Source organism: Comamonas composti DSM 21721, from assembly GCF_000429845.1.
Classification (GTDB): Bacteria; Pseudomonadota; Gammaproteobacteria; order Burkholderiales; family Burkholderiaceae_C; genus Comamonas; species Comamonas composti.
In genome coordinates, this window is the sequence record NZ_AUCQ01000006.1 from 1 (window position 1) to 57,671 (window position 57,671).

Annotated in this window: 43 protein-coding genes and 1 rRNA gene (1 of these 44 running past the window's edge); 6 read left to right on the forward strand and 38 right to left on the reverse strand. The window is 65.3% G+C overall.

Going from position 1 to position 57,671, the window contains the following annotated elements; translation table 11 throughout:
• Positions 1 to 108 (reverse strand): 16S ribosomal RNA (locus G486_RS0105040); the annotation flags it as partial.
• 860 nt (positions 109 to 968) lie between these two features.
• On the opposite strand from G486_RS0105040, the gene xylF reads away from it, so the two are divergent.
• The 5 genes from xylF (at position 969) to G486_RS0105065 (ending at position 6,889) form a co-directional block, all read left to right on the forward strand.
• Positions 969 to 1,976: a D-xylose ABC transporter substrate-binding protein gene (xylF, locus tag G486_RS0105045; protein ID WP_027014552.1), complete on the forward strand. Its 1,008-nt coding sequence runs from the start codon at positions 969 to 971 to the stop codon at positions 1,974 to 1,976.
• Between the two features lie 113 nt (positions 1,977 to 2,089).
• Positions 2,090 to 3,634: a xylose ABC transporter ATP-binding protein gene (locus G486_RS0105050; RefSeq protein ID WP_027014553.1), complete on the forward strand. Its 1,545-nt coding sequence runs from the start codon at positions 2,090 to 2,092 to the stop codon at positions 3,632 to 3,634.
• A 4-nt stretch (positions 3,635 to 3,638) separates the two neighbouring features.
• Positions 3,639 to 4,847 carry a sugar ABC transporter permease gene (locus G486_RS0105055; RefSeq protein ID WP_027014554.1) on the forward strand — a complete coding sequence of 403 codons (1,209 nt, stop codon included), beginning with the start codon at positions 3,639 to 3,641 and terminating at the stop codon, positions 4,845 to 4,847.
• Positions 4,840 to 5,931 (forward strand): lactonase family protein, encoded by a 1,092-nt coding sequence (locus G486_RS0105060; protein ID WP_027014555.1) that lies wholly within the window; start codon positions 4,840 to 4,842, stop codon positions 5,929 to 5,931. Before G486_RS0105055 ends, G486_RS0105060 begins: the two co-directional genes overlap by 8 nt.
• 16 nt (positions 5,932 to 5,947) lie before the next feature.
• Positions 5,948 to 6,889 carry an NAD-dependent epimerase/dehydratase family protein gene (locus G486_RS0105065; protein WP_027014556.1) on the forward strand — a complete coding sequence of 314 codons (942 nt, stop codon included), beginning with the start codon at positions 5,948 to 5,950 and terminating at the stop codon, positions 6,887 to 6,889.
• Here G486_RS0105065 and G486_RS0105070 read toward each other — a convergent pair.
• The 34 genes from G486_RS0105070 to G486_RS0105235 all read right to left on the reverse strand — a co-directional run bounded on the left by G486_RS0105070 (position 6,886) and on the right by G486_RS0105235 (position 52,894).
• Positions 6,886 to 7,920: a LacI family DNA-binding transcriptional regulator gene (locus tag G486_RS0105070; RefSeq protein WP_027014557.1), complete on the reverse strand. Its 1,035-nt coding sequence runs from the start codon at positions 7,918 to 7,920 to the stop codon at positions 6,886 to 6,888. The genes G486_RS0105065 and G486_RS0105070 overlap by 4 nt on opposite strands.
• A gap of 323 nt (positions 7,921 to 8,243) precedes the next feature.
• Positions 8,244 to 8,975, reverse strand: a complete 732-nt coding sequence (locus G486_RS24485; protein WP_084455086.1) for an acyl-CoA dehydrogenase family protein — start codon at positions 8,973 to 8,975, stop codon at positions 8,244 to 8,246.
• A 299-nt stretch (positions 8,976 to 9,274) separates the two neighbouring features.
• Positions 9,275 to 10,666 carry an efflux transporter outer membrane subunit gene (locus G486_RS0105080; RefSeq protein WP_027014558.1) on the reverse strand — a complete coding sequence of 464 codons (1,392 nt, stop codon included), beginning with the start codon at positions 10,664 to 10,666 and terminating at the stop codon, positions 9,275 to 9,277.
• 8 nt (positions 10,667 to 10,674) lie between these two features.
• Positions 10,675 to 12,693, reverse strand: a complete 2,019-nt coding sequence (locus G486_RS0105085) for an ABC transporter permease (RefSeq protein WP_281171902.1) — start codon at positions 12,691 to 12,693, stop codon at positions 10,675 to 10,677.
• Positions 12,687 to 13,907, reverse strand: coding sequence for an efflux RND transporter periplasmic adaptor subunit (locus G486_RS0105090; protein ID WP_407059787.1), 1,221 nt, complete (start codon positions 13,905 to 13,907; stop codon positions 12,687 to 12,689). Before G486_RS0105090 ends, G486_RS0105085 begins: the two co-directional genes overlap by 7 nt.
• Positions 13,908 to 13,953: 46 nt before the next feature.
• Positions 13,954 to 14,310, reverse strand: a complete 357-nt coding sequence (locus tag G486_RS0105095; RefSeq protein WP_027014561.1) for a DUF3325 domain-containing protein — start codon at positions 14,308 to 14,310, stop codon at positions 13,954 to 13,956.
• Positions 14,307 to 14,609 carry a hypothetical protein gene (locus tag G486_RS0105100; RefSeq protein ID WP_027014562.1) on the reverse strand — a complete coding sequence of 101 codons (303 nt, stop codon included), beginning with the start codon at positions 14,607 to 14,609 and terminating at the stop codon, positions 14,307 to 14,309. Before G486_RS0105100 ends, G486_RS0105095 begins: the two co-directional genes overlap by 4 nt.
• An 11-nt stretch (positions 14,610 to 14,620) precedes the next feature.
• On the reverse strand, positions 14,621 to 16,258 hold the full coding sequence (locus tag G486_RS0105105; RefSeq protein ID WP_027014563.1) for a PepSY-associated TM helix domain-containing protein: 1,638 nt from the start codon (positions 16,256 to 16,258) through the stop codon (positions 14,621 to 14,623).
• 7 nt (positions 16,259 to 16,265) lie between these two features.
• On the reverse strand, positions 16,266 to 18,818 hold the full coding sequence (locus G486_RS0105110) for a TonB-dependent siderophore receptor (RefSeq protein WP_051303163.1): 2,553 nt from the start codon (positions 18,816 to 18,818) through the stop codon (positions 16,266 to 16,268).
• A 184-nt stretch (positions 18,819 to 19,002) separates the two neighbouring features.
• Positions 19,003 to 19,980, reverse strand: a complete 978-nt coding sequence (locus tag G486_RS0105115; protein ID WP_156919897.1) for a FecR family protein — start codon at positions 19,978 to 19,980, stop codon at positions 19,003 to 19,005.
• Positions 19,977 to 20,474, reverse strand: a complete 498-nt coding sequence (locus G486_RS0105120) for a sigma-70 family RNA polymerase sigma factor (protein ID WP_245587246.1) — start codon at positions 20,472 to 20,474, stop codon at positions 19,977 to 19,979. Before G486_RS0105120 ends, G486_RS0105115 begins: the two co-directional genes overlap by 4 nt.
• Positions 20,475 to 20,596: 122 nt before the next feature.
• On the reverse strand, positions 20,597 to 20,959 hold the full coding sequence (locus G486_RS0105125) for a DUF3325 domain-containing protein (protein WP_027014567.1): 363 nt from the start codon (positions 20,957 to 20,959) through the stop codon (positions 20,597 to 20,599).
• A complete protein-coding gene (locus tag G486_RS0105130; RefSeq protein WP_051303165.1) occupies positions 20,956 to 22,650 on the reverse strand; it encodes a PepSY-associated TM helix domain-containing protein in 1,695 nt (564 codons plus the stop codon). The genes G486_RS0105125 and G486_RS0105130 overlap by 4 nt, the downstream gene beginning before the upstream one ends.
• Position 22,651: 1 nt before the next feature.
• The gene (locus tag G486_RS21580; RefSeq protein WP_034386779.1) at positions 22,652 to 22,951 is read right to left on the reverse strand and encodes a hypothetical protein; all 300 of its coding nucleotides are present in this window, start codon (positions 22,949 to 22,951) and stop codon (positions 22,652 to 22,654) included.
• A gap of 154 nt (positions 22,952 to 23,105) precedes the next feature.
• Positions 23,106 to 25,511, reverse strand: a complete 2,406-nt coding sequence (locus tag G486_RS0105140; RefSeq protein WP_027014569.1) for a TonB-dependent siderophore receptor — start codon at positions 25,509 to 25,511, stop codon at positions 23,106 to 23,108.
• Positions 25,512 to 25,606: 95 nt separating this feature from the next.
• Positions 25,607 to 26,926, reverse strand: coding sequence for a sigma-70 family RNA polymerase sigma factor (locus tag G486_RS0105145; RefSeq protein ID WP_027014570.1), 1,320 nt, complete (start codon positions 26,924 to 26,926; stop codon positions 25,607 to 25,609).
• Between the two features lie 131 nt (positions 26,927 to 27,057).
• A complete protein-coding gene (locus G486_RS0105150; protein WP_051303167.1) occupies positions 27,058 to 29,475 on the reverse strand; it encodes a TonB-dependent siderophore receptor in 2,418 nt (805 codons plus the stop codon).
• Positions 29,476 to 29,666: 191 nt separating this feature from the next.
• Positions 29,667 to 30,689: a FecR domain-containing protein gene (locus G486_RS0105155; protein WP_084455050.1), complete on the reverse strand. Its 1,023-nt coding sequence runs from the start codon at positions 30,687 to 30,689 to the stop codon at positions 29,667 to 29,669.
• A gap of 2 nt (positions 30,690 to 30,691) precedes the next feature.
• Positions 30,692 to 31,195 (reverse strand): sigma-70 family RNA polymerase sigma factor, encoded by a 504-nt coding sequence (locus tag G486_RS0105160; RefSeq protein ID WP_027014573.1) that lies wholly within the window; start codon positions 31,193 to 31,195, stop codon positions 30,692 to 30,694.
• A gap of 149 nt (positions 31,196 to 31,344) precedes the next feature.
• The gene (locus G486_RS0105165; RefSeq protein ID WP_084455052.1) at positions 31,345 to 33,780 is read right to left on the reverse strand and encodes a TonB-dependent siderophore receptor; all 2,436 of its coding nucleotides are present in this window, start codon (positions 33,778 to 33,780) and stop codon (positions 31,345 to 31,347) included.
• A gap of 325 nt (positions 33,781 to 34,105) precedes the next feature.
• Entirely contained in the window at positions 34,106 to 35,122 is a 1,017-nt protein-coding gene (locus G486_RS0105170) for a FecR domain-containing protein (RefSeq protein WP_156919899.1), read from the reverse strand.
• Positions 35,119 to 35,637: a sigma-70 family RNA polymerase sigma factor gene (locus G486_RS0105175; RefSeq protein WP_027014576.1), complete on the reverse strand. Its 519-nt coding sequence runs from the start codon at positions 35,635 to 35,637 to the stop codon at positions 35,119 to 35,121. Before G486_RS0105175 ends, G486_RS0105170 begins: the two co-directional genes overlap by 4 nt.
• An 89-nt stretch (positions 35,638 to 35,726) precedes the next feature.
• On the reverse strand, positions 35,727 to 38,246 hold the full coding sequence (locus G486_RS21585; RefSeq protein WP_245587247.1) for a TonB-dependent siderophore receptor: 2,520 nt from the start codon (positions 38,244 to 38,246) through the stop codon (positions 35,727 to 35,729).
• Between the two features lie 113 nt (positions 38,247 to 38,359).
• A complete protein-coding gene (locus tag G486_RS0105185; protein WP_027014577.1) occupies positions 38,360 to 39,343 on the reverse strand; it encodes a FecR domain-containing protein in 984 nt (327 codons plus the stop codon).
• Positions 39,340 to 39,864, reverse strand: a complete 525-nt coding sequence (locus tag G486_RS0105190) for a sigma-70 family RNA polymerase sigma factor (protein ID WP_027014578.1) — start codon at positions 39,862 to 39,864, stop codon at positions 39,340 to 39,342. The genes G486_RS0105185 and G486_RS0105190 overlap by 4 nt, the downstream gene beginning before the upstream one ends.
• A gap of 128 nt (positions 39,865 to 39,992) precedes the next feature.
• Positions 39,993 to 42,473, reverse strand: coding sequence for a TonB-dependent siderophore receptor (locus G486_RS0105195; RefSeq protein WP_027014579.1), 2,481 nt, complete (start codon positions 42,471 to 42,473; stop codon positions 39,993 to 39,995).
• Positions 42,474 to 42,808: 335 nt separating this feature from the next.
• Positions 42,809 to 43,798, reverse strand: coding sequence for a FecR domain-containing protein (locus G486_RS0105200; protein ID WP_027014580.1), 990 nt, complete (start codon positions 43,796 to 43,798; stop codon positions 42,809 to 42,811).
• Complete coding sequence (locus G486_RS0105205) at positions 43,795 to 44,322, reverse strand: sigma-70 family RNA polymerase sigma factor (protein WP_027014581.1); 528 nt, start codon at positions 44,320 to 44,322, stop codon at positions 43,795 to 43,797. The genes G486_RS0105200 and G486_RS0105205 overlap by 4 nt, the downstream gene beginning before the upstream one ends.
• A 135-nt stretch (positions 44,323 to 44,457) precedes the next feature.
• The gene (locus G486_RS0105210) at positions 44,458 to 46,977 is read right to left on the reverse strand and encodes a TonB-dependent siderophore receptor (RefSeq protein WP_027014582.1); all 2,520 of its coding nucleotides are present in this window, start codon (positions 46,975 to 46,977) and stop codon (positions 44,458 to 44,460) included.
• Positions 46,978 to 47,127: 150 nt separating this feature from the next.
• Positions 47,128 to 48,159: a FecR domain-containing protein gene (locus G486_RS0105215; protein WP_027014583.1), complete on the reverse strand. Its 1,032-nt coding sequence runs from the start codon at positions 48,157 to 48,159 to the stop codon at positions 47,128 to 47,130.
• A gap of 22 nt (positions 48,160 to 48,181) precedes the next feature.
• Positions 48,182 to 48,703: a sigma-70 family RNA polymerase sigma factor gene (locus tag G486_RS0105220; RefSeq protein ID WP_027014584.1), complete on the reverse strand. Its 522-nt coding sequence runs from the start codon at positions 48,701 to 48,703 to the stop codon at positions 48,182 to 48,184.
• Positions 48,704 to 48,797: 94 nt separating this feature from the next.
• Positions 48,798 to 51,302, reverse strand: a complete 2,505-nt coding sequence (locus tag G486_RS0105225) for a TonB-dependent siderophore receptor (protein WP_027014585.1) — start codon at positions 51,300 to 51,302, stop codon at positions 48,798 to 48,800.
• Between the two features lie 108 nt (positions 51,303 to 51,410).
• Positions 51,411 to 52,391, reverse strand: a complete 981-nt coding sequence (locus G486_RS0105230) for a FecR domain-containing protein (protein WP_245587248.1) — start codon at positions 52,389 to 52,391, stop codon at positions 51,411 to 51,413.
• Positions 52,388 to 52,894, reverse strand: a complete 507-nt coding sequence (locus tag G486_RS0105235) for a sigma-70 family RNA polymerase sigma factor (RefSeq protein WP_027014587.1) — start codon at positions 52,892 to 52,894, stop codon at positions 52,388 to 52,390. Before G486_RS0105235 ends, G486_RS0105230 begins: the two co-directional genes overlap by 4 nt.
• A gap of 158 nt (positions 52,895 to 53,052) precedes the next feature.
• Here G486_RS0105235 and G486_RS21590 point away from each other — a divergent pair, with 158 nt between their 5' ends.
• Positions 53,053 to 53,967, forward strand: a complete 915-nt coding sequence (locus G486_RS21590) for an ABC transporter substrate-binding protein (RefSeq protein WP_051303169.1) — start codon at positions 53,053 to 53,055, stop codon at positions 53,965 to 53,967.
• Positions 53,968 to 54,483: 516 nt separating this feature from the next.
• Here the strand turns inward: G486_RS21590 and G486_RS0105245 are convergent.
• The 3 genes from G486_RS0105245 to cobN all read right to left on the reverse strand — a co-directional run.
• Positions 54,484 to 55,101, reverse strand: a complete 618-nt coding sequence (locus tag G486_RS0105245; protein WP_027014588.1) for a vWA domain-containing protein — start codon at positions 55,099 to 55,101, stop codon at positions 54,484 to 54,486.
• An 80-nt stretch (positions 55,102 to 55,181) separates the two neighbouring features.
• Positions 55,182 to 56,414 (reverse strand): ATP-binding protein, encoded by a 1,233-nt coding sequence (locus G486_RS0105250; protein WP_027014589.1) that lies wholly within the window; start codon positions 56,412 to 56,414, stop codon positions 55,182 to 55,184.
• Positions 56,411 to 57,671, reverse strand: partial view of a cobaltochelatase subunit CobN gene (gene cobN, locus G486_RS0105255; protein ID WP_027014590.1) — the 3' portion only. It continues 2,642 nt past the right edge of the window; only the last 1,261 of its 3,903 coding nucleotides appear in the window; its start codon lies beyond the right edge, outside the window; its stop codon occupies positions 56,411 to 56,413. Before cobN ends, G486_RS0105250 begins: the two co-directional genes overlap by 4 nt.

Below are 57,671 nucleotides of genomic sequence, written 5' to 3' on the forward strand. Positions count from 1 at the left end.
TCACCCGTTCGCCACTCGTCAGCGTCCGAAGACCTGTTACCGTTCGACTTGCATGTGTAAGGCATGCCGCCAGCGTTCAATCTGAGCCAGGATCAAACTCTATAGTTCGATCTTGAAATTTAAAGTCTTTCGACTTTGCTCAAAAATGGAATTGATGAAGATAACTTCAACAATTACTGTTCATGAGCGTTTGATAGTTCCGAAGAACTTGGCTGCTTGCCATCAAACGCCCACGCTTATCGGCTGTATATTTTTAAGGATCCGAGAGCAGAGGCCAAGCCCCTTTTCTCAAGCTCGCTGCAATCAGCGAAGTCTTGTAGTGTAGCACGTTTTTTTGATGTTTCGCAATTCGTATTTTCGATATTGCATCCACACCTGAAAGCACCGCTTGCACCAAGCAAGCCTCGCAGTGTATCACGGTTTTTGGCGATCTCACTGAAGTTTTTCCTCACCTCAACAGCGATCAGTGATTGCTGTGAGGTGAGGGGCCGAACTATAGCATGGGTTTGGGCAAGCCTGCAGCAGTTTTTGCCCTGACTCGAAAAAGTTTCCTCAGACTGCAGACACCTCGCCCGAGGCAGCCTGCAAGAGTGCGACGCAACACAGAGCCAATGCTGTGACTGGACGGCGCCCGCAATTACAGGAGCAGGATCAAGCTGGCGCTACACCCCATTTCAGCGCTTTCCCTGATGCTGCAAACCCCAAATTGACAACGCTGTCACACCTATCGGACATTAGCCATCGAACACTGCTTGCTCATTACCTGAAGAAATGACAACGGTGTCAAACATCTTCAATAAATCCATGACGGAGACACATCCATGCTTATCTAGAAGCACGTTCATGTCACTGCGCTTTGCATAGGAGAGCCACCACCCTTTGTGACACTCCGTGCATTTACGCCTTGGACCTGAGGCTGCGGCAACGCCCATGCCACCCACTTTCTTCACCACCACACGATGCCAGCCATGACTTCTTTCAAACTCTCTTTTTTGACTGCTGCCGCACTTTTGCTGCTGACCACGACCTCGGTCTATGCCAGCAAGCAAGCGCCGGTGATTGGGTTTTCGATTGACGATCTGCGCGTAGAGCGCTGGACGCATGATCGCGACTACTTTGTCGAGGCCGCGCAAAAGCTCGGGGCCAGCGTGAATGTGCAGTCGGCCAATGCGAATGAGGCCAAGCAGATTGCTCAGATCGAGAACCTGATCGCCCAGAACGTCGATGCCTTGGTGATTGTTCCGTTCAACTCCAAGGTGCTGAGCAATGCGATTGCCAGCGCCAAGAAAAAAGGCATACGCGTGGTGTCGTATGACCGGTTGATTCTGAATGCCGATGTGGATGCCTATATCTCCTTCGACAACGAGAAAATTGGCGAGATGCAGGCCCAGGCCCTGGTCAATCTCGCGCCCAAGGGAAATTACTTTTTGCTCGGGGGCGCTTCTACCGATAACAACTCCCGCATGTTTCGTGCAGGCCAGATGAAGGTGCTCCAGCCCCTGGTGGACAAGGGGGACATCAAGATTGTGGGCCAGCAGTGGACGCCGGAATGGGACCCGATGAAGGCCCAGAGCATTGTGGAGAATGCGCTCACCGCAAATGGCAACGACATCCAGGGGATCGTGGCCTCAAACGACGGTACCGCAGGCGGCGCCATTCAGGCCTTGAATGGCCAGAAGCTGGCAGGCAAGGTACCGGTTTCCGGCCAGGATGCCGACTTGGCCGGCGTGCGCCGCGTGGCCGAGGGCACCCAGTCCATGACGGTGTACAAGCCCATCAAGCACATCGCCAGCAGCGCTGCGGAAATGGCCATCACCCTGGTTAAAGGTGGCACGCCCAAGTTCAACACCAAGCTCAACAACGGCAAGAAAGACGTGGACACCATGCTGCTGACGCCCACGCTGCTGACCAAGGACACGTTGGACGTCGTCATCAAGGACGGCTTCTACACGCACCAGCAGATCTTCGGCAAATAAATCCTCGGCCAATGAAAGCATGGCGCGGCCAATGAAAGCATGGCGCGGCCAAGGCATGCGCCATGCGCGGCAAGGGCGATTCCAGACCCAACAACCAATCCAAGGAGCACAGCATGCGCAGCGACGCCTTGCTGGAAATGCGCAGCATTGTGAAATCATTTTCCGGCGTACGGGCACTGGAAGGCGTGAGCCTGGCTGTGCACCGCGGTGAATGCCTGGGCCTTTGCGGCGAGAACGGCGCTGGCAAATCCACGCTGATGAAGGTGCTGTCCGGGGTCTACCCCCATGGCAGCTTTGAGGGAGACATTCTCTGGGAAGGTCAGCCGCTGCGCGCGCACTCGGTACGCGACAGCGAGCAGGCAGGCATTGTCATCATCCACCAGGAACTGATGCTGGTGCAGCAGTTGTCGGTGGCGGAAAACATCTTTCTGGGCAACGAGATCACCAGGCCTGGCGGACGCATGGACTATGACGCCATGCATGCCCAGGCCCGGCAACTCCTGGAGCGCCTGCACCTGAGCGATGTGGACGTGACCGCGCCCGTAATGCACTACGGCAGCGGCCAGCAGCAGTTGTTCGAGATTGCCAAGGCGCTGGCCAAGAATGCGCGCCTGCTGATTCTGGATGAGCCCACCTCTTCGCTGTCGGCCCAGGAAATTGCGGTGCTGCTCTCCATCATCGAAGACCTCAAGCGCAGCGGCGTCGCCTGCATCTACATCTCGCACAAGCTCGACGAAGTGAAGCAGGTGTGCACCAGCATCGCTGTTCTGCGTGACGGCCGGCACATAGGCACGCGCCCCACCACCGAGATGCGTGTGGACGACATCATTACCATGATGGTCGGCCGTGAGATGCATGCTCTATTCCCGCCAGTGCAAAGCCAGGTGGGTGAGGTGGTGATGGAGGCCAGCGGCATCACCTGCTGGGACACCAACAACCCCCTTCGCAAGCGAGTGGACAACATGGGGTTTGCCGTGCGCCGTGGCGAGATTCTGGGTGTTGCCGGCCTCGTGGGTGCAGGCCGCACCGAGATGGTGAGCGCACTGTTTGGCGCCTACCCGGGCCGCAGCACCGCACAGATCACACTGGGTGGCCAGCCCGTGCGGATCAGCACCCCAGCCCAGGCCATTGCCTGCGGCCTGGGCCTGGTGCCCGAAGACCGCAAGCGCCACGGCATCGTGCCGCTGCTGGGGGTAGGTGCCAACATCACGCTGGCCACGCTCGCGCAGCATGCGCGTGGCCAGCACATCGACCAAGACGCCGAGCAGGCCGTTGTGCAGCGCGAGATCCAGCGCCTGCATATCAAGACCGCCAGCCCGTCCCTGCAGATTGCCTCGCTGTCGGGCGGCAACCAGCAGAAAGCGGTGCTCACCAAGATGGTGCTGACCATGCCCAAGGTCTTGATCCTTGACGAGCCCACACGCGGCGTGGACGTGGGCTCCAAATACGACATCTACCAGATGATTGCCGACCTGGCCGCGGCCGGCGTGGCGATTGTGCTGGTGTCGTCCGAGATGCCGGAGATTCTGGGCATGAGCCACCGCGTGCTGGTCATGGGCGAAGGCCAGTTGCGTGGCGACTTCATCAACCAGGGGCTGACCCAGGAGCGCATCCTGGCTGCAGCCATCAATGCCGAACCCTGCCGCGCTGCGGCCTGACACCATGTCCAACACCTTGAACACATCTTCCATGCCTACGCACCGCAGTGGCGATTCGCGCCCGGATGGCCGCAGCATCCAGCTGCTTTTCACACGCTACAAGCTGCTAGCCCTGCTGCTGGCCGTGGCCCTGATCTGGGGCTTTTTCTACTTGCAGACCGGGGGCACTTTCCTCACTCCCAACAGCATCTCCAACCTGTTCCTGCAGATGTCGGTCACGGGCATGCTGGCCTGCGGCATGGTGTTCGTCATCATCGCCGGGGAAATCGATTTGTCCGTGGGTTCGCTGCTCGGGCTCCTGGGGGGGCTGGCCGCCATCCTCACCGTCAACCTGGGCTGGAGCACCTGGCTGGCCGTGGCCACGGTATTGGTCACGGGTGCGGCCATTGGCGTGGTCAACGGCTTGATCATCACCCGGCTGCGCGTGCCTTCGTTCATTGTCGGTCTGGGTGGCATGCTGACTTTCCGCGGTCTGCTGCAGTGGGGTACCGACAGCGTGACCATTGCCCCGGTTCCTGAGTCGCTGAGCCAGATCGCCCAGAGCTTTGTGCCTGCATGGCTGTCATGGTTGCTAGCGGCCGTGATCGTGGTCGCATGTGCAGCGCTGATGCTGCGCCGCCGCTACCTTTACTCGCAAGCCCCACTGCAGCACAGCGCACCCGCAGCGCAGTGGGTGGATGGCCTCAAGTTGCTGGCGATTGCCGTCTTTGCCTTCGGCTTTGTGGCCGTGCTCAATCAGGCCAACGGCGTGCCGCTGCCGGTCCTGATCCTGCTGGTGCTGCTGGCCATCTTCACTTATGTGGCCATGCAGACCGTGTTTGGCCGCCATGTCTACGCCGTGGGCGGCAATGTGGAGGCCACGCGCCTGTCCGGCGTGAACGTGGACCGCGTCAAGCTGCTGGTGTTTGTGCTGATGGGGCTGATGTGCGCCTTTGCGGGCATTGTCACCACTGCCCGGGCCGCCGCAGGCTCGCCTTCGGCCGGCGTGAGCGGTGAGCTGGACGCGATCTCGGCCTGCTTTATCGGCGGCACCTCCATGCGCGGAGGCTCGGGCACCGTGTATGGAGCCTTGATCGGCGCCCTGGTCATGGCCAGCCTGGACAACGGCATGCAACAGATGAATGTGGACAGCTCCTGGCAAATGATCGTCAAGGGCGCAGTGCTGGTGCTGGCCGTCTGGATCGATGTCGCAACGAGGTCTGAACGTGCTTGATTACACACGGTCTTCACACCCCAGCAATTGCCTGCTCGCCGTGGGCACTTATACCGAAGCCATGCCCCATGTGCAGGGCAGCGGCCTGGGCATTCATTTGCTGGAATTCGATGCTGCCACCGCCAGCTTTCATGAGCGGCAGGTACTGCGCGATGCGCTCACCAACCCCTCCTACCTCTGCGCCACGCCAGGGCGGCTGTACAGCGTGTGCGAAAAAGGCCAGGACGCCGCGCTGTCGGTGTTTGCCATCGCCCCTGACGGCGCAAGTCTGAAGCCGCTGGGTCGCTATCAAGCACCCGGCGCCGACCCCTGCCATGTGAGCATCAACCCGGCGGCTCAGCAGCTGTATGTATCGAACTACAGCTCTGGCGAGCTGATCTGCTACGCGCTCGATAGCAAAGGTCTGCCCGATGGCGCGCCCCAGGTAATTGCACGCCAGGGCGCGGGCCCGCGCCGCGACAGACAGGACAAGCCCCATGTGCACTGCGCCACACCTTCGCCGGATGGCTCGCGGGTTTACCTGTGCGATCTGGGCACCGATACGCTCGCCTGCCACCATGTGCTCTCGGACAGGCTGGAGAGCGAGCCACGGCAAAGCCTGCAGTCGCTCCCCGGATCCGGGCCGCGCCATCTGGTGTTGACGGCCAATGGCGAGCAAGCCCTGGTGGTGGAAGAGCTGTCCAACACCGTGAGCCTCTATGCCCTGGACGAGCCGGCGCAGGCCTTGTGCCGGGTCAGCACGCTGCCGCCCGACTGGCAGGGCGTCAACACCGCCTCGGCCCTGCGCCTGCACCCCAACGGGGAGCTGCTGTATGCCGCCAACCGGGGCCATGACAGCATTGCGGCCTATCGCCTGCACCGCGGTGCGCCCTGGCTGGAGCCGCTGGGTTTTGTCCCCGTGGGCGGCCGCACCCCGCGTGACATGGTGCTGACACCCGACGGTGCTTTCTTGCTGGTGGCGTCGCAGGACGACCACTTCATCCGCGCCCTGCAACTGGACCTGCAAACCGGTCTGCCGCAAGAACAGGCACAGGGCCAGCCCTTTCGCCTGCATTCGCCCGCCTGCCTCTGCCCCCTGCCCTGACCCGAAAGCCTGCACCGTGTCTTTTCGCCGCCCACCCGCCCACATTGTTGTCACCGGCGCCACCGGCCAGATTGGCCGTAAGGCCATTGCCATGCTGGCGCGCCAGCCCTGGTGCAAACGCCTGACCGCCCTGGATGTAGAGACCGATGCCAGCCTGTTCAGCCCCGATTTGCACGAGCGCCTGACGCTGGTGACGGCCGACTTGCAGCACGCAGACCCCGCATGGACCGATTGCTTTGCAGATGCAGATGCCGTGCTGCATCTGGCCGCCAAGCACTCCACGCCCGATGCCAGCTGGGAGGATGCTCTGGCCTCCTACAACATGACGCTGAATGTGCTCACCGCCGCCGCCACCCACGATGTGAGCCGCCTGGTGTTCTCCTCCTCCAACCATGCCATGGGCGGCTACAAGGATGGGCCGCTGGCCGCCTCCATGGGGCCGGGCAAGCTCACGGCCCACACCAAGCCTGCGCCCGGCACGCGCTGGTTTGACGGCCAGCGCGAGGTGTATTCGCTGGCCTACGGCACATCCAAAGTCATGGGAGAGCGCCTGTGCCGGGCTTACTCCGTCATTACCCAGGGCCGGCTGTCCACGGTGGCGGTACGCATAGGCTGGGCCCTGCCGGGCGATAACGACCCCCGCCATATCAGCTACTCCGGGGTGGCCCACCAGCATGCGCCTGCCAGTGAAAGGCTGGACGAAGCCAGCGCACGCGCCCTGCAATGGTTTCGCGGCATGTGGCTGTCGAATCAGGATCTGGAGCGCCTCTTGATCGCTGCGCTGACGGCAGACCCCTCCCGCTGGCCCTGCGGCCATGTCGTCGTCAACGGTGTATCGGCCAACCAGGGCAGCGTATGGGACGTGATCGCCGGCCGCGACAGCATTGGCTATGCACCCCAGGATGATGTGCAGGCCCATCTGTGCCGACCTGCACTGACTCGCTGCAGCGCAGACTAGGTATGGGCCAGCAGACCCGGCGCACCGGCCGAATCGCGCACCACAATCTCGTAGCCCAGGGTACGCACCCGGGCCTGGGGCTCGCGCGCGGCCAGTTGCTCCACCGCAGCGTAGGCCATGGCACGAATGGGCTGGCGCAAGGTCGTGAGCCTGGGCCAGGTCTGGCCCGACAGCGGCGTGTCGTCATAGCCCACCACCGACAGGTCCCCGGGCACGCGCAGGCCTCGCGCATGGGCTGCGTACAGCACGCCGGCGGCCATATCGTCGGTAGCCGCAAAAATCGCGCTCGGGCGCTCGGGCAAGTCCAGCAGCCGCTGGCCGCACGCCAGCCCGGATTCAAACGAATGCAGGCCTTGCTCGACCAGGCGCTCATCAAAGGCCAGGCCGCTTTCGCTCAAGGCATCGCGGTAGCCATGCAGACGCTCGCCCACGGCGCCATGGTCCGGGTGGCCGGCCACAAAGCCGATGTGGCGATGGCCCAGGCCCAACAAATACCGCGTCATATCACGTGCGGCACAGCGATCATCCGTGCCGACCTCCAGGCCTTTGATGCTGGGCGTGCTGGGCGCCAGACGCACATAAGGCATATCGCCCTGATCCAGCAAATCGATCAGCACCCGCAGGTCCGACAACGGTGGCGTCAGCAGCAGTCCCGCACAGGCATGCAGCCGCGCCGATCGCACGATGTCGGCCGCCACATCGGGCGCGCGGTAGTCGCAGGGATGCAGCAGCAAACTGTAGAAGTTCTGCTTGCACGCATCCAGTGCACCATGCTGGATATTGATCAGATAGTTGTCGCTGGGGTTGTCGTAGACCAGCATCAGCAGGTCGGAGCGCTTGCTGGCCAGCCTGCGAGCGGCTGGATTGGGCTGAAACTTCAGGTCGGCCATGGCGGCCACCACCTTGGCGCGGGTCTTCTCGCTGATATTGGGCTCGTTGTTGAGTACACGCGACACCGTCTTGATGGACACGCCGGCCTCGGCCGCCACATGCTTGACCGTCACCGCCCTTTTTTCCCCGCTGCTTGCCATGCTTGAGCTCTCGTTGATCCGAATCGACACCAAAGACGACGCACGGCCCCTCCGCCATGCGCGCAGCGCTCCAGTCTACCGGGCGCTGCACAAAAGAGTTTCAGACAGGCACTATAAAAAAGAGAGCGCCTTGCGCTCACTGCGCCTCAGATCCAATATGAATCTATTTTAAAACGAGGCACCCTGCGCGCTAGGCGCTCATTTTTTCATTGACCTCAGCAGTTGGTCCGGCCCCGCAAGTGGAGCGACAGGCTTTGCCGGCAGGCGCAGCAACGCTGCAGAGAATGGCAGGCTGCCATGAAAGAGGCCGAACCACCGGCAACTCACTCGGCCAGGGCCGCCATGGAGCGCTTGGCGATATTCGTCACATGGATCTGGCTGGTGCCTTCATAAAGACGGAACAGGCGCACATCGCGGTAAAAGCGCTCGGCCACGTTGTCGGCGATGTAGCCGCTGCCGCCGAACAGCTGCACCGCGCGGTCCGCCACGCGCCCGCACATCTCCGATGCGAACAGCTTGCACATGGAGGCCTCCATGATCACGTCCTGCCCCGCATCGCGCTTGCGCGCCGTATTGCTGTCTGCGATCAGCTGCTGCACAAGCTGGAATTCGCCTATGGCCTGACCGAACTGTCTGCGTGTGCGGCCACGGCGCACCGAGTCGATATAGACCAACTGGTCGCGGTCGCGCACCCCGAGATTGACGGTGCAGCCCGTGGTCCTGGCCAGTGACTCCATGAACGGCTTGGCCAGCTGGCGCACCTGCATGCTGGCCAGCAGCGGATGCCCCAGCGAAAGCACGCCCGGCCCGAGCCTGTACTTCTGCAACCGGGCATCACGGCTCAGGTAGCCGAGCAGGGTCAGCGTATAGGTGAGGCGGGACACAGTCGGCTTGGGCAGGCCCGTACGATCGGAGATCTCCCGGTTGCCCAGCAAGGGCGTGGTGGCCGTGAATGCCCGCAACACCTCCATGCCTCGCGCCAGGTTCATCGCAAACTGGCGGTCGGCGGACAGGTCGTGGGGGTCGACGAGACCGGGGAGAGGAATGGCGTGCAAGAAGCGTTCTTTCTGTGGCGGCTGGCCCATGATTCGATCTGCGCAAGAAATGGTCAAGAGTGCCGGGACCGGTGTTTCGCTGTGCGAAACAGCATCTTGTCGCCTCGCCTGCACTCTGGCAAAACGAATCCCCTACGCTTGCTTGCTGCACCAATGCCATGGGCAGGCACCGCCCATACACGGGCGTACTCGCCGGCGTGTGCCGGCTCGATTGAGGACAGTTCTGGCGCGCCCAGGGGCGCCACGCTGTGCGAAGAGCATAGGCGCCCTGAGAACGTGCTCCGACGCGGCCCGGGGCCCTACTTTGCAGCGATGGCTGTGCCGGCCGCTGCCTGCTCCCAGCCCCCCCCGAGGGCCTTGTACAGTCCCACGCTGGCCAGCAGTCGCTGCTGGTGCAGCTGCACGGCCAGGTCCTGCGCCTGGTAGAGGGTTTGCTGCGTGGTCAGCAGGCTCATCAGCGTTTCGCCTCCGGCCCGGTAGCGGGCCTCGGCCAGTGTCAAGGCCTTGCGGGCCTGGGCCAGCTCCTGGGCCTGGGCCTGGGCCTGTTCCCGGGTGCCGGCCACGGTGTGCAGCGCGCTCTGCACATCGCCAAAGGCCTGGACGATGGCCTGCCGGTAGCCCGCCAGCAACTCCTCACGCCGGGCATCGGCCAGGTCGCGGTCTGCGGCCAGACGGCCCGCGTCGAAGATGGGCGCAGCCAGGCCGGCGGCCAGGGTGTACAAGGGATTGTCAAAAACGCTTCGCAGCCTGTCATCACCCGAGCCTATCTGGGCCGACAGCGTCACCCGGGGGAGCATGGCGGCCCGGGCCACCTGCACATTGGCCTGTGCCGCCGCCAGGCTGGCCTCGGCACGCGCAATATCGGGCCGGCGCGTCAACAGCGCCGCAGGTTCCCCCTGCTGAATGTCCGGCACGTTCAGCAGCGTCAATTTGGCCGGCGCCAGTGCAAGGCTCTCGGCCTGGCCCAGCAGCAGGGCCAGCGCTGTCAGCGACTCGGCTTGCTGCTGCCGCATCAGCGCCAGCGCGCGCTGCTGCGCTGCCACCAGGCCGCGTTGCTGGGCCAGCTCCACCGCCGTGGCGGCGCCCAGACTGGCCCTGGCCTCCACCAGTTGCAGCAGGCGCTGTGCGGTGGCCAGATTGACCTGCGCAATGCCTTCACGCTCCTGCAATGCCTGGCTGCCCAGCCATGCGCTGGCCACGGCGGCCGTCACCGTCAGCCGCACCGTGTCCCTGTCGTGGACACTGGCCTGCAAGGCTGCCTGTGCCGCATCCCGCGCACTGGCGTTGCGCCCCCAGAAATCCAGCTCGTAACTGGCCGAGAGCCCGGCCTTGAAAGCATTGCCTGCCGCATCGGAATGGCTGTCCAGACGGCCTTGGCGTGCGGCATTCAGCTCGGCCGTGACTTCGGGGAGCAGCGCTGCACCGGCATGGCGCGCACTGGCGCGGGCCTGGTGTACACGCGCCACGGCGGCCGCGACATCCCAGCTTTGGCGCTGTGCCTGTGCGATCAGCCCATCCAGCTCGGCACTGCCAAAGCTGCGCCACCAGCCCTCGGTGACGGCGTCTCCTACACCCATCCCGCCGGCCCAGCGCGCCGGCAGTTCCGGGGGTTGGACCTCGCTCTGAAGGACAGGCCCCACGCATCCGGGCAATACCAACACGGCGGCCAAGGCCGCAGCCAATTTCTGCATACACATTCCTACTCTCCCGCCAAGGCCCGCACGGGGTCCAGGCGTGCCGCCGTTTTGGCGGGCATATAGCCAAAAATCAGTCCGGTCAGCACCGCACACACAAAGGCGCCCACCATGGCGCGCACGGAAAACACCAGGGGCACATCCAGGACCAGCAACACCATGCCCACGGCCAGGCCGGCCAGCAGGCCCACACAGCCTCCGACCAGGGTCACCAGGCTGGCCTCGGTCAGGAACTGGCGCAGGATGTCGCTCTGGCGCGCGCCCACGGCCATGCGTATGCCGATCTCGCGTGTGCGTTCGCGCACCGTCATCAACATCACATTCATCACACCTATGCCGCCCACCACCAGCGAGACTGCGGCAATCAGGCCCAGCATCACGGCCATGCTTTTGCGCGTGGCGGCCTCGGCCTGGATGCGGGCTGCGGCATTGCCAATGCCAAAGTCTTCACGCCCGCCGTGACGCTCCAGCAGCACACGGCGGATGGCCGCCTCTGCCTCGTTGACCAGGTCCGAGGACACGGCTTCGATCACCACATAGTCGGGCTGGGTCTGGGCCTGGTAGACACGTGCCCGCCCCGATTGGTAGGGAATGAAGACCATATCGTCGTAGTTCTGCGCGCCCGAATCTGCGCCACGCTCGCTCATCACGCCGATGACCTCGAAGGCCGAGCTGCCGATGACGAGCTGGCGCCCCAATGGGTTGGGCGTGTCAGGAAAGAAGTGCTGGTGCGCCTTGTGCCCCAGCACCACCAGCGGTGCCAGGTCCTGGTCTTCGGCATCGGTGTAGTAGCGGCCCTGGCCGACCTTCCAGTGGTGCACCAGGGGCATTTCCTCGCTGGAGGCGAAGACATAGATCTGCTTGTCGGCATTGCCATAGCGCACGGTGATGGGGTCCCCGATGACGGGCATCACCCGCCGTATTTCGGGCAGCTCGCGCAGGGCGGCCAAATCCTCTTCGGTGATCTGGCCTGCCGGCCCGCCCGTAGATGGCGACTGGCTGCCCATATAGAGAATCGCCGTGCCCATGGTGCCCATCTGTTCCACCACCTTGCGCCGCGCGCCTTCGCCAATGGCCAGCATGACGATGACCGACACCACGCCGATCACAATACCCAGCAGGGTGAGGCTGGTGCGCACCCGGTTCAGCCGCATGCCGCGCCAGGCGCTGCGTGCGGCCTCGGCCAGCTCGGCCAGCAGAGGGGCGGTGCTGGCACTGCCCTGGGCGGGGATGGCAGGGATGGCAGACAGGGGACGCTCGGAACCGCTTCCCTTGGCGTCCGTCTGTGCAGCGTCCTGGCCAAGCTGGCCGACGCTGTCGCCGATGATGCGCCCATCGCGGATCTCTATCACCCGCTGCGCCTGGTCTGCAACGCTGCGGTCATGGGTGATGAGGATGATGGTGTGGCCTGCTGCGGCCAGCTCACGCAGCAAGGCCATGACTTCGGCGCCGCTGTGCGAATCCAGCGCGCCCGTGGGCTCGTCGGCCAGGATGATGTGTCCACCATTCATCAAGGCCCGGGCAATCGACACCCGCTGCTGCTGGCCACCCGAGAGCTGGTTGGGCCGGTTGCCCAGGCGCTCGCCCAGGCCCAGGCGTTGCAGCAGCGCCTGGGCGCGCTGCACGCGCTGGGGCTTGGGCAGGCCGGTGTAGATGGCAGGCATTTCCACGTTCTCGCTGGCGCTTTCGCTGGCGATCAGGTGGTAGCCCTGGAACACAAAACCAAAGGCCTCGCGGCGCAGCCAGGCCAGGGCATCGGCATCGAGCCGGGCCACATCCTGGCCCTGAAAGTGGTAGCTGCCTTCGCTGGGCCGGTCCAGGCAGCCCAGGATATTCATCAGCGTGGACTTGCCCGATCCCGAGCTGCCTACCACGGCCACAAACTCACCCGCGTGGATGTCCAGGTCTATGCCATGCAGCACGGTCACGGCGGGCTGGCCGCTGTCGCCGCCGCCGTAGTGCTTGCGTATGCCGCGCAAGGCAATCAGTGGCGGCCCCTCGCAGGACTCGGCCATGCTCACCATTGCAGCCACCTGAAGCCGCCTTCGAGCTGCGTCTCGCCGACGATGACCTGCTCCCCTTCGGCCAGACCATCCAGCACCTCGACCTGGTGGCGGCTGCGCACGCCCAACTTGACGCTGCGCGGCTGTGGCCGGCCCTGGGCATCCAGCACCCGTGCCACATAGGCGCCTGGCTGGGCGGGGTCTTCCTCCACCGCCGTCAGTGCCACATGCAGCACCTGGTTGGCGCTGGCGCTGACAAACACCACCTGGGCCGTCATCTGCGGCATCAGCTCGGCATCCTGGTTGTCCACATCAAACAGCACCGTATAGGCCACGGCCTTGGTGGCCGGTGCGGGCGTCTGCCCGCTGCCAGCGGCCTGGGCCTGGCTGGCCACCGGGGCCGGCAACACCTGGCGCACCGCGCCGCTCCAGCGCCTGGGCTTGGACTGGCCGGCTCCGCCCAGCGTGGTGAAATACACCGCCATGCCCTCTTTGACACGGCGCACATCGGCTTCAGAGACCTCGGTCCAGACCGTCATGGCCGACAGATCGGCAATGCGCAGAATGTTCGGGGTCTGGTAGGTGGCATTCAGCGTCTGGCCTTCCCGGGCTTCCACCGACACCACGGTACCCGCCATGGGCGCGTAGATGCGCGTGTAACCCAGACGTGCCTCATCGGCCTTGAGCGTGGCTTCGGTCTGGCTGATCTGCGCTCTGAGATGTTCCATGCGGGCAGCGGCCATGGCCAGGTTGGCCTGTGCAGTCTGCAGGTCTTCCTCGCGCGTGGCTTCGTGCTGGCTGAGCTGCTGCTGGCGCGTCAGCTGCTGCCCCGCCAGCCGGTGCTGGGCCTGTTGCTCGGCCAGTTGGGCACGCAGGCCGGCCAACGAGGCACGCCCCGCATCCACCGTGGCGCGCTGCACGCTGGGGTCGATTTCCACCAGCAAGTCCCCCTTGGCCACCTGGGCCCCGGGCTCCACACGCAGCTTCAGAATCTGGCCCGAGACCTGCGCCCCCACATCCACATAGCTGCGCGGCTGCAGCGTGCCGATGGCCGTGACCGTGGCTTCCACCGCGCCGCGCTGCACGGCCACCGTGGTGTAGGCCGTGCGCGCACGGCTGCTCCACCACAGCGCCAGCACCACGGCCACCAGCAACAGTCCCAGCAACGACCAGCGCAGCCAGCGCGCCCCTCCACCCTGCCCATGGCCCTGTTCCGACCTCTCACGCATTGGCATCAACGATGCTCCCTCTTTGAAAAAACACACCAACCTATCGCGCAGATCACACGACAAAGCCTCTGATTCCTGTCCACACCAGCGCAGCCAGACCTGCCAGCGTCACCAGCAACGCTCCACCCCGGGGCGCATAGGCCAGCAGCCAGGCCACGCCCAGCGCAGCCGCACTCATCCATCCCAGCCAGGCCACAGACCCCACCGATGGCCCCCAACCCTGCAGACACCACCACAGCGCCAGCACCATCAGCGCAGTGCCCAGCAAACGCAGCACAACACGCAGGGCCAGCCCAGGCTCTGCACGCTCCAGCACCTGGGAGCAATGCCTATCCATGGCCTGGCTCAGCAGCAGCATGCCGGCCAGGCTCAGTGCCAGTGCACAAGCCACGATTTCCAGCAGCGTCATAAACCACCTTTCAAGGCCAGCAGCGCAGCCGCCAGCACCAACGCCCAGGCCGCCAGCACGGCGGCCACGCGCTGCACGCGAGGCACATGGAACACCCACAGTGCCACCACGGTGTAGAGCACAAAGCTGAGCAGCGTGGCCAGCAGCACGGCCGGTGCACGCTCCATGGCACCCACGGCCACCAGACCATGGGCCAGCACGGCGCAGGCCAGGGCCGTGAGCCCATAGCCACCCAGCACGGCCAGCAGCACCCGGCACAGCACGGCCCAGCGGTAGCGCAGGGTTTGCGCCTGCGTCATCGCTTGCGCCTTCATGTGCCAGCCCCCATCGGCGCCGCCCGCCTTGCACGCGGGGCCGGCTTGAGGCCGTAATGCGCAGAGCGCCACGCCATCCAGGCTGCCAGCAGGCCCAGGGCCATGCATGTCAGCTCCACCCCGGCACGCAGGCCATCACCCTGTGCCAGATACAGGCCCAGATGCTGGCCGGTGGTTGCGGCATTGAGCAAGGGCAGCGCCAGGCACAGCAGGGCCAGGGCCCACAGCTGCTCACGCCAGGCCTGGCGTGGGCTGCGCAGCAGCGCATGCAGCAGGCTCAGCGCCCAGATGGCAAAGAACACCCGAATCTCCCAGCTGCTGCGCGCCTCCAGGCCTTGGGGCAGCAAACGGTTGCCATACAGATAGGCAATCGAAGCCAGAGCCGACCCTGCCAGCGCCGCCACATTCAACGCATCGATGCAGCGGTAGAACTGGGGCGTGGCAGCGCCCCATTCATGGCCGCTTTTGGTCTTGCGCTTGACGGCGAACAGCAGCGAGCCTGTGGCCACCATGGCCGTGCCCATCAGGCCGCAGAAAAAGTACAGCCACTTCATGGGCCAGCCGCCAAAAGTCACGAAGTGCAGTGCACTGATCACGGGATGCACCTCGCTGACCGTGGTACGTGGCGCATCATGCGGCGAAGCCTGCAGCACATGGCCGCTGGTGGCGTCGAACGTCACCGACTCTGGGCTGTTGAGCACGCGCCGGCTGGTCCCGGTATCCGGCTGGCGCTCCAGCATGCGCACGGTGGCCGGACCTTGTTCAGGCCGTTGCACGATCACGAACACCACGGGCTGCGACAGCAGGCGCTGGGCCTGCAGGTGCAGGCTTGCAAGGTCTGCGACAACAGGCTTGGCGACAGCGGCATCCGCAGGCCGTGTGTTCATCACCTTGGCGTTCAAGGCTTCCTGGTAGCGGCTGTATGCCGATCGGTCCTGGCCATAGACCGACTGCAGCGGCCAGGGCATATAGCTGGTATAGAAGTGCGCCAGCCCGGTGTAGACGATCATGAACAGAAAAGGCAGCGTCAGCACAGCCGAGGCGTTGTGCGCATCCAGCCAGGAGCGCTGGCCCTTGCCCGGCCGAAAGGTGAAGAAGTCCTGGAAAATGCGCCGGTGCACGATGACACCCGAGACCAGGGCCACCAGCATGCACATGGACACCAGACCCACGGCCCAGAAGCCCGCGATACCGCCTTGCAGCGAGTAGTGAAAGGACATGAAGTGGCGGCCGCCTTCGGTGCTGCGCGTCTGCGGCTCGGCCAGGGTCTCTCCCGTCTGCCAATCCAGCGCGGCCTGCACATTGCCGCGCTTGCTGCGCGCAAACACCTGGAGCCCATCCGCCGTGGTCTGCGGCAGCTGAATGCGCCAGAGGCTGGCATCGGGGGCATGCTGCGCCAGATGCTGCTCGGCCAGACCCAGAGCCTGCCGGCGCTGTGCCTCGCTCAAATCACTGGGCTGCTGCAGCTGCAAGGGGGCAGCCTCCATCCAGCGTGTGATGGGCTCGCGGAACACGCTGAGAGTGCCGGTCAGAAAAATGGCGCACAGCAGCCAGCCACAGACCAGACCGCACCAGGTGTGCAGCCAGGACATGGTCTGGCGAAGGCCGGGAGAAGATACGGTCTGAGCTTGCATGGCGAGGTCAGAAAGCTCCGCGCAGCGTCAGCATGGCATTGCGCGGATCGCCATACCAGTTGCCACCACCCGAGGTGCCTACGGTCTTGTAGTAGGTCTTGTCGAACAGGTTGTTCACATTGAGCGTGGCCGACCAGTTGCGATTGATGCGGTATTGCACGCTGGCGTTCCACACGGCATAGCCGGCCTGGGTGAATTGGAAGGGCACGGATGCGCCATCAAATTTCCCGGAAACCGGGTTGTAGCTGTTGGCTGTGCCGCTCACATAGGTGCTGCTTTGCAGCGTCAGGCCGCCACCCAGGGTCCAGGGCGACAGCTCTCCCGGCAACTGGTAGGTGCTCCACAGCTTGAACAAATGCTTGGGCGTGATGGAGCTGTAGACCAGTTGCGACGGGTCGGTCTTGTTGCGGTTGTGGTTGTAGGTGTAGCCGGCGAACAGGTTCCAGCCGCGTGCGATCTGGCCCGAGATTTCGGTATCCACCCCTTGGCTGACGATCTTGCCCTGGGCGATATAGCAGCAGGTCAGGCCCAGGTCGCCCACATTGGTATTGGGGTAGCGCGGATCGCGCGCAGCCTGGCCCGTGCGCTCTATGCGGTACAGCGCCAGCGCGGTGTTGAGCTTGCCATCGGCCAGTTCGCCCTTGAGCCCCAGCTCCAGGTTGCGGCCCTGGATGGGATCCAGCGGCGTGCCCGGCAGCGGGCCCTGCAGATTGTTGGCCTGGGATTTGTGGATCTCGGAGACGCTGCCATAGGCCGTCCACCGCTCGCTCAGGTCGTAGACCAGGCCGGCATAGGGGGTGAAGATGCCGCTTTCGCTGTAATAGCTTCTGCCGCTGGAGCGGATGCTGCCATCGGGGTTGTAGTTGGCATAGGGCGTGTTGTAGGCATAGCTGGCATAACGCCCACCGGCAATGGCGGTGAGCTTGTCCGTCAGGCTCAGATTGATGCGGCCGTACAGACCTTTTTGCGTCGCGCCATAGCCGGGGTAGCTGCGCGTCATGCGCTCGCCCAAGGCCGGAGGCACCTTGCCGGGGTCAAAGCCATAGATATTGGTCGACGGCCCGGGGTCCCCCATCTCGGAGTAATAGGTGTCCTGGTCGTCACTCACCCGCGTCCAGTCCGCACCGATCAACAGTTGGTGGGTACGGCCCAGCAGCGTAAACGGTCCGCTGGCGTTCAGGTCCAGGCTTTTTTTCTTGGAGCGAAAATCGTTGGAAAAACCGGTCCACTCAGCGCCCTCTCCCGTGGCCGGATCGACTGTTCCTGTCAGATTGGCCAGCCGCGAATCGCTGTCCACGTTCTGGTAGTTGAGCTGCAGCTTGGCCTTCCAGCCTCCGGCCAACGCCTGGTCCAGCTGTGCAAACAGCTCCTTGGCCGTCTTGTCGTAATGCCCCCAGCCCGCCATCAGCGCAGTGCGGCGCGGCAAATGGAGGTCGTCTCCATTGGCTGCGCGCGGCAGACCTTCGCGCCAGGGTGTGGATGCCAGCTTGTCGTAGCTGGCTCCCAGGCTGAGCTTGGTGGAGCGGCTGAGGTCAGCCTCTACGATGCCGTAGAGCAGGCTGTTCTTGGAGTCCGCAGCGCGGTAGAAGAATTCCCTGTCGGTGTGGGCAATGACGGCACGGCCGCGCACGCTGCCGTCGGCATTCAAGGGGCCTGCGGCATCCAGCTCCAGCTGCTTGCGATTCCAGCTGCCCAAGGCGGCCGAGGCCTGCAATTGCTTGTCCAGCGTGGGACGCTTGCGCACCAGGTTGATGGCACCGCCTGGCTCGCCATTGCCGCTGAACAGGCCGTTGGCGCCGCGCACCACCTGCACGCTGTCATACATAGCCAGATTGGGGTCGAACAGTTGCTGGCTGAAGGCGTCCACGCTGGCGCCGTCAATTTGCACATTGCCGATCTCAAAACCACGTGAGAGGAATTTGGTGGCCGAGCCCCCCAGGCCGCCGGCACCGGAGTAATCCACCGTCACGCCCGTGGTCTGCTGCATGACCTCGCCCACCGAGCCCAAGGCCTGGTCTTCAATGCGCTGGCGCGTCACCACGGAAATGGACTGCGGCACTTCGCGCACATCCTGGCCCTTGCCCAAAGACACGCGCGAGGCGGCATAGGAGCCGCTGCCTTCGGTGGTCTCTCCGCGCTGGGCCTGCGCCTTGACCGTCACCTCACCCAAGGTGCTGCTGCGGCTGGCGCGCTGCACGCTGATGGCCGCACCCGCAGGAATGGCCTCCAGGCCGCTGCCGGCCAAGGCCTTGGCCAGCGCCTGCCCCAGCGTGGACGGGCCCTGCAAGGCCGGTGCCATACGCCCTTCCACCAGGGCAGCATCCACCGAGATCGCCACCCCCCAGGTGCGGGCCAGCGCATTCAGGGCCTGGCCCAGTGGCTGGGCCGGCAGGCTCAGTCTCTGCGAGACCACCATGGCGGCCTGGCCTGCGCTCTGCTGTGCCTGGGCGGCCGGCCATGCCGACCAGCCCGCCAGGGCCATGAGACAGGCCATGGCCACGGTCTGTGGACGTGAAGCCCGGCATGCTTGAGAAGATGAATGAGAGTGATAGCGTTTCATACGGATTCCTGTGAGAGAGCTTTTCGAAGGCTTTTCACAGTGAAGACGTATGAGGCGCGATCTACCGGACAAATTTTTTGGAGCGTGGCCTGTTGGGCACCGTCGGGGACTCCCCAGCCTCTCCACCGAGAAGGCAGAGCGATGGAAACATGCCGAAGGCAATGCAGAAAGCAGCTGCCGCATCTCAACGCCGCTGAATGACCGTGCGGCCATCCGGCAGATATTCCACATGCACCGGCAATGAGCGCGGCAGGCTGGAGACAAAGGTGGCGGGCTCGCGCAGCTTGAAGCTGCCGGTCAGGCGCAGCGATTGCAGCGACGCATCTTCGGCCAGCAGCAGCGGCCGCGCCAGATAGTCATTCCAGCGCGCCACGACCTCGGTCAACGGCGTGTGGTCAAACACCAGCCAGCCTTCACGCCAGGCACCCACGTCCTGGGTGTTCACGGCAAAGGGCTGGATATGGCCGCTCGCATCCAGACGCAGTGCCTCGCCCATGGACAGCACGGCATCTGCGGCCCGGTCGGCATCGGCACCTGGGCGCCACACGGCCACCCTGCCCTGTGCCACCCGCACCTGCAGGCTACCGCCGTGCAGGGCCACGGAAAACACCGTGCCCAGCACCCGCACACGCCCCAGCGGGGTCAGCACCTCCAGCGGCCGCTGCGCATCGTGGGCCACCTCCAGGCGGAGTTCGCCCTGGGTCAGATGCACCTCACGGCGCTGACGGTAAAGCAGCACCAGGGCCTCGGTCCCCGGTGCCAGATCCAGCTGGCTGCCATCGGCCAGTTGCCGGCTCAACTGCTGGCCATGTCCGGTGTGCAAGGCCAAGCGCTCCAGGGGCTGCAACCAATGCCAGCGCCCCAGCGCCCCGGTCAGGCCTGCCACCCCGACCACGCCCAGCACCGACAGCGCACGGCGGCGCGTCTGCCGCATTTGCTCCGTCTGGCTTGCGGGGATGGGCAGCTCGCCTTGCAAAGCCTGGCCATCGGTTGCGGTCCAGGCTGCCTGTGCGGCCTGGGCTGCGGCCTCGTTGGCCGGCTCCTGCGCCCGCCAACGCGCCAGCGCTTCTTTGGCGGCCTGCGCCGTCTGCGTGCTGCCGCCATGCTGGCGGGCAATCAACAGCAGCGCGTGCTCCAGCCGCTTGCGTTCGGCCGCCATCATGGCAACAGCCCCATGCAGTCGCACACGGCGCGCACCACATGTTTTTCGATGGCCACTTCGCTGATGCCCATGTGCGCAGCGGCTTCAGCGTGGCTGAAGCCATAGATGCGTACCAGCACAAACACCTCGCGCCGCTTGCGCGGCATGGCTTGCAGCCTGCGGCTCAACAGCTCCAGCTGCTGGCGAGCATCCACCTGGCGCTCGGCCGAGGGCATCTCATCCGCCCTCGCCACGGCCAGGGTTTGCAACATATGGGTTTCGGCCTGGCGACGGCGCGCATCGTCGATGACGATGTTCTTGCCCGTGCGAAACAGCAGCGCCCGCAGATCGTGCACCGCCACCTCACGCGCCTGCAAGGCAAACACACGGGCATAGCTTTCCTGGACCACATCGGTCGCGGCCTCCCGGTCTTTGAGGGAACGGGCAAAAAAACTGACGAGCTCTGCGTAATAGTGCGCAACCACGACAAACACCTCGGCCCGCTGGCGGGGCATGCCGCCGGGCAAGAGGTGCTGCAGCCATCGCATACGCCCCCGAAGGCGGGAAAGCGGCGACTGTAGCAGAAAATGAGAATTAATCTCATTCACCACCTCATCAAGCCCGACAGCTTGCGAGCTCATCGCTGCACAGCCTCCCACAGCCAGACCAGACCCGGCAATGCACCCAGTCCACCCAGCCCAGCAACCAGGCCGGCCCAGCGTGGGGCCGCGCTGACCAAGCCCACCACGGCCAAAGCTGCCACCGAGATCCAGCCCAGCCAGGCCACGGTGCCTACGGTGGCGCCCCAGGCCGCCACGCAGGGAAAGACCGCTGCGACCAGCGCCACCGTGCCAACGCAACGCAACAGCCAGCGCTGTGCAAGGGGGATTTCGTATCTGCCGGTGAGCTGCTCGTAATGGCGGTCCATGGCAAAGGCCAAAGCCGCCATACCCGTAAAGCCCAGGGCCAGTGCCAGCAGTGATGCATGCAGTGTGTTCATGCCGCCACCTCGGCTTTCACGGGCTGTGCATTGCGTGCCGTCCGCATGCCTGCAGTCTGGCGGCGTTTCAACCACCACCCTGTCCAGGCGGCAGCCACGCCCGAGGCCAGGCAGAACAGCTCCAGCCCTGCCCCTTCCCAATCGCCCTCGGCGATCAAGCCCGGCAGATGCTCGCCCACAGTCCACCAACTCAGCAGCGGCAGCAGCAGGCACAGCGCGGCCAGCACCGCCAGCTGCTGGCGCCACGCTGCGGCGACGGGAACCCACAGTGCATGCACCAGCATCAGCAACCACAGGCCAAAGAACACGGCCAGCTCCCAGTCATCGCGGTGGGCAATCCCCACGGGCACCAGGCGGTTGGCCCACAGATAGCCTATGCAGGCCACGCCCAGACCGGTGATAGACGCTACGTTCAGCCCTTCGATCAGCCGGTAGACGCGGGCCGTGGCTCCGCCAAATTCGCCCTGGTGCTTGCTGCGGCGCTTGACCATGAAAAGAATGGCACCCGTGGCCATCAACGCGCTGCCGGCCAGACCGCTGACAAAGTACAGCCACTTCATGGCCCAGCCGCCAAACTTGACCATGTGCAGCCCGCTCATGACGGACTGGGCCTGCGAGGACACGCCGCCGTCCACCTCGCCCGGCAGGCGCACGCGCAGCACCTCGCCCGTGGCCACCGAGAACATCACCATGCCCGAGGTTTCGCTCAGACGCTGGGCATACCTGTCGTCGCTGTTCCAGCCATAAATACCTATGCGAGCCGATGACTCACCGGGCTGGTAAACCACCACGGCGCGCACGGCCTGGCCCATCAACGCCTGGCCCCGGCGCGCAAAAGGCTCCAGGTCCGGCACGGCCAGCGGCTCGCCGCTGCGCTGCTGCAGATAGGGGTTGTCCAGCTCGCGCAGAAACTGCTGCTGCGCCTGAACGCCCAGACCGTATTGGCTGATCTTGGGTGCCGGCATAAAGGTGATGCCAGAGATCACGATGCCGGTGAAGGCGATCATGAATAGAAAAGGCAGGGTCAGCACCCCGGTGGCGTTGTGCGCGTCCAGCCAGCTGCGCTGGCCCTTGCGTGCACGAAAGGTGAAGAAGTCCTTGAAGATGCGCCGGTGGGTGATGATGCCGCTGACCAGCGCCACCAGCATGGCCATGGTGGCAATGCCCACGGCCCACAAGCCCCAGCTGCCCGCATGCAGCTCGTGGTGGAACTCCACAAAATGGTGGCCGCCCAGAGTCTGGCGCACCGCAGACGGCGGCAGCTCCACAGGCTGGCCGGTGCTGGGGTCCAGGGGCTGCATGGCGTATTCGCGCTTGCCGTCGAACCAGTAGGCGGTCAGCCGACCACCACCTTGGGCATCCATCGGCCAGATTTCCCACATCTCCGCACCCTGGTGCTGACTGGCCATATAGTCCAGCCCCCAGGCCAGGCGCTGGGCCCGGTCGGCGCCCTTGGGCTCCAGGGCCTGGGCCGCCTCCTCGGCATGGTGCTCGGGCGTCATCCAGTGGGTAATGGACTCCTCGAACACCGCCAGCGTGCCCGTCAGAAAGACCGCAAACAGCAGCCACGAGAACCACAGGCCGCACCAAGTATGCAGCCAGGCCTGGGCCTGGCGGAACCCGCCTGCAGCAACACCCGTCTGCTTGGCCACACTGCCCCGGGGGCCTTGCTTGTGATTGTTCGCCGTCATCTCAGCCTCCCAGTGCCGGGCGAGCAAAGGCCCAGGCTGCGACCAGCACCACAGCCGTCACCGACAGCAGCAGCCCCCACATGCGCGCCAGCGCAACCGGCGAAAAGGCCCAGATGGCCACCAGCACATGGGCCACAAAACTCCACTGCATGCCGGCCAGCACCGCCTCGGCCCTGGGAATGGGCAAGACAGCCGCCAGCAGCACCGCCACGGCGCTGGCCAGGGCGTAGCCGCCCAGCACAGCAGCCAGCAGGCGCGAGAGAATGGAAAAGCCCGGTCGGGCCGCAAAAGCAAAGGTCATGGAATCGATGGCCAAAAGCAGAAAGTGGGGAATGGCGGGGACATCAATCTGCCCCTCTCATAAGACATGACAAACGAGAGCGGAAAAAGGGCCATTTCCATCCCAGAAATGGAAACCGCCCCGTTCCGAGGGGCTGCAAGGCAGCCTCCAAGGCTCAGAATTTGTAGTTCACGCTGATATTGACACTGCGTGGCGCTCCCCAGGTGTAAGTGCTATACCAGTTGAAGATGGTGTAGTACTTCTTATCCAGGAGGTTGCTGATGCTCACCGAGGCCGACAGTTGCTTGCTGAATTCGTAGCGGGCCATGGCATCCAGCACCCAGTAGCTCTGGACGGTGTGCTTCATGGGAGTCCCGGAAGGCGTGGAGATATCCCCCCAGGTCTTGTCCTGCCAACGGGCACCGCCACCCAGCGTCAGTCCCTGCAGGCGTCCTCCCAGACGGTAGCTTGTGTAGAGGCTGAACTGGTTGGATGGGGTCAGCGTGGAGACGCGCTGTCCCTGCTGGCGCGCAATGCCATGCGAGAAGCCCGCCTGAATCTGCCAGCCAGGAGAAAGCTGGCCCGAAACTTCCAGCTCATAGCCCCTGGTCTTAACCCCTTGAATGGCACGATAGGCCGTGCCACCGGACGGCGTCATGCCACCGGTCTCCACCGCATAGTTGTCCTGCTGAAGCTGAAAGACAGCGGCCGACGCGTTGAGCTTGCCGTCCCAAAACTCGGCCTTGATGCCGAGCTCGTAATTCGTACCCTCCAGCGGGTCCAAGGTATGACCTTGCGCATCCTGCACGGACTGAGGCTTGAAAATCCCAGAGTAACTGGCATAGGCCGAGTAGGTCGGATGGAAGTCATACACCACGCCCAGATAGGGCACAAAGACCCCGGATTCATCCAGCAACTGCGCCCGGTTGACATAGCTGGACCAGCGTCCGCCGGTGATCAGCTTCAGATCATCACGCAGATTCCAGCGGGCGGTGGCGTACAGACCACGCTCACGCGTGGTCTCGTCGTTGCTGAAGTCCGGCGCCACACCCCAAGCAGGCATGGGCACATTGCCCCTCCACTGGTAGTAGTCGCCAATGTTTTTGTCGTAGCTTCCCGTATCCCACCAGCCCTGGTTCTTCCAGCGACGGTTGGTCATGCTCGCGCCCAGTACCAATTCATGCTCGCGCCCACCAAGCTGCAAAGGGCCACTGGCATAGAGGTCGGCAGCATTGCTGGTGGTATGGCCCACATATTTTCCTGCCCACATGCTGGTTCCCGTACCGTCAGCGGGATTGGGGAAACCTGCAGCGGCCGAACCCAGATTGGAGTCATAGCCATTGGTCTGGCGATTGAGCTGCAGCTTGGCCACCCAGCCGCTGTCAAAACTGTGCTCCAGCGTGGCAAAGCCCGTGCGGGTGTATTGTTCCCAGCGGCTCCAACGGGCACCGTTGTTGAAGGAACGCGGCATGTCATTGAAATTACCATTGGCATCAAGCAAGGCGATGCCGCCCCAGGTCGAGCCCATGGGCTTGTTGTTCTGGTGGTCAGCCCCCAGGGTCAACAAGGTACGCGGTCCCAGATCAGCCTCCACAATGCCGTAGAACACCGTGGAGTCGCGGCTGTAATGGTCTTGCTGGGTGTTTTTCTTCTGCTGCGCAACCACGGCCCGGCCACGTACATTGCCTGCTGCATTGAGTGCCCCACCCAGATCCAGTTCACCGCGGTAACTACCCCAGCGGCCACCTCCCACGCTCGCATGCCCCTGGAAATCCTGCGTAGGCTTTTTGCGCACCAGGTTGATCGTTGCGCCCGGGTCGCCACTGCCCGTGAGCAGACCGCTGGCTCCCTTGAGCACCTCGATGCGGTCATAGATCACGGTATCGCTCAGCGTATTACCGGCCGAATAGGCCGAATCGCGCAGCATGGGAATGCCGTCATACTGAAAATTGTTGATGGCAAAGCCCCGCGCATAGTAGGTAGTGCGCTCGCTGTCATAGGTCACCACACTCACGCCTGGCGTATGCTCCATCACCTGGTCGATGGAGTTGAGCTGAAAGTCATCCATCTTCTGCCGCGTGATCACGCTGACCGACTGCGGCGTCTCCCGCGGCGTCAAGACCAGGCGAGTGGCGGTGGCAATACTGCCCGGCGTATACGAGCCCGAGCCTTCGGTGATTTCTCCAAGTTGGTTGGCGTTCACCGTGATCTCTTCCAGCGAACGCGCAGACATCTGGATCTGCCGCTGCACGGTGAGCATTCCCCCTTCCATCCGCCCTTGCAAGCCACTGCCTTGAAGCAAGGTCTCCAGACCTGCCCGCACCGCATAAGGACCTTGCAGTGCTGGCGCCTGACGCCCCTGTACCAGCGTGGGGTCCAGCGCCAACTGCAACCCCGCCTGCCGGGCGAACTGGTCGAGCGCCGCAGCCACCGGCTGGGCCGCAATTTCAAAGCGAATGGCTTGCGCTACCGATGACGTTTGAGCCTGTGCCGAAGCCTGGTGCAAAGGCATGAACAGCCCGAGACTGAGTACCGCCGAGGCCACCGGCGTACGAGGGGATGGAAAGAGAAGCGAATGCATGGGAATTGTCCTTGGCAGTAATAGGCCCAACCCGATGGGCTCACTGCAAGGACGTTTACCGTGGCAAATTCCTGAAAAAAATTCGTCTGAGGTTTTCACCGGGCTGAAACCACCAACCCATTCCCCTGTGCCCGGTGCCTGACCTGGACCGGCAGCGCACGCGGCAGAGCCTGCACCCAGGCCTGGGCATGGGCAATGCGCACACGCCCGCTCACAGGCAGACCAGCGGCTTCGGGCGATACTTCCAGCGACCAAGAGGTGTAGCGTGACAAGCGCTGCACAGCCTCACCCAGCGTGCTATGGCTGAACACCAGCTCACCATGGCGCCAAGCCGCCGCATCCTGGGGCTGGGTCTGCACAGACAATACCGATGCGCCCTGCGCCTTCAACCCCTGCCCGGCCTGCAGCTCATAGTTGCCGCCTGCCGCCTCCACACGCACCCGGCCAGACTCCACCTGCACCCCCACAGCCGCCTCGTCACCCGCCTCACTCAGCTCGACACCAAAGCGCGTTCCCAGCACCACGACCCGGACCCCACCAGCCTGCACAATAAAAGGCCGTTCAGGGCTGCGCTCCACATCGAAAAAAGCTGCCCCCTGGGTCAGCTCCACCGTACGCCGTGCAGCAAAGTAGCGCACGTCGGCGCTGCTCATGGCATCCAGCAGCAGCATGGAGCCATCGGGCAGAGCAAGACGGTTTTGTTCGCCACGGCCGCTGGTACAGCGCAGGTGCCACTGCACATAGTTCTGCCGGTACTGCTCCCAGACCAGGTGGCCGCCCAGGCCCAGCCCCGCCAGACCCAGCAGGGCCCCCAGGCTGCGGCGCCTGCCTGCACGCCGGGCGCTGGTGGCCAGATTGCCACCGCGCCAGCGGTGCAGCGCATCCTCGATGCAGGCACTGGCCTGCATCAGATCACGCTCCACCGTATTCAGCGACAGGCCCAGGCGCTGGGCGATCTCGGGCTGTTTTTCGCCATGGATGCGGTGCGCCACAAAGGCGCTGCGGCTGCGTTCAGGCAAGGAGGTCAACGCCGCCTCCAGCACGCTCAGCGCCTGGCGGTACATCACCGCATCGGCCACATCGGGCGTGTGACTGGGCGCGAGCTGCTCGCGCAGCAATGCGGAATCCAGATAATCCCCATGGCGCTGCCGACGCCTGTGCGCATCCAGCGCCATATGCTGGGCCATGACGGCCAGATAGGCCGTCACGTCGCGCGGTGCATCTTCCTCCGCTGCGCCCTGCCGTTCTCCCGCCCCACTTTGCGCGTGCTCGGCCAGCCGGAGCCAGGTGTCATGCACCAGGTCACCGGCCTCCTCGCGGCAACCCGTGCTGCGCGCGGCCACACGCAGCAGGTCGGCATAGGCCCGGTCAAAGCCGGACAGCAGCGCGCGGGTGAAAGAGGTGGAGAGTTCCATGGGGCCAAATGATAGCCACAAAGAAGAATCATTCTCAACTCCACCCACAAAGACGGGCCAGCACCCAGCCCTTGCTCCGGAGCCGAGACACCACCAGCGCTTCAAGCGCCTCTCAGAGCGTGTTCACGATCTCAGAACTGGCCGCGCAGCGTCAGCATGGCATTGCGCGGTGCGCCATACATATTGTGGAAAGTGGCACTGCCCACCGATTGGAGATAACTGCGGTCCGTGAGATTGTTCAACGCCAGATGGGCGTGCCAGCGCGGGTTGATGCGGTAGCCCAATGTGGCCGAGACCGTGGCATACCCGCCCTGGCGCGAGCCATTGGCAATGTAGATATCGCTTTGTGCCTGCACGCCCATGCCCAGGCTCCAGCCCTTCATGCGGCCCCCCAGGGCCTGGTCATTGAACCGGTAATGGCTCCACAGCTTGAGCAAATGGCGCGGCGTGGTTTCCGGCGCAAAGCGCTGGCCAGCGTTGGCGCTGTCGCGCAGGTATTTGGCATTCAGATAGGTATAGCTGGTCGAGACATCCCAACCCGGGGCCAGTTTGCCCACAACCTCTGCTTCCCAGCCCTGGCTTTGGACTTCGCCCGCTGCCATGCTGCAAGCGCCATCCCAGGAGTCCGCGCAAATGTGGCTGGGGTCAGGGTCAAGCATGCTGCGGTTTTTCTCACGGATGCGAAAGGCGGCCAGCGAGACGTTCAGGCGATCATCGAAGAACGCGCCCTTGATACCTGTCTCCACCTGCCAGCCCACACGCGGATCCAGCAACCGCCCCTGATAGTCCTTGACCGTCTGCGGCGCAAAAATATCGGCATAGCTGGCATACCAGGTCAGCTGCGGTGTCCAATCCCACAGCAGGCCTCCGTAGGGCGTGAACTCATGGCGCACCTTGGAGTTTTCCGTCCAGGGCTCATGTCCTGCAGCCGTGATACCGCGGCTGCGGCTTTCATAGCTGGTCCAGCGCCCGCCCAGCACCAGGGTCAGTGGATCGGCCAGCTTCAAACGGGTCACGCCGTAAAAGCCGGATTCGACGGTGTAGTCATTGTTGGTCCGCGCCGCTGGCCCGGGCAGGAAAGCGCTGAAGTCGTGCTGGTGAAGAACGTCCCAGTCTTGCAAGGACACATAGTTGTTATTGCCCTTGAAGTCCTCGGTGATACGGTTGTACCCCAGGGTCACGGTGTGACGGCGGCCCAGCAGCTCGAATGGCCCGGAGACGCTGGCATCCACGCCGGTCCAGACATCGTCTTGCTGAATGCGCCCCAGGGAGACGCCGACCAATCCGCCATTGCTGGAGTCCAGACCGCTCCAGGGGTAGGCGGTATAGCCAGCGTTGTAATCCAGTGTTTTGCGGGACAGCGTGCCCTTGGCCGTCCAGCCATTGCCGAACTGGTGGCTGGCATCCAACGCCACCTCATTGATCTCCCGAGGGGCACGTCTGTTCGACCCCACAAAGGCTTTGCGATTTTCCAGCAGCGAACCATCCACCTTGGTGGGCTGGCCAAAGAAGTTGACGCGCTCCACGTCCATGTGGGTCAGCGCCAGCCCCAGCTTGGTCTGCGGCGTCAGGTCGTACTCCACCATGCCATAGGCCACCATGCTGCGGGCATGGCCCACGTCATAGAACATGTCCTGGTCGCTATAGGCCAGCACAGCCCTGCCACGCAATGTGCCCCCCTGGTTCAAGGGGCCCGTAGCATCGACTTCGGCACGGTAGTGATTCCACGAGCCAGCGGACAGGGCCACTTCAACGCCTGCCGTGTCCTTGGGCCGCTTGCGCACATAGTTGACCGATCCCGCAGGGCTGCCACTGCCCTGCAGCAGCCCAGAGGGACCGCGCAGCACCTCTACCCGGTCATACAGAGCCAGATCATTGTGCATGTACAGCAGCGAGGCCATCTGCGGCACCCCGTCGAACTGCGCGCCCAGGGTATAGCCACGCACCGACATGCGCTCCTCGCCGGCATAGCTGTCGGTACGCACACCCGCCACCGACTGCATGGCCTGGGCCATATCGGTCATGCCCTGGTCCTTGATCTGGGCCTGCGTCAGCACCGATACCGACTGGGGAATTTCCCGCAGCGTCAGCGTGTCCTTGCCTATGCTGACTGCGCGTGCGGCGTACTGTCCCGTGTCTTCGGTCACGGCGCTGCGCAGCGCTTCGGCCGTCACGGTCACAGCCGCCAGGCTGACCCCTTGCGAATCGGCCATGCTCTGCACCAGGACCAGCTCACGCAAGGTGTAGCCGCCCCCTTGCGCAGGCACTGCTGCCAGCCGGGTGCCGCGCAAGGCCTGGGCCAGCGCCTGCTCCACCGTCAAAAGACCTTGAACACCCGGGCTGTGCTGCCCTTCGGTGAGCTGCGAGCCAAAGGTGACCAGCACACCCGCCTCATGCCCGAGGCGGTTGAGCGTATCGCCCAAAGGGCCTGCGGGTATGCGGTAGTGACGCTGTGCATCGGCCTCGGCCTGCGCCCACGCGGTGCGTGGAGTGACCACTCCAGAGCCCACTCCGGCCAGAAGCCCCAGGCACAGCACATGCAGTGCCATAGCGACAGGTCGAAGAGCAGGCAAAGCCCGGAGTGTGGGAGCGAAGGCAACAGCGCGTGGCCGGACAGGCAGAGAGCACATGGGAATATCAACTCGGAAAGTGACAAAAACTGCAGGCACCGAAATGCCTTTCTTTCCTGTCTGACAGTCCAGCGATGCCAACTAGCTCATTTTTTTGCGAATCTTTCCCATCAGGAGCTCGCCGCCTGCACACTCACCCAGTAGCGCGAGAAGAAACGCAGCTGCACCGGCAAGGCCGAGGTCAGCGACGCCAGCACCTTGTCGGTATCGGCCAGCGGATAGCTGCCAGACACCCGCAAGTCTGCAATGGCCGGATCGCAACCCAGATGCCCACGCCTGTAACGCCCCAACTCGGCCAGAAAATCCTGCAGCCGCATGTGCGAGACCACCAGCATGCCATCCGCCCAGGCAGCTGCAGCCGGCTCCAAAGGGCCATTGCGATGCGCTGCGACTCGCTCCAGCCACCCGCGCTCTCCTGCTGCCAGGCGCAACACGCCTGCGGCAGCATCGATCGGGCGCAGCTCTACCGCGCCCTCCAACACCCCCACCTCAAAGGCCTGCTCTCGCTCGCGGACCATGAAGCGCGTACCCAGCGCACGCACGCTGCCCAGCGCGGTCTGCACGCTGAAGGGCCGCCGCTGGGCATCGGGCGCGGTCTGCACCAGGATTTCACCGCGCACCAGTTGCAGCACACGCACATCAGCACGGTAGAGGATGTTCAGCGCACTGCCGGTGTTGAGCACGACCGAGCCACCGTCGGGCAGGCTCAGCCTGCGCTGCTCCCCCACCGCAGCCACGACCTCTGCCGACCATGCCCGCCAGGACTGCGAACGCAGCAGGGCCGCCGTGCCGGCACCCGATACCAGCGCCACCGCCAACAGCTGCATGCTGCGCCGCCGGCGCGGCGAGGCTGGCGCCCCCAGGGCGGCGCGCGCCAGGGGCAGCGGAATGCCGGCCATCTCGCTGCCCATGGTCTCTATGCGCTGCCAGGCCGCCTCGTGCAAAGAATCGGCTTCCCGCCAGCGTTGCAGCTCCAACCGGGTTCGGGCCGTCTCCTCTCCTGCACGCAGGGCCACCCACCAGCGCACGGCCTGCTCGGCCACCTCGGCAGGAATGGCCTCCACCTGGGCACAGCCGCCGGGCCTTGCGCTCTGAACATGGCCATCTGCAGCGGCAACGGACGAAGAGGGCATGGCTACTCCGGGAAAAAGCAGCGCAGCGCAGCCTTGGCGAGATGGCGCTTGACCGTGGAGACAGAGATGCCCAGCTCCGCCGCAATCTGGCCATGGTTGAGCTCTTCCAGCTGCGCCAGCAAAAAAGCCTGCTTGGCCAGCGCCGGCAACGTGCCCAGGCGCCGGTCTATCTCCACCAGCGTTTCCAACAGCATCAGCCGTGCCTCGGGCGGTGGTGCGACGGGCTCGGGCATGGCAGCCAGGGCCTCCAGATAGGCCTGTTCGATGGCGCGCCGGCGCACCTGGTTGATCAGCAGATTGCGGGCAATGGTCGTCAGATAGGCACGCGGCTCCAGCAAAGGTGCCTGCTGGCGTGCGCACAGCACTTTGACAAATGTGCTTTGTGCCAGATCGGCTGCATCAAACGCATTGCCCACTTTTTTGCGCAGCCAGCCCTGCAACCAGCCATGGTGGGCGGCATACAGGGCAGCGATATCAGCGTGCGACGTGTTGGAGGCGGGAGGCATGAAGATGTGTAGCTGGCAGAGTGGCCTACAAGCACAATATTAAACGAGAATAATTCTTGTTTATTCTATCCAATACCGTCTGCGGCATGCATCAGAGCCCATGCATCCACAGACTTCATCACACCCATGCGGCGCAACAGCCCCCTCGCCTACCAGTAGTACCTGATGCTCACATTGGCCTCGCGGTCCACACCGCGGAAGATGCCGCCGTAGTAGGTCTTGTTGAACAGATTGTTGATGTTCAGCGCGATCCGGTATTGGGGCGTTTCATAGGCCACGGCCAGGTCGGCCACGGTGAAGGCGTCATTGACGTTCAGGCTGCCGTCTGCTGCCACGTTATAGGGAGAGCGGCCCTTGTAGCGCAGGCCGCCGGCCAGCATCAGACCGGGCACGGCGCGGGGGCGATAGTCCAGCCACACGCTGGCCATGTGGCGGCTGGTTTGCATGGTCTGGCGATCCACCTCGGCGGGCCGGGTGCTTTGCGTGGTTCGCGGGTCCAGCCAGGTGTAGCTGAGCAGGCTGCTGAGTTCGCGTGTCAAGCCGACCCGGGCTTCCAGCTCCATCCCCGTCGCGCGCACCTCACCTGTCTGGATGCTGAAGCGCGGGTGGTCGGGATCCGGGGTGGTGACATTGGTCTGCCGCAGGTCAAACACCGAGGCCGTGATCAGAGTGCTACTGCCTGGCGGCTGGTACTTCACCCCCACTTCGTACTGTTTGCCACGGCGCGGCAGGAAGGCGCTGCCATCGAACTTCAGGCCGGTGGCCGGATCGAAGGAGGTGGCATAGCTGGCGTAAGGTGCCCAGCCGCTGTCGAACTGGTAGAGCACACCGGCGCTGCCCGTGGTGGCGCTGTCCTTCATGCGCGGCTGGGTCGTGCTGTTCTGCGTGGTACGGGCCTGGTCGTGGCGCAGGCTGAGGTTGGCTGTCCAGCGGTTCCACTGGAGCTGGTTGAGGGTGTAGATGCCGGTCTGGCGCAGGTCGGAGTTGCTGTCTTCCATCTCCGGCATCTCCACGGACTGGCCATACACCGGGGCATTCAGGTCCAGGTCGGGCACGTTCCAGCCAAAGCCCATGCCACCGCGCTCCTTGTACTTGCTGTGGTCCAGGCCAAAGGCCAGGCGGTGTTGCAGCGCCCCCCAGCGCAGGTCTTTCTGTGCCCGGTTGTCTATGGCCAAGGCCGTTCCCTTGGTGCGCTGGGCCAGGTTGGCGCGCGAGATGCTGTGCCCATCGGCCAGCACGTCCATGGCGTAGATGTGGCGGTAGTCGATGTCGATGCGGGAGTAGCGCAGGTTCTGTGTCAGCTGCCAGCCGCTGTCAGTCTGGTGGCTGAATTCATAGCCCAGGGACTGGGTATCGCGGTCGAACCTGTCGAAAGCCGAATCGCCAGCGGTGAGCTTGGGCGAGAGCTGCTTGATCTGCGGGTAGGTGAACAGGCTGGGCCACCAGGATTTGGGTGTGCCGCGCTCGCGCGAGTAGGAGCCCAGCAGCGTGAGCTGGGTCTGGCCCGAGAGGTTCCAGCGCAGCGAAGGTGCGATGGAGATGCGGTCGTCACGCGATCCCACGGTGCGGCCGTCGCTGTCACGGCCCTTGAGGTTGAGGCGGTAGAGCACATCGCCGCGCTCGTCCAGCGCCCCGCCCAGATCGGCCGTGAGCTGGGCACGGTGGTAGCGACCATAGGACAGGCCCACGCTGTTGACATGGTCGGCCTCCGGCTTCTTGGACACCACATTGATCACGCCGCCCGGGCGGCCCTGGCCAAAAAGCACCGAGGCCGGGCCCTTGATGACTTCGATGCTCTCCAGCTCATCGATCTCGTCGTTCCACGAACCATAGGTGCCGGCCGAGAACTGGCGCAGCCCGTCCTTGTAGTAGGAGCTGCCATCGCTGAAGCCCCGGATAACGGCCCCCGTCATGCGCAGATCGGCGCCCGTGACCTCGGTGGACACGCCAGCCGTGTACGACAGCGCCTGCTCTATGCTCTTGGGCGCCTGGGTCTTGATCTGCTCCTGGCTGACGATGGAGATGGAGCGCGGCGTCTCCATCAGCGTGCTGCCGAGCTTGGTGCTGGCAGCACGGCCCGAGCCCGCATAAAGCGCCTCGGCTGCATAGGCCTGGGAGCTGACCGTGACCGTGGACAGCGCAGCCGTGCCGGCCGTGGGCGCCACCGGTGCCGGGGCCTTTCGCAGCAGCACCGCGCCCTGGGCCGAGCGCTGGGCCATCAGACCGGTGCCAGCCAGCAGACGGTCCAGCGCCTGGGCCTGGGTCAGCCGCCCCTGCAGCCCCGGGCTGTGCAAGCCCTGCACCTGGTCTTGCGTGAAAGACAGCAGCAGGCCCGAGGCGCGGCCAAAACGGGTCAAGGCCTCATCCAGCGGGCCGGCAGGAATGCGGTAGTCCCGCAGGGCATCCACCGCCGCAGCAGACGGCGCGGCTGCTGGGACAGCGGTTTCTGCCGCCACCTGCGTTGCAACGCAGACGCACAGGCCGGCAGCGACCAGGGCCAGCACCAGACGGTGCAGCGCCCATGCAGGGGCCGCAGAGGAAGAGGAGAAATCCGCAGGATGCGCCTGCGCCAGAAGATCAGCCATGGTGGTCAGGGCCCGAAGGCCAGAAAAATGAAGTGCAACCCACAGCCCAAAGACCGCACCGGGTTGGCCCGCAGACGGTGTGCACACCGCCTTCCTTAGCCATGTCCCGCCAGCCGCCAAAACAGCCCACCCTGGCCGCAATTTATTGTGGACAGCCTCCTCTGCTGCCCATGGCCAGCCCAGATGCACTGCAGTTTTTATATTTTTTTCATAGCTGTCAGCGCCCTCTGCTCAATGATTTCAGCATTGTTCAATATTGAAATCGTTGATGAGCAAGCGCAAGCAGCTATGGTTTATGCTGAATCGGCTGGTCATGCGCCATGGCTCACAAGGCGCCCACCGGCCCTATGGCCAGCTCCTGCCCACCCCACCAACGGGTCAGCGTGCGCACCTCCAGATGCAGCAGGCTGCCCAGGGCCAGCATCACCCGGGGCACATCGTCCAGCGGGTAGGTGCCGGACACCTGCAGCGCCGCCACGGCCGGGTGGCAGACCAGGGTGGCGGTGCTGGCCGGCTGCAAGGCCTGCAGCACGGCATCCAGCTGCATGCCGCGCGCCACCAGCATGCCGTCCACCCAGGCGGCGCTCTCTTCCCGCGCAGGCGCTGGCGCTTGCACCTGGCGGGCATGCAGCCAGGCCTGCTGGCCAGCCTGCAGCACCAGGGAGCCGTCAGCGGCAAGCCGGGGCGCCAGCTGCACCGCACCTTCGTAGACGGCCACCAGGCTGCGGCCATCCTCTTCGCTGCGTACGGTAAAGCGCGTGCCCAGGGGCCGCATCTCGCCCGCCGTGGTCTGCACCACCAGCGGCCGCGCGGGTTCCAGGGTGTCCGGCGCAGAGGTGATATAGACCTCGCCCGCGCGCAGCAGCAGCCGGCGTTCGCTGCGGTCATAGGCCACATCCAGCGCACTGCCGCCTTGCAGCACCAGTTGCGTGCCGTCGTCCAGGGTCAGGCGCCGGCGTTCACCGCGCGGCGTGCGCACATCGGCCACCCAATTGCGCCAGGAGTTGCGCCAGGGCGTTTGCGTTTCCAGCTGCCAGGCCACTCCGCCGCCAAACACCAGCAACACCAGCGCCTGCACCGTGCGACGCCGGCGCGCTGCAGGCCTCGGCGCCAGTGCCTGCTGGGCCAGTCCCTGGTGGGGTGCAGCCACCGCCGCCAGACGCTGCTGCATGGCCTCTACACGCTGCCAGGCCTGCGCATGCAAAGGGCTTTGTCCCCGCCAGACCTGCCACTGCTGCTGCAGGGCGATGCTGTCTGGTGTTTCCTGCAGCTGCAGCCACCACTCCACGGCCTGCCGGGCAATGTCCTGCGGCACAGCCTGCAGGCCCGCTGGGGCGCTCATGTGGGTTCCGCGGCGACGGCGGCCATGCAGTGCATGCCGGCCTGGACCAGATAGCGTTTGACCGTGGTCAGCGACAGGCCCAGGGTGGTGGCGATGTCGGCCTGCTTCATGCCGTCGAGCTGGGCCAGCAAAAAGGCACGGCGCACGGGCGCCGGCAGGCCGTCGAGCATGCGGTCTATGGCATCCAGCGCCTCCAGCAGCAGGGCGCGCTCCTCGGGCGAAGGCGCCATGGCCTGCGGCATCTGTGCCAGCGCCTCCAGATAGGCCCTCTCCAGCTTCTGGCGGCGGTAGTGGTTGGCCAGCACGCGCTGGGCCACCGTGGTCAAAAAGGCCCGGGGCTCCCGTGCCTGCACCGGCTCCTCGCGCGCCAGCAGGCGCACAAAGGTGTCATGCGCCAGATCGGCCGCCTGATGCACATCGCCCAGTTTTTTGCGCAACCAGGTTTGCAACCAGCCATGGTGGTCGGTGTAGAGGGTGGCGACTTCGCGGTGCAAAAGGCTGGAGGGAGAGGTCATGGTGGCACGGCCGGGCGCGGAGATAAACAAGAATGATTCTTGTTTGATTGTATCTATGAACACCCACCGTAGCTCGGTACTCAGTCGGCCTAAAACTTCATCCCCAAAGACAAGCGCAGATTGCGGGCCTCGCCGTAATAGGACGAGGTAGCAATCGCCTGGTATTTCTTGTCAAACACGTTGTAGAGGTTGGCCGACAGCGTGAGTTGCTGGGTCAGCGGTATCTGCAGCATCAGATCGACCACGGCATAGCTTTTTTGCTCGGCACGGCTCACCCCCGGCAAATTCAAGAAGCTGTAATCGCTCCAGGTACCGCTTTGCCAGCGCCAGCCGCCTCCCACCGTCATGCCTCGGCCCAGGCCTGCCATGCGGTAAGTGCTGAATAACTTGAAGGTGTTGCGCGGAATTTCAGGCATCAAGCGCTGCTGCTGCGCGTCGCGCGCCAGATTGCGTGCAAAGCCGGCGTAGAGATTCCAGCTCGGCGTCAGCGCACCATTGGCCTCCAGCTCAAAGCCCCGCGTTTCTGCACCTTTGACGGCGCGGTGGGCCTGGTTGCCATCGGGGGCATAGCTGCCAGGAATGGCCTGGGCCACATTGTCTTGCAGCAAGCGGTAGGCGGCAGCGCTGAGCTGCATCCGGCCCTCCAGCAGCTCGCCCTTGACACCCAGCTCATAGCTGCGGCCGAGCACCGGCGCCAAGGTGCGACCATGCACGTCCACCTGGTTTTGCGCCTGGAAGATGTCGGTGTAGCTGCCATACAGCGACCAATCCCGCGCTACATCCAGCACCACACCCGCATAGGGGGTGAGTCTGCCGTTCTCACGCATGTGGCTGTCGCTGCGCGCACCACTGGCGTAGTCGGTGTAGTACTCGCTGCGTTTCCAGTTGGTGAGCCGCGCGCCCACAATCACGGAAAGCGCATCACTGGGTCGCAAGCGTACCGAGCCATAGGCACTGCTGCTGCGCTCGCGGGCGCCGGCATCGCCCAGGGCCGGGTTATGCGGCTTGCCCGGAGTATTGCCGTCCCAGGTAAAGATGTTGTCTATGGTGCTGTCCCAGCCCGGGAAAGACCAGCGCCCATGGGACTGACTGTCATTGCGCGTGCGCGCAAAGCTGGCACCAAAGGCCGCCTCATGCTGGCGCCCCAGCAGGCTGAAGGGCCCCGAGGCGGTTAAGTCCAGCGTATCCTGCACAGGCCTGCCCGTCCACCAGGCAGCCCACAGACCCACGCCGCCGCCGGTAGCGCGGTCCACCGGCTGTTCATTGGTCCAGCCCGGAATTTCGTCATAGCTGATGCGGTCGCGGGTGTAGGCCGCCTTCAGCCGCCAACCGCTGTCCAACTGGTGTTCCAGCGAAGCAAAAGCGCTGCGGTAATCGCGCCGGGTCGAAGCCCAGCGCGCACCCGACGATGCCGAACGACTCCAGTCGATGTGCGTGCCATCGGTGTAGAACAGCGGCCGGCCCGCACGGCCTATGCCGGTAGCATCGTAGTTCTGGGCAGCAAATCCCACGGTGGCCAGTGTGGTGGATGTCAGATCCATTTCGACCACGCCATAGAGCGAGCTGGTCTTGTCTTCTTCGTAATCAACCTTGGAGTGGCGTTTTTGCGTCACGGCCACCACCCGCCCACGCACGGAGCCGGAGGCATTCAGCGGTGAGGACAGGTCGACCTCGCCACGGGAAAAATCCCAGGACCCTGCCGTGAGCTTGGCACTGCCCTGGAAATCGGCCGTGGGCCGCTTGCGCACCAGGTTGATGGTGGCGCCAGGTGTGCCCGCCCCGCTCATCAACCCCGAGGCACCGCGCACAATTTCTGCACGGTCGTACATGGCCATATCACTGGTCTGGAAAATACCGGTGTAGTCGCTGAACAGGCGGTTGACGCCATCGACCTGGAAGTTCTTGACCTGAAAACCGCGGGCATAAAAGTAATTGGTGTCGCCCCCTGTGGGGCCGTATTGCGCGTAGGTCAACCCCGTGGTCTGCCGGACAATGTCTTCCTGCAGCACGATGCCCTGGTCGTCCATGCGCTGGCGTGTGAATACCGTGACCGACTGCGGCGTCTCGCGTAGCGACAGACCCAGGCCTGTAGCCGTAGCCGATTCACGGGCTGTATAAGCCCCTGTGCCTTCTGTTACGGCGCTGCGCTCGGCTGCGGCCGTAACGCGCACCTCGGCCATGGTCGCTCCCGCTGCCGCAGGCCGCCCCACTTCCGGCATGACCCGCAGCACATAACTGCCTGGGCCCGCAGCCTCGGCCTGCAGCGCAGAGCCAGCCAGTAATTTGGCCAGTGCCTGCTCCACGGCGTAGCTGCCGTTCAGACCAGCCGTGTGCTTGCCCTTCACCAGAGCGGGAGACGCACTGATGCTAATACCCGCATCAGCCGCAAACGCTGTCAGCGCCGCCCCCAGCGGGCCGGCAGGAATGCGAAAGTCCAGGCTGCTGGCCGCATCTGCGGCCTGTGTCGAGGGTTGTGCCTGTGCAGCCTGCGGTGCGGCGACCACCAGGGCCAAGGCGATGAGCACGGCCTGGGCCGTGGCCGTATGCCGCAGTGCCTGCAGACAGACCGATGCAGGCCGGGCCGCAGGAAATTTGGACTGAGAAAGCATAGGTGTTCCTAGAGGAAAGTGCGATGGGAAAAGCAAAGAAAAAGAGCGCTCCATCGAACAGGACACACCGGTTTCACAAAAGGGGCCAAGCCTGGCTCCATCAGGGGAAAAAATCAGGCCGCAGGCAGCAAGGTGACCCAGTAGCGCGTGCGGTAGAGCAGGCGCAGGGGCAGCAGGTGCAGCAGGTTGTGCAGCACGGCATCGGTATCCGCCAGCTGGAAGGCGCCCGTGATGCGCAGGCCGGCCACGGCGGGGTCACAGCGCAGCAGGCCGGGGCGGTAGCGGCCCAGCTCGGCCACAAAATCGTCCAATCGCATATCGTCCACGGCCAGCACACCGCGCGCCCACTGGCCGGCGTTGCTGGCTGCGGCTTGCACCGCTTCGACATGCTCGCTGCCAAAAACCGCCTGCTCACCGGCCTGCAGCCGCTGCGCCGTGTGGCCATGGCGCGGGGTCAGCTCCACCGCGCCCTGCAGCACGGCCACCTGGCTGCGATCACCCTCGGTGCGCACGCTAAAGCGCGTGCCTATGGCCCGCACACTGCCCTGGGGTGTGCGCACCACCAGGGGCCGGTGCTCGGGCTGTGGGTCGGGCGCTGTTTCTACCCAAACTGCCCCGGAGCGCAGATGGATAGTGCGCTGGTAGCTATCAAATTCAATATGAACCACACTGGCCGTGTCCAGCGTCATGCGGCTGCCATCGGCCAAGGTCCAGCTGCGCCATTCACCCGTGGCCGTGGCATGGCTGGCCGACCAGCGCTGCCAGGGCTCCACCTGCCAGGCCAGCCAGCCCGCAGGCGCGGCCACCATCAACACCGCCAGTGCGCGGGCCGCATCGCGGCGCGCCAGGCGCTGGGGCCGGCGCAGGCTGGCACTGCCCAGTGCGGGCGGCACGCCAGCGGCGCGCAGGCTCACGGCCTGGGCGCGCTGCCAGGCCTGCTCATGCTCGGGCGCCCTGGCACGCCAGGCCGCACAGGCCTGGTGGTCGGCGTCCGTGGCCGCATCTTCTTGCAGCCGCACAAACCACTCGGCAGCCTGCAGGGCCACGGCACGCGTCAGCGCCGGCGGCGCCTCGGCCACTGGAGCGGCGCTGCTCATGGCGCCAGCAAAATGCATTCGGCCATGGCCTGGGCCATATAGCGCTTGACGGAACGCAGGCCCATGCCCAGTTCCTCGGCAATGGCTGCATAGGTCAGCCCGTCGACCTGGGACAGCACAAACACCGCCCTCACCTTGGGTGGCAGGCCGTCCAGCATGGCGTCCAGCTCCTGCAGGGCCTGCAAAATCAGCAGCTGCTGCTCGGGCGAAGGCGCCTGGGCTTCGGGCAAGGCGGCCAGGGCCGCCAGATAGGTCTGTTCCAGCGACTGGCGACGCAAATGGTTCAGCAGCAGCCGCTTTGCCACCGTGGCCAGATAGGCGCGCGGCTCACGCAGCGGCGCGGCCTGCAGCCCGGACTGGCCTGCCGGCGTGGTCAGCAGGCGCACAAAGGTGTCCTGGGCCAGATCGGCCGCCTCCCAGGCATTGCCCAGACGCCGGCGCAGCCAGCCCTGCAGCCAGCCGTGGTGTTCGGTGTAGAGGGTGGTGACTTCGCGGTGCAAAAGACTGGGGGAAGAGGTCATGGCGAGAGCCCGGGTGTATTGCAGGCCCGGGCACCGCAATCAAACAAGAATCATTCTTATTGGATTGTAGCCATTCTCCAGCCTTGCAGCTGCTGCCATGGCGGCGATCTCAGAGCGTGTTCAGGTTCTCAGAACCGGTAGCGTGCACTCAGCAGCACATTGCGCGGCGCGCCGAAGTGGTTGTTGTCCTGCGTGCTCCCCAGAGCCTGGTAGTAGTACTTGTCCGTGATGTTGTACACATTCAGCCGCAGATCCAGTTGCGGGCTGAGCTGGTAGCCCAGCATCAGGTCCGCCACGGTATAGCCGCCCTGGCGCACCGGGTAGGAGGGAGTGCGGGTGGCGCTGCGTGTACGCAGCGAAGCCCCCACGGTCCAGCGGCTCCACTCGCCAGGCAGCTGATAGCGGGTCGAGAGCTTGAAGAGGTGGCGCGGCGTCAGCGTGTCATAGGGCGTTCCGGCCTTGGCTGCGTCCGAATCCTGCACATGCTCGGCCTTGTTGTAGGTATAGCCGGCCATGAGCTGCAGCCCGGGGGCGATTTGGCCGGCCAGCTCCAGCTCCAGCCCCCGGCTGCGTACCTCGCCTGTCTGGGCATAGCAGGCCGGCACCGTGGGGTCGCAGGCACTTTGCGGCAGCTGCAGTGGCAGGTTTTGCTGGTTGACCTGGAAAACCGCAGCACTGGCCTGCAGCCGCTGGTTGAAATACTCGCCCTTGATACCGACTTCCAGATTGCGGCCGGTCACCGGCTCCAGCAATGCGCCCCGGGGGCCTTGGTAGTTCTGTGGCTGGAACACGCTGGTCCAGCTGGCATAGAGGGAATGGTGCTTATCCAGGGTGTAGACCAGGCCGGCATAGGGGGTGAACCGGTCATGCACCTTGTAGGGCGTGCTTTCGCTCCAGGCCCCGGACACGGTCAGCATGTCGTAGGAGTAGGAGTCCAGCCTCGCTCCCAGCAGCACGGTCAGCGGGTCCGAGACACTCAGGCGCAGCGTGCCATAGGCACCGGCCTGGCGCTGGTGCCCCCGCCTCGACCACAGCAGATTGAACGCAGGCTTGGCCACGGCGCTGGAGTCCCATTGCAGAGGGTCAATCACCGGCGCATAGTCGGCCGGCCAGCCTCCTGGGCCATCGTCATCGCTGCTCTGCCGAATGCCCGCCCCCACCACCAGCTCATGGGTGCGCCCCCATGCCTGCCAAGGCCCTTGGGCAAAGGCATCAAGGCTGTATTGGGTCTTCTGGTAGGCATAGGCGCCAGCACCCTGGCCAAAGGACTCGGAGTTTTCCAGGGGGTACAGGTAGGTGCCCAGCATGTCCATCTTGGTGCGCAGCACACGGGCGGTGATCTGGCCTTTCCAGCCATTGGAAAAACCATGCTCCAGCTCGGCAAACAGGCTGGCGTTCTCCTTGTTCCAGTAGGCCCAGTCGGGCGTCATGCGTGCCGAGCGGGGAAAGGGGTAGAAGCTGCCATCGCGCCGCGTGGGCAGGCCGTTCCAGTCGGCACCCGGGCTGTCTTCCCGGTTGTAGTAACCGCCCACGCTGAGCAGGGTGTGCGGTGCGATGTCGGCCTCCAACGTGCCATAGACCAGTTGGCGCTCATGGCGGTAGGCTTTTTTGAAGGTATCGGCATCCTGCAACGCGACCACACCCCGGCCACGCAGCGTGCCGGCCGCATTCAGCGGCCCTGCGGCATCGACTTCGCCACGCCAGTTGTTCCAGGAGCCCACGCTGCCCGTCAGCGTGAGCTGGGGGGTGGCCGTGGGGCGTTTGCGCACCAGGTTGATGGTGCCCGAGGGGTTGCCCGTGCCCGTCATCAAACCGGCGGCACCGCGCAGCACCTCCACACGGTCATACATGGCCATGGTGGCCAGGCCCTGGGTGTCGTAGTCAAAGGCCAGGGGCACACCATCGGCCAGAAAGTTGTTGACCTCAAATCCACGCATGAAGAACTGGGTGCGCTCGCCGCCGCCAATCTGGCGGGTGCTCAGGCCCGTGGCATCCAGCGCCACCTCATCCAGGGTCTGAAAGCCCCGGTCATCGATCTGTTCGCGCGTGATCACGCTGATGGACTGCGGCGTCTCGCGCTGCGACAACGCAAACCGTGTGGCCGTGCTGCTGGGGCCTGCTGCCACATAAGCGCCCGAGCCCTCCGTCACGCTGCTGCGCTGCGCTTCGGCCGTCACCCTGACCTCGCCCAGCATGGCGCCCTGCCCTGCCGCAGCGCCCGGCACCACCACCGGCATGGCCCGCAGGGTATAGACGCCGCCACTGCCCGCCACGGCCTCCAGCCCCGTGCCAGCCAGCAGGCCGGCAAAGCCCTCGCGCAGGCCATAGCGGCCCTGCAGGCCGGGCGAGGTCTTGCCCTGCACCAGAGCCGGCGGCATGGTGATGCTGATGCCCGCACGCACGGCGAAAGCGGCCAAGGTTTCATCCAGTGCGCCCGGGGCAATCTGGTAGCTCTGCGTGGCCTCGGACTGCGCTGCGGCAGATACGGCCAAGCCCTGGGCCTGGCCGGTGCCCGCCGTGCAGGCCATGGCAATCAAGGCGCAACGTGCCGCCAGCGCCAGGGCGTGGTGTGGGCTTGCGGGATGGAGATGAAAAAACGGGCGTGCCATGAACTGTCGGGCTCCTGAAGCTGTGTTGTGCAAAGTTCTCCTAGGCTTCACACGCCAGATCTGGAAAAGGGACAGCTGGTTAGAAAAAATGCAGCGCCTCTGCGTTCAGCGACGCCTGGAATCAAGCGCTGTGCTTGGCGGGAAGGCCCCTCACCCCCACCCTCTCCCCGAAGGGGCGAGGGAGTAAAACCAGGGGCAAGAGAGCAAGGCAGGGCACACAAAACTGGCGCGGCCCAGGCCAGCAGACAGCGAGCAAGGGCCGCCCCGCAGCGAGGCTGTCGTCCCCCTGCCCGCATCGCTTGCGATGCGAGAGCGGGGGGAAGGCGCACAGCGCCTCAGGGGGGTGTCACCAGAGTTATCCAGTAGCGTGTGCGATAGCGCACGGCCACGGGCAGCACCTGGGGCAGGCTTTCCAGCACGGCTGTGGTGTCGCCCTGCAGCTGAAAAGTACCCGAGATGCGCAGTTCGGCCACGGCAGGGTCGCAGTGCAGCACGCCAGGGCGGTAGCGGCCCAGCTCGGCCGCAAAGTCCGCCAGCCGCATATTGCGCACCTGGAGCACGCCATGGGCCCAGCCATCCGCATCGGGCGTCACCGGCTGCGCTGCGGCAAGGCTCTGCGCCGTCATGCGGGTTTGCTGGCCGGCTTGCAGCACCAGCACCAGCTCGGGCGCCGCACGCGGGCGCAGTTCCACCGCACCGTCGAGCACGGCTACGCGTGTGGTGTCGCCATCCTGGCGCACGGTAAAACGCGTGCCCAGGGCACGCATGCGCCCCTGGGCCGTGGCCACCACCAGGGGGCGCGGCGGGAGCTGGGCATCGGCGGCGGTTTCTATATGAATCGCCCCGTGAAGCAGATGCAGCAAGCGCAGATCGCTATCAAATTTGATATTCACGGCACTGGCCGTGTCCAGCTGCAGCCGGCTGCCGTCGGCCAGTTGCAGCGTGCGGCGCTCGCCCGTGGCGGTATGCAGATCGGCCAGCAGGTCGGCAGCACCACCATGGCGCCAAGCCAGCCAGCCCGTGGGCGCAGCCACCAGCAGCAGGGCCAAGGCCTTGACGGCGCGGCGCCTTTGCACAGTCTGCACGGCAGAGCGGTTCAACACCGGCAGCGCCAGCTTGGGCGGCAAGCGGCCCAAGCTCTGGCCCACGCGCTCGGCGCGCTCCCAGGCTGCAGCATGCGCGGGATGGGCCGCATGCCAGTGCTGCCAGCGTTGCCGGTCCTGGCCGCTGGCAGCGCCGGACTGCAGCAGAAAAAACCACTCCGCCGCCTGCAGCGCCACCTGCTCGCTGATGGCCGCCGGGGCCACGCTCTGCACCCCGCTCATGGCAGCAGCAGAATGCAGCGCGCCATGGCCTGGGCCATATAGCGCTTGACGGTGCGCTCGCTCAGGCCCAGGCGGGTGGCAATCTCGGCATAGCCCAGGCCCTCGAGCTGGGCCAGCAAAAAGGCGGCACGCACCGGCGGTTTGAGGCCGTCCAGCATGGCGTCCACCTGCTGCAGCGTCTCCAGGATGATGGCCTGGTCTTCAGGTGATGGCGCCATCGGCTCGGGCAGCTGGGCCAGGGCCTCCAGATAGGCCTGCTCCAGCGAGCGGCGCCGGTACAGATTGGCCAGCAGGCGCTTGGCAATCAGCGTCAGATAGGCACGCGGCTCGCGCAGTTGCCAGCCGCCCTGCTTCTCGGGCGTGGCATCGGGTGCATCGAGCAGGCGCACAAAAGTGTCCTGCGCCAGGTCGGCTGCATCGCCGGCATGGCCCAGCCTGCGGCGCAGCCAGCCCTGCAACCAGCCATGGTGGTCGGTGTACAGAGCGGCAATATGGTGATGGTCAGGGCTGTGCGCGGCAGACATGGCGTCCCGGTTCCTTGGCGGGACGGCAGCCCCAATCAAACAAGAATCATTCCTATTTGATTGTAGCAACAGACTTTTTCTTTCCGCCTAAGCCTCTAGGTTTGCCCCCACGGCGCGCCCTGCAGATGCCAAGATTCAGAACTGGTACTTCAGATTCAGCATGGCATTGCGTGTGCTCGCGTAGTAGCCGGTATAGAAGGTCTGGTCAAAGCCCTGCAGGTACTTCTTGTTGAAGACATTGTTGAGGTGCAAGGTGGCCGACCACTGCTTGCTGAAGTCATAGCGCGCCATCAGATGGGCCACCACATAGGACTTCTGCTGCGCCGTGACGGTTTTACCCAACTGCCATGGCGTGGCACTGAAATAGGTGCGGCTCTGCCAGTTCAGGCCGCCCCCCACGGTCAAGCCACTCCATGCACCCGAGAGTCGGTAGCTGCTCCACACACGTGCCATCTGCCGAGGGAACACCGTGTTGATGCGCGTGCCATCGGCATCGTGCGTGGTGCTGTAGTTGTAGCTGGCCCCCAGTTGCCAATGCTGGCTCAACTCGCCGTTGATTTCCACATCCAGCCCGCGCGTCTTGGCACCGTCCACGGCGCGGTAGGCCGGCTCGTTGCGCGTGTTGGGCACGGTGTGGCCGGCATCTATCTCGGCCAGGTTGTTCTGGCGAATCTCATACAGCGCAACAGCCGTTTGCACGCGCCCACCCAGCAAGCTGCTCTTGAGCCCGATCTCGTAGTTCTGACCTTCCCGCGGGTCCAGCACATCGCCTGTGCGGTCGCGCATGCTCTGCGGCTTGAAGATGCTGGTGTAGCTGGCGTAGACAGCGTGCGCATCATTCAGGTCATAGACAATGCCGGCGTAGGGGGTCAGCACGCTGCTTTCATTGCGGCTGGTGACCTTGTTCAGATTCGGAATATCCGGGTAGAGCGAGGTCAGCCGATAGGCGTAATGGCTGAGGCGTGCGCCCAGAATCACGGCCAGGTCATCCCGGGGCTTGAGGCGCAAAGCACCATAGGCTCCATACTGCTTTTGCCAACCGTTGTAGTCCATGAACTTGGTACCGTCGGCCACGGGCCGTTCGGTCCAGTTGTTCCAGCGGTAAAGATTGATGGTCCGACCCTCGATTTCATCCTCGGTGTTCAACGCCTGGTGCAGGTTTTCAAACTGCGACCAGTTAAAGCCCACGACAGCTTCATGCTGGCGCCCCCACAAAGTCCACGGACCTTGTGCGTGCACATCAAAGCCTGTCTGCTTTTGCTGGGCCTTGGCCATGCCGCCATACAGCTGCACATCCCCCACGGCCTTGTCCGGAAAGCCCCAGCTCGCATCCGCAGAGCTGCTTTTGCGATGGCCGCGCATATGGTTTCCGGAGAGCTTCAGCATCCAGTCGTTGGGCAGCCGGTGTTCCAAAGCTGCAAAGGTGTTGGTGGCCGTGATGCGGTTGGTATTCCAGCGCGCTCCGGCATTGGCCGAAGCCGCAAAGTCGGTTTGTTCGCCATTGCTGTAGAACAGCGGCAGACCCGATCCCGTTCCCCCACGCGGCGCATTGCGCTGGGTGTCCAGCCCCAGGGTCAGCGTGGTTTCCGGACCAAGATCGGCCTCCAGCACACCGTACAACACAGACTTGTTGACCCGCGAGAAATCGACATGCGTACCGCCCGACTCATGGGCTCCCACCAAGCGCCCACGCAGGCTGCCGCTTTGGTTCAAGGGCGTCGACACATCCAGCTCGATCCGGCGACGGTCCCAGGAGCCCACGCCTGCGCTCGCATGCCCCTGAAAATTCCGTGTGGGCTTTTTGCGGACCAGGTTGATGGTGCCCGAGGGGTCACCTGCGCCCACCAGCAAGCCGGCCGCTCCACGCAACACCTCGACCCGGTCGTAGATGGCCATATCGGCTTCGCTTTGCGGAATGTTCTGCGAGACAAAGTCAATCGCGGTGACGATGCCGTCCAACTGGTAGTTGTCTATCGTGTAGCCACGCGAATAAATGGAAAACCGGCTGCTGCCGACGTTCTGCACTGACAGGCCCGGTGTTTGTTCCAGCACAGCGGCCACGGTGTCGAGCTTCTGGTCATCCATGCGCTGTCGGGTCATGACACTCACGGTCTGAGGTGTTTCCTTCAGGGTCATGTTCAGGCGCGTCGCGGTGGCAGAAGGCCCTGCTGCGGCATACGACCCCGTCCCCTCGCTGACAGCACTGCGCTCCGCCTGGGCCGTCACCTGCACCTCGGCCAGCGCGGCGGCACTGGCATCGGCGCTCTGGGCCCTGGCCGACCGGCGCAGCACAAAGGCCTGCTCCCCCACCTGGGTCACCGCCAGCCCCGAGCCTTGCAACAGCTGGGCAAACCCGTCCAGCAGGCCATAGCGGCCATGCAGCCCCGGGGTCTGGCGGCCTTCGGTCAGCGCCGGATCGGCCGACAAGGTGATTCCGGACTGGCCGGCAAAGTGCGACAGCGCAGCCCCCAGGGCTCCGGCAGCAATGTCGTAGCCACGTGTGGCAGCCCCCGCCTGGGCGGTGGAGGCCGGTACCGTGGACTGGGCCCAGACCGGAGTGGCAGCCAGTGCGGAGAGCACGGCTGCCTGCACCGTGGTGCGGCGCATGCGCGCAAGGGCCGAAGCGCTGGAGTGGCCCGCAAACAGGGATGGCATAGGGAGAGCAACCTTTCGTCAAAGAGGCAGCTGCGTCAGGCAGCAGCTGCTGTCCTGTGTATGACCGGTGACTTTCCAAAAGGGGACATGGGGTGCGCCATCGCTCCAGTCCACGGCGCCGGCCTGTGTGCCCAGCGCGTATTGCAGGGCTCAGCGTGCCTGTGCAGAGAGCGTCACCCACCAGCGCGTGCGCATGTCCACACGCACCGGCAGCGAAGCGGCCAGGGCCGTCAACGCAGCATCGGTATCCGCCAGCTGAAAAGCGCCGCTGACGGGCAGATGGGCCACCGCCGGATCGCAACGCAGCAGCCCACGGCGGTAGCGCGCCAGCTCGGCGGTGAACTGTCCCAGGGGCATCTTGTCGGCATAGAGCACGCCCTCGGTCCAGCCCTCGGCCAGCGGCTCACGCCCGGCAATGGCGCCGACCTCGTCCACGGTGGTGCTGGCCTGCTCGCCGGCGGCGATGCGCACCGGCCTGCCGCCATGCGCCGGGCGCAGCTCCACCGCTCCCTGGCTCACGGCCACCTGTGTGCGCTGCTCCGCCGTGCGCACGGTGAAACGGGTGCCCAGGGCCAGCGCCGATCCCTGCGGGGTCTGCACCTGAAAAGGCCGGCCCGCAGCGTCGGGCGCCGTCTGCACCCACAGCGCACCGCTGTGCAGCACGATGCGGCGGCTGTCGGCGCTGTAGGCAATGTCCACGGCGCTGGCCGTGTCCAGGCGCAGACGCCCGCCATCGGGCAGGGTCAGCTCGCGCTGCTCGCCCGTGGCAGTGCGCACATCGGCCGTCCAATCCTGCCAGGGCGCCTGCCGCCAGGCCACCACGGCGGCAGGCCCGGCCACGATGGCCAGGGCCAGCATGCGCGCAGCGGCACGGCGCTGGGCCCGGCCGGCCTGGCCGGACAGGCGCAGCGCCGTGGCACCGGCCGGCCCCAGAGGGCCGGGCACCATGGCCGGGGCATTGCTGCGGGCTGTGGTGTTGGAGGCGCTGCCGTGGCCGAGTTGCTGCAACACCTGCTCGGCTCGCTGCCAGGCGGCTTCATGCCGGGGGTCGGCCGCACGCCAGCAGCACAGTGCCTGCTGCTGCGCGGCATCGGGCGTCTCGGTCTGCAGGCGCACCAGCCACTGCGCGGCCTCGCGGGCGGCGCGTGGGTCAATGCCCGGTGCGGGCGTGGAACGGCTCATAGCCCTGGTCCAATGGAGCGCTTCATGCGCCGTCCACCAGCAAAATGCATTGCTCGAAAGCCTGGGCCATATAGCGCTTGATGGTGCGGTCGGTCACGCCCAGCCGCTCCGCCACCTGGACATAGCTCAGGCCATCGAGCTGGGAGAGCAAAAAGGCTTCGCGCACCTTGGGCGGCAGGCCATCGAGCATGGCATCGATCTGGTGCAGGGTTTCCAGAATCAGCAGGCGCTGCTCAGGGGACGGGGCCAGAGGCTCGGGCACCAGGGCCATGGCCTCCAGCCAGGCCCGCTCCAGCGACTGGCGCTGCACATGGTTGATCAGCAGATTGCGCGCCACCGTGGTCAGGTAGGCGCGCGGCTCGCGCAGGGCCACGGCGCGCTGCGGTGCCTGGGTGCTCATCAGGCGCACAAAAGTGTCCTGCGCCAGATCGGCCGCATGGTCGGCCCCGCTGAGCTTGCGGCGCAGCCACCCCAGCAACCAGGAATGGTGGGCGGTGTAGAGGGCGGCGACTTCGGCGTGAAGAGGGCTGGGTGCGGTGGGCATGGCGAGTCCCGATTCCTTTGCAGGACAGGCTGCCCACAATAAAACAAGAATCATTCTTATTCAATTGTATCCATGCCCACACGCTCTACCGCGTTCAGAAGCGGTAGCGTGCCGTCAGCACCACATTGCGCGGGTCGCCAAAGAAGTTGGGCCCGTTGTCCGCACCGATGCCCGAGTAGTAGCGACGGTCGAACAGGTTGTTGACGTTCAGGCTCAGGTCCAGCTGGCGGCTGAAGGCATAGCTCGCATGCAGGCCCGCCAGGGCGTAGCCGCCCTGGTGCACGCCCCAGGTGCTGTAGATCTCATTCTGCAGGTGCAGCGAGCCGCCCAGCTTCCAGCGGTAGAGCGCGCCCGGCAGCTGGTAGATGGTGGCCAGCTTGAACAGGTGGCGCGGCATGTTGGTGGCATAACGCGAGCCCACGGAGTAGCTGCCCGTGGGATCGTAGCCCGAGGCGGCGGCCACACGTTTGGCCGAGGCATAGGTGTAGCTGGCCGCCATCTGCCAGCCACGCGCCAGCTCGCCCGCGACCTCGAATTCCACACCGCGGCTGCGCACCTTGCCGGCCGACTGGTAGCAGTTGCTGATGCCCATGGCGCAGGCCGAGGACGGCAAGGCGTCGGGCAGGTTTTCCAGGTCGATCTGGAACACGGCGGCGCTGGCGTTCAGGCGGCCGTCCAGGTACTCGCCCTTGATACCCAACTCCAGGTTGCGGCCCTGCTCGGGCGCCAGCGTGCCACCATCGGCCGTGTTGTAGCTTTGTGGGTTGAAGATGCGTGTCCAGCTGCCATAGACCGCATAGGTGCGGTCCAGCTCATGGACCAGGCCGGCATAGGGCGTGAACTTGTGCTCGGCCTTCTGGTGGGTCTCGCCATAGGGAGTGGCGCCGTCGTACTGCACCTGGTTGCGTTCGTACCAGTCCAGGCGCGAGCCCAGCACCAGCTTGGTCGCGTCGGTCACAGCCAGGCGGGTCATGCCGTAGAGGCTGGTCTGCTCCATGTCGGCCTTGCGCCGCCACAGGCCGTATGCCCCCACCGTGGGCACAGGCACGCTGCGCGGGTCCCAGTTCAAGGGGTTAAAGCTGGCCAGGGTGAAGCTGCCGTCGATGGTGGCGCCACCGCCCACATCGTCCCAGCGGCTGCGGCGGTGGCTGGCGCCCACCACCAGGTCATGGCTGCGGCCCCAGGCACTGAACGGGCCCGAAAGCTGGGCATCGATGCTGCGCTGCGTACGCTCGTAGTCGTAGCCACCACCGCCCAGGCTGAACACGGGCTGGCCGCTGGCATCCATGGTGGCCGAACGCAGGTAGGTGCCCAGCATGTGCATTTCGCTGTCGATGGCCGAGGCCGCCAGCCTGGCCTTCCAGCCGTTGCCCAGGCGGTGCTCCACATCCGCAAACACCGTGGTGCTTTGCTTGTCCCAGAAGGACCAACTGGGGCTCATGCGGGTGGAGCGGCGGATGGGCAGAAAGCTGCCGTCGGGCATGGTGCCCAGGCCGTTCCAGTCCACGCCGGGGTTGTCCTCCTTACTGTACGAGGCGCCGAAGGTGACCGTGGTGGACGGGGACAGGTCGGCCTCCAGGATGCCGTAGGCCAGGCTGCGCTTGTTCTGGTAGTCGTCAATGAAGGAGTGCTTGTCCTGGCGACTGACCACGGCGCGCCCGCGCAGCGTGCCGGACTCGTTCAGCGCCCCGCCCAGGTCCACCGAGCCCGTGTAGTCGTCCCAACTGCCGGCGCTGAGCGTGGCCGTGCCCTGGAATTCGCGTGTGGGGCGCTTGCGCACCAGGTTGATGGAACCGCCGGGTGTGCCCGCGCCTTCGCTCAGACCGGCCGCGCCGCGCATGACTTCCAGACGGTCGTACATGGACAGGGCACCCGTGGACAGGGCCGCCTCCTCGTACTCGATGGGCAGGCCGTCGACCATGAGGTTGTTGATCTGGAAACCGCGCGAAGAGAAACGGTAGCGCTCGCCGCCCCATTTACTGACCGTGAGTCCGGGCACGGCCTGCACGGCATCGGCCAGCGACACCAGGCCGCGGTCCTCAATCTGCTGGCGCGTGAGCACGGACACGGCCTGGGGCGTCTCGCGTGGCGACAGGGCCAGGGGCGTGGCCGTGCTCATGCTGGAGCTGGTGTAGCTGCCCGTGCCTTCGGTGGTGCCGGCGCGTTCGGCCGTGGCCGTCACACGCACCTCATTCAGGGTGGCCGTGCCGGGGGCGCTGGTCACCGTCGGCAGCTTGCGCAGCGTGAGGCTGCCGTCGCTGCGCGTCACCAGGCCCAAGCCGCTGCCGGCCAGCAGGCGCTGCAGCGCCTCGTGCGCTGTGAAGCTGCCCGCCACGGCGGGGCTGTGCAGGCCCTGGGTCAGCGCGGGGTCGAAGGACAGGGCCATGCCCGCACCGGCGGCCACTTCGGCCAGGCCCAGGCCCAGCGGGCCGGCGGCGATGCGGTAGCTCTGGACAGCCTGGCTGGCTGCGGGCGCCTGCACGGCGGCATCGGAGGCCGCATGGGCCGTGCCAGCAGCCAGGGCCATGCCCAGCAGGCTCAGGCGGACAGCAGCCGCCACGGGGTGGTAAACAGGGCGCGGAGCCGAGGAAGAAGACATGGGAAACAGTCCTTGCGCAAAAGCCATATGAAAGGGTTCACAGGCTTTGCCAAGCGAGAGTGCAAAAGGTCTCAGCTGCGGTGCAATTTTTTTTCAGCTGCGCGGCATTCACCGGGCCAGCAGCGTGACCCAGTGGCCACGCCAGCGGCGTGCCACCTGCAAGGGGTAGGTGGACTCCAGCATGGCCAGGGCCTGGTCGGTATCGGTCAGCGGGTAGGCCCCCGAGATGCGCAGCTGCGCCAGCTCGGGCGCGCATTGCAAGAAACCGGAGCGGTAGCGCGACAGTGCGGCGCAGACCGCCTGCAGCGGCATGGCGTCGGCCACCAGCATGCCTTGGACCCAGGCCTGCTGGGCAGCCGATACGGGCTGCGGCGCCTCCAGGCCTTGCGCCGTCAGCACGGTTTGCTGCCCGGCCTGCACCACCATGGAGGGGGCCAGGGCCTGGCTGGGCGTGACCTCTACCGCCCCCTCGGTCACGGCCAGGTGCACGGCCGCATCGCTGCAGCGCACCGTAAAACGCGTGCCCAGGGCACGCAGCTGCCCCAGCACGGTGTGCACGGCAAAGGGCCGCTGCGCGCCACTGGGGTCGGCCGCCGTTTGGATAGAAATCGCCCCCTTGCGCAGATAGATCAAGCGCTGGCTGCTATCAAAAACAATGTCTACCGCCGTGGCCGTGTCCAGCAGCAGGCGGCTGCCATCGGCCAGGGTGAGGCGGCGCTGCTCGCCGATGGCGGTACGCGCATCGGCCGTCCAGCCCTGCTGCTGCACCAGGCTCCAGCCCAGCCAGCCTGCGGGGGCCACGGCCAGCAAGGCGGCCAGCTTGGCCACCACGGCACGGCGCTGGCGGTGGTCATGGCGCAGCGGCCTGTCCAGGGCCGGCATGGCCAGGGCGGCGGGCAGGCCGCCCAGCTTGCCCATCAGCAACTCGGCCCTGGCCCAGGCCTGCTGGTGGGCAGCGCTGCTCTGGCGCCAGCGCTCGAAGTCAGCGTGCTCGGCAGGGCTGAGTGCACCACCATGCATGCGCACCAACCAGTCGGCAGCCTCGTCCAGCAGGCTCTCTGCCAGGGCCTTTGGCGCCACAGTGCTCATGCCGTCAACGCCAGGCATTGGCGAAAGGCCTGGGCCATATAGCGTTTCACACTGCTCAGCGACACGCCCAGCTGCTGGGCAATGTCTTCGTACTTCATGCCGTCGAGTTGCGAGAGCAAAAAAGTCCGCCGCACCAGGGGCGGCAGCGCATCCAGCATGGCGTCGATCTCGTTGAGCGTCTCCAGCACCAGGGCGCGTTGCTCGGGCGAAGGCGCCTCAGGCTCGGGCAGCAGGGCCAGCGCCTCCAGATAGGCCTGCTCCAGCGCCTGGCGCCGGTACCAGTTGACCAGCACGCCCTTGGCCACCGTGGTCAGATAGGCACGCGGGGTCTGGATGGCGCCCACATCGCGCGCCCGCAGAATGCGCACAAAAGTGTCTTGCGCCAGATCGGCCGCATCGCAGCTATTGCCCAGGCGCCGGCGCAGCCAGCCCTGCAGCCAGCCGTGGTGCTCCACATAGAGGGTGGCGACTTCGCCATGCGTGGCGCAGGAGGAAGGGTTCATGGCGGATGCCCGGTTGCTTTGGCGGAGCCTGGCATCCGCAATCAAACAAGAATCATTACTATTTATGGATTCTAGCCTGGGCAGGCCCTGGGCTATCATCGCGGCCCTTTCCTTCCCCACACGCCGACAGCGTTTTTACGCGGCAGCCGCGCAACGATATGAGCGACTATCTCAAGGCCCTGGCGCTGTCCTCGGCGCTTTCCCTGGCAAGCGCCCCCACCCAGGCCGCGCCGCCCCAGGGCATACGGCTGGTGGACGCCAGACACAAAGCGATTGCCCTGCCTCGCCCGGCCCAGCGCATCGTCTCGCTGCAGCCCTCGTTCACCGAAGCCATCTGCGCCCTGGGCGGCTGCCAGGCCCTGGTGGGCGTGGACCGCTATTCCACCTGGCCTATGCAGGCCACCACCCTGCCCCAGGTGGGCAGCATCCGGGATCCGGACATAGAACGCATCATCGCCCTCCAGCCCGATGTGGTGCTGGCCCGGCCCAACCACCGCGTGGACGAACGCCTGGAACGCCTGGGCATCACCGTGCTGACCCTGAATGCCCAGTCCTATGAGGACATGGAGCGCGAGCTGGAAACCCTGGCCCAGCTGCTGGGCCGCCCGGGTGACGGCACCAGGCTGTGGCGGCAGACGCGGGAGCGGCTGGAAGCCCTGCGCCGCCAGATGCCGGCGCAGTGGCAGGGGAAAAAAGTCTATTTCGAGCTGCACAGCGGCATGGCGGCTGCGGGCGAGGCCTCGTTCATAGGGCAGACGCTGCAAAGCCTGGGCCTGGTCAACATCGCCGGTCGCGATCTGCCCATGTACCCCAAGCTCAGCCCCGAATATGTGGTGCGTGCCAACCCCGATCTCATCATCACCATGGCCGACCTGCCCGTGCCACCCCCCGAGCGCCAGGGCTGGGGCCGCGTCACGGCCTTGCGCGGCAACCACTATTGCCGCATTCCCAATGCCGAGTTTGATGTGCTGGTGCGCCCCGGCCCCCGCATCGATGAGGCAGCGCGGCACATCGTGCAGTGTTTACAGCGCATGCCCCTGCCGGCGGGTGGCATGGATGCATCCAAAAGATAGCGGCCAGTGCTGGTGGGACAAGTGCTGGAGGCTGATTTGACTCAATCAGCGACCTGCCTCAAATGGAGCTTTACTACGAATCTCGCTGCAGCGCTGGGTCTCACTTCCGAGGCCGGGTCTCGCCCCGGCAGGCGAGGTACTTTTCTTGCTCGTGCAAGCAAAGTACCCAAAAGAACACGCCCCTGCTACCCATGTCCCTGCGCTTCGCTTCGGGCAAGCTCGGTGCTCCATCCCAGGGCGGTGCCGCAGAACTCGCGGCGCGGCTATGCCGCTCTGCTCAAACATGCTGCGGCAAGTCAGTCCACGAAACAGCTGTGTCCTGCGGCACAGCTGTCCGCCCCGGGCTCTGCGCGCCAAGCCATGGGCAGAAGGGGAAAGCAGGAACCGAATACCTGCCCTGCGCGGGCTGCGCTGTAAGCGAACCTTATCTCCAAGCCATCGACACCTGTCGCTTCGTCACATTCCGACCCACGCAAATCACTTCACAGCAGCATCTCAAGCAATCACCCCCATCCATCACCAATCAGGCAACGCCAACCTCACCGCATCCGGCCAGGCCCGTACCAGGCGCTGTGCGCCTGCAAACGGCGGCTTGGCCGATACCTGCTCGCAATCCACCAGCACCTGGGACAGGCCTTGGGGGCCGCGCTGCTGCTCCAGCGCCAGCACGTCGGGGCTGCGAAAGTCACTGAGCAGCCACAAGCAGGCGGGCTGGCCCTGCTGCTGTGCACGCCGGGCCAGCAGCTCCCAGGCCTGGTGCACGGCCTGGGCCAAGGGCGTGCCGCCGCCGCCTGCCAGGGGCTCAATCAGTGCGGCATTCCAGCGCGGTGCGCGGCCAGGTGCCAGCCGCCATTGCACCTGGCCGGCGCCAAAGCACAGCAAGGCCACGGGCATGCGCTGCAGATAGGCCCAGCGCAGCCACTGCAGCACCAAGCCTTTGGCACGTGCCAGGGCTCCGCTCGCCAACATGGAGGCCGAGCAGTCCAGCGCAAACACATGCAGGGTTTGGGGCGTGGCCAAGGCCTGGCGCCAGCGCAGATGCGCGGGCTGCAGGCCTGCCCCGGGGCCTGCCTCCAGCAGGCGGGCACGCAAGGTAGCGGGCCAGTCCAGCAGGGCACCGGCATCGACTTGCATCACGCCCGGCCGCGTCTGGCCGGCCAGGGCTGCGCCCTGGGCAGGCGTGTTGGCCCGCCCTCGCCCCCGGCCCGCTGGGCTTAGCGCGGCAGGCCGGGGGCGCGGGCTTTTTTTGCGGCCAAGGCCTCCATGGCGGCCTGGGCCAGGGCATCACCCAGCGGCGGCGCGCAGGCGGCTGTAGCTTGCGGCTGAGGCTGGCCCCAGCCCGCTGGTGGCTGCGCCATGGCCTGGGGGGCCATGGCGGTTTGAGGTTGCTGCGCTGGCGGCTCCGTGCCCGGGGCAGCGCTGTGCGCGGGTGCTGTGGGAGCCGGTGCGGCGGATGGCGCAGGCCCTGCGCCCTGCGATTGCGGGGCTTGCCCGGCCTGCGCATCGGCAGATCGCGGCGGTGTCGCCTGCGATGGTTGCTGTGACTGATTCTGCGACGGGGCCAATGCCGGCTGCTGCGGCTCGGCGCCACGGTGGGCCAGCACCAGGGGAGCGACCCGGGACACATGCTCTGCCTCTATGGCCGGGCTTTGCTCCCAGGCCGCCAGGGCCCGGGCCGCACGCAGCATCACCAGGTCGGCACGCAGGCCGTCCACCTGGGCCGCAATGCATTGCTGGGCCACAGCCTCGTGGATGGCATCGCTCCAGGGCAGTTCGTCAGGGTTGGTGCAGCGTGCACGCGCCACGCGCAAACGCTCTGCCAGCGCGGCCTGCTGGGGCGCATGCTCCCGCGCAAAGCCTGCAGGGTCCAGCTCAAAGCGCAGCCTGGACTTGACGATGGCGCTGCGCAGCTGCACGTCCTGGGCATTGGCCAGCTGCACGCACAGGCCCAGGCGGTCCAGCAGCTGTGGGCGCAGCAAGCCCTCCTCGGGGTTCATGGTGCCTATCAGCACAAAGCGCGCCGCATGGCTGTGGGAGATGCCGTCGCGCTCCACGCGGTTCACGCCCGAGGCGGCCACATCCAGCAGCACATCGACGATGGCATCGGGCAGCAGATTGATCTCGTCCACATAGAGCACACCGCCATGGGCCTTGGCCACCACCCCGGGGGCGAATACCAGCTCGTTGCCTGCCAGGGCCTTGCCCAGGTCCAGACTGCCCAGCACATGCTCCACCGAGGCCCCCAGCGGCAGCGTGGCAAAAGGTGCCGGCGCCAGCAGCTCGGCCAGGGCCCGCGCCGCGGTGGACTTGGCCGTGCCGCGCGGGCCCTGGATCAGCACACCGCCCAGAGCAGGTTCGATGGCGGCCAGCAGCAGGGCCTGGACCAGTTGGGCCTGCCCCTGAATGGCCGCCAATGGAAACACTGGCGGTAATGTGGAGACCGTCATTGCGATGCCCGTCCTTCCATGAATTCTTCCTGCTCCAGCATGCGCGCCAGCAGTGTCTGGTGCATGTCCTCGGGCTGCGCCCACATGCCACGGTCTATGGCCTCGAGCAGGCGATGCACGATATCGCTCAAGGCCTGGGGATTGTGCGCGCGCAAAAAGCTGCGCACGGCCTCGTCTTCCACATAGGCCTGGGCCACCATCTGGTAGTGGCGGTCGGAGACCAGGGCCGTGGTGGCGTCAAAGCCAAACAGATAGTCCACCGTGGCGGCCATTTCGAATGCGCCCTTGTAGCCGTGGCGCATGGCGCCGGCAATCCATTTGGGATTGGTCACACGGGCGCGCACCACGCGGCCGATTTCCTCGGCCAGCGAGCGGATCTTGGCCGATTGCGGATTGCCATGGTCGCCGTGGTAAATGGCTGGTTCACTGCCACCCAGATGGCGCACAGCGGCCACCATGCCGCCCTGGTGCTGGTAGTACTCGCTGGAATCGAGTAAATCGTGCTCGCGGCTGTCCTGGTTTTGCAGCACCACGTCCAGGGCCTGCAAGCGTGTCTCCAGCGCCTGGCGTGCGGGCAGGCCGTCGGCCTGCTGGCCATAAGCATAGGCACCCCAATGCAGATAGTGGCGGGCAAAGTCGCCGGCATCGGTCCACTGCCCGGTGCGCAGCATCTCGTGCATGCTGGCGCCATAGCTGCCTGCGGGCGCGCCAAAAACGCGCCACAGGGCCTGCTCATGGGCCAGGGCTGCGTCCATGCCCTGGGCCGTCCAGGCTGCGGCATCGCGCTGCACGCGGGCGCGCAGCGGGTTGTCTTCCGCGTCTTCCTCCTGCGCGGCCACGGCGCGCACAGCGGCGTCGAACATCTGCACCACATTCGGAAAAGCATCGCGGAAAAAGCCGCTGATGCGCAGCGTCACATCCACACGCGGGCGCTGCAGGCCCACACGGGGAATGACCTCAAAGTCCAGCACGCGCTGGCTGCCTGGCGCCCATTTGGGCCGCACACCAATCAGTGCAAAGGCCTGGGCGATATCGTCGCCGCCGGTGCGCATGGTCGCCGTGCCCCAGACCGAGATGCCTATGGCCTGCGGGTACTCGCCATGCTCCTGCAGATAGCGCTCTATCAGCCGCTGCGCCGACTGCTGACCCAGGGCCCAGGCCGTTTGCGTAGGAATGGCGCGCGTATCCACGGTGTAGAAATTACGCCCCGTGGGCAGGGTGTCGCAGCGCCCGCGTGAGGGCGAGCCGCTGGGCCCT

What these genes read in the sequence shown, in the direction of transcription:
- G486_RS0105145 (WP_027014570.1), bottom strand. Translation starts at nt 26,926, where the DNA reads ATGGAACTCTCCACCTCTTTCACCCGCGCGCTGCTGTCCGGCTTTGAC.
- G486_RS0105085 (WP_281171902.1), bottom strand. Translation starts at nt 12,693, where the DNA reads ATGGTGAGCATGGCCGAGTCCTGCGAGGGGCCGCCACTGATTGCCTTG.
- G486_RS0105090 (WP_407059787.1), bottom strand. Translation starts at nt 13,907, where the DNA reads ATGCCAATGCGTGAGAGGTCGGAACAGGGCCATGGGCAGGGTGGAGGG.
- G486_RS0105210 (WP_027014582.1), bottom strand. Translation starts at nt 46,977, where the DNA reads ATGCCATCCCTGTTTGCGGGCCACTCCAGCGCTTCGGCCCTTGCGCGC.
- xylF (WP_027014552.1), top strand. Translation starts at nt 969, where the DNA reads ATGACTTCTTTCAAACTCTCTTTTTTGACTGCTGCCGCACTTTTGCTG.
- G486_RS0105105 (WP_027014563.1), bottom strand. Translation starts at nt 16,258, where the DNA reads ATGCAAGCTCAGACCGTATCTTCTCCCGGCCTTCGCCAGACCATGTCC.
- G486_RS0105160 (WP_027014573.1), bottom strand. Translation starts at nt 31,195, where the DNA reads ATGCCTCCCGCCTCCAACACGTCGCACGCTGATATCGCTGCCCTGTAT.
- G486_RS0105175 (WP_027014576.1), bottom strand. Translation starts at nt 35,637, where the DNA reads ATGACCTCTCCCTCCAGCCTTTTGCACCGCGAAGTCGCCACCCTCTAC.
- G486_RS0105170 (WP_156919899.1), bottom strand. Translation starts at nt 35,122, where the DNA reads ATGAGCGCCCCAGCGGGCCTGCAGGCTGTGCCGCAGGACATTGCCCGG.
- G486_RS0105125 (WP_027014567.1), bottom strand. Translation starts at nt 20,959, where the DNA reads ATGAACACACTGCATGCATCACTGCTGGCACTGGCCCTGGGCTTTACG.
- G486_RS0105070 (WP_027014557.1), bottom strand. Translation starts at nt 7,920, where the DNA reads ATGGCAAGCAGCGGGGAAAAAAGGGCGGTGACGGTCAAGCATGTGGCG.
- G486_RS0105195 (WP_027014579.1), bottom strand. Translation starts at nt 42,473, where the DNA reads ATGGCACGCCCGTTTTTTCATCTCCATCCCGCAAGCCCACACCACGCC.
- G486_RS0105055 (WP_027014554.1), top strand. Translation starts at nt 3,639, where the DNA reads ATGTCCAACACCTTGAACACATCTTCCATGCCTACGCACCGCAGTGGC.
- G486_RS0105205 (WP_027014581.1), bottom strand. Translation starts at nt 44,322, where the DNA reads ATGTCTGCCGCGCACAGCCCTGACCATCACCATATTGCCGCTCTGTAC.
- G486_RS0105080 (WP_027014558.1), bottom strand. Translation starts at nt 10,666, where the DNA reads ATGCAGAAATTGGCTGCGGCCTTGGCCGCCGTGTTGGTATTGCCCGGA.
- G486_RS0105050 (WP_027014553.1), top strand. Translation starts at nt 2,090, where the DNA reads ATGCGCAGCGACGCCTTGCTGGAAATGCGCAGCATTGTGAAATCATTT.
- G486_RS0105095 (WP_027014561.1), bottom strand. Translation starts at nt 14,310, where the DNA reads ATGACGCTGCTGGAAATCGTGGCTTGTGCACTGGCACTGAGCCTGGCC.
- G486_RS0105140 (WP_027014569.1), bottom strand. Translation starts at nt 25,511, where the DNA reads ATGCATTCGCTTCTCTTTCCATCCCCTCGTACGCCGGTGGCCTCGGCG.
- G486_RS0105100 (WP_027014562.1), bottom strand. Translation starts at nt 14,609, where the DNA reads ATGACGCAGGCGCAAACCCTGCGCTACCGCTGGGCCGTGCTGTGCCGG.
- G486_RS0105190 (WP_027014578.1), bottom strand. Translation starts at nt 39,864, where the DNA reads ATGACCTCTTCCCCCAGTCTTTTGCACCGCGAAGTCACCACCCTCTAC.
- G486_RS21585 (WP_245587247.1), bottom strand. Translation starts at nt 38,246, where the DNA reads ATGCTTTCTCAGTCCAAATTTCCTGCGGCCCGGCCTGCATCGGTCTGT.
- G486_RS0105245 (WP_027014588.1), bottom strand. Translation starts at nt 55,101, where the DNA reads ATGCAAGTCGATGCCGGTGCCCTGCTGGACTGGCCCGCTACCTTGCGT.
- G486_RS0105120 (WP_245587246.1), bottom strand. Translation starts at nt 20,474, where the DNA reads ATGCCCCGCCAGCGGGCCGAGGTGTTTGTCGTGGTTGCGCACTATTAC.
- G486_RS0105200 (WP_027014580.1), bottom strand. Translation starts at nt 43,798, where the DNA reads ATGAGCGGGGTGCAGAGCGTGGCCCCGGCGGCCATCAGCGAGCAGGTG.
- G486_RS0105115 (WP_156919897.1), bottom strand. Translation starts at nt 19,980, where the DNA reads ATGATGGCGGCCGAACGCAAGCGGCTGGAGCACGCGCTGCTGTTGATT.
- G486_RS0105155 (WP_084455050.1), bottom strand. Translation starts at nt 30,689, where the DNA reads ATGCCCTCTTCGTCCGTTGCCGCTGCAGATGGCCATGTTCAGAGCGCA.
- G486_RS0105185 (WP_027014577.1), bottom strand. Translation starts at nt 39,343, where the DNA reads ATGAGCAGCGCCGCTCCAGTGGCCGAGGCGCCGCCGGCGCTGACGCGT.
- G486_RS0105130 (WP_051303165.1), bottom strand. Translation starts at nt 22,650, where the DNA reads ATGACGGCGAACAATCACAAGCAAGGCCCCCGGGGCAGTGTGGCCAAG.
- G486_RS0105225 (WP_027014585.1), bottom strand. Translation starts at nt 51,302, where the DNA reads ATGTCTTCTTCCTCGGCTCCGCGCCCTGTTTACCACCCCGTGGCGGCT.
- G486_RS0105165 (WP_084455052.1), bottom strand. Translation starts at nt 33,780, where the DNA reads ATGGCTGATCTTCTGGCGCAGGCGCATCCTGCGGATTTCTCCTCTTCC.
- G486_RS0105250 (WP_027014589.1), bottom strand. Translation starts at nt 56,414, where the DNA reads ATGACGGTCTCCACATTACCGCCAGTGTTTCCATTGGCGGCCATTCAG.
- G486_RS21590 (WP_051303169.1), top strand. Translation starts at nt 53,053, where the DNA reads ATGAGCGACTATCTCAAGGCCCTGGCGCTGTCCTCGGCGCTTTCCCTG.
- G486_RS0105230 (WP_245587248.1), bottom strand. Translation starts at nt 52,391, where the DNA reads ATGAGCACTGTGGCGCCAAAGGCCCTGGCAGAGAGCCTGCTGGACGAG.
- G486_RS21580 (WP_034386779.1), bottom strand. Translation starts at nt 22,951, where the DNA reads ATGACCTTTGCTTTTGCGGCCCGACCGGGCTTTTCCATTCTCTCGCGC.
- G486_RS0105110 (WP_051303163.1), bottom strand. Translation starts at nt 18,818, where the DNA reads ATGAAACGCTATCACTCTCATTCATCTTCTCAAGCATGCCGGGCTTCA.
- G486_RS0105150 (WP_051303167.1), bottom strand. Translation starts at nt 29,475, where the DNA reads ATGGCACTGCATGTGCTGTGCCTGGGGCTTCTGGCCGGAGTGGGCTCT.
- G486_RS0105215 (WP_027014583.1), bottom strand. Translation starts at nt 48,159, where the DNA reads ATGAGCCGTTCCACGCCCGCACCGGGCATTGACCCACGCGCCGCCCGC.
- G486_RS0105235 (WP_027014587.1), bottom strand. Translation starts at nt 52,894, where the DNA reads ATGAACCCTTCCTCCTGCGCCACGCATGGCGAAGTCGCCACCCTCTAT.
- G486_RS0105220 (WP_027014584.1), bottom strand. Translation starts at nt 48,703, where the DNA reads ATGCCCACCGCACCCAGCCCTCTTCACGCCGAAGTCGCCGCCCTCTAC.